At 37.7% G+C, this 57,671-nt stretch carries 63 protein-coding genes (1 of these 63 running past the window's edge); 61 read left to right on the top strand and 2 right to left on the bottom strand.

Annotated elements, in window-relative coordinates:
- The 37 genes from DXB83_RS13765 to DXB83_RS13595 form a co-directional block, all read left to right on the top strand.
- Nucleotides 1-875, top strand: the 3' portion of a protein-coding gene (locus DXB83_RS13765; protein WP_117688067.1) for a hypothetical protein. Its footprint begins 79 nt before the window's first position; 875 of the gene's 954 nt are visible here — the last part of the coding sequence; its start codon lies beyond the left edge, outside the window; it ends in the stop codon at nt 873-875.
- The gene (locus DXB83_RS13760; protein WP_117688068.1) at nt 876-1,295 is read left to right on the top strand and encodes a hypothetical protein; all 420 of its coding nucleotides are present in this window, start codon (nt 876-878) and stop codon (nt 1,293-1,295) included. It begins immediately after the preceding gene.
- 10 nt (nt 1,296-1,305) lie between these two features.
- Nucleotides 1,306-2,469, top strand: a complete 1,164-nt coding sequence (locus DXB83_RS13755) for a PcfB family protein (protein ID WP_117689844.1) — start codon at nt 1,306-1,308, stop codon at nt 2,467-2,469.
- Nucleotides 2,470-2,511: 42 nt separating this feature from the next.
- Nucleotides 2,512-4,593 carry a VirD4-like conjugal transfer protein, CD1115 family gene (locus DXB83_RS13750; protein WP_178105376.1) on the top strand — a complete coding sequence of 694 codons (2,082 nt, stop codon included), beginning with the start codon at nt 2,512-2,514 and terminating at the stop codon, nt 4,591-4,593.
- Nucleotides 4,594-4,704: 111 nt separating this feature from the next.
- Entirely contained in the window at nt 4,705-5,043 is a 339-nt protein-coding gene (locus tag DXB83_RS13745) for a hypothetical protein (protein WP_021651237.1), read from the top strand.
- 47 nt (nt 5,044-5,090) lie between these two features.
- Nucleotides 5,091-5,927: a hypothetical protein gene (locus DXB83_RS13740; RefSeq protein ID WP_025577460.1), complete on the top strand. Its 837-nt coding sequence runs from the start codon at nt 5,091-5,093 to the stop codon at nt 5,925-5,927.
- Between the two features lie 12 nt (nt 5,928-5,939).
- A complete protein-coding gene (locus tag DXB83_RS13735; RefSeq protein ID WP_233435077.1) occupies nt 5,940-6,884 on the top strand; it encodes a DNA-methyltransferase in 945 nt (314 codons plus the stop codon).
- Nucleotides 6,885-6,901: 17 nt separating this feature from the next.
- Nucleotides 6,902-7,714 carry a DUF4313 domain-containing protein gene (locus DXB83_RS13730; protein WP_117689846.1) on the top strand — a complete coding sequence of 271 codons (813 nt, stop codon included), beginning with the start codon at nt 6,902-6,904 and terminating at the stop codon, nt 7,712-7,714.
- A gap of 23 nt (nt 7,715-7,737) precedes the next feature.
- The gene (locus DXB83_RS13725; RefSeq protein WP_117689847.1) at nt 7,738-8,238 is read left to right on the top strand and encodes a PrgI family protein; all 501 of its coding nucleotides are present in this window, start codon (nt 7,738-7,740) and stop codon (nt 8,236-8,238) included.
- Nucleotides 8,239-8,368: 130 nt separating this feature from the next.
- Nucleotides 8,369-10,735, top strand: coding sequence for a VirB4-like conjugal transfer ATPase, CD1110 family (locus tag DXB83_RS13720; RefSeq protein WP_055173279.1), 2,367 nt, complete (start codon nt 8,369-8,371; stop codon nt 10,733-10,735).
- A 173-nt stretch (nt 10,736-10,908) separates the two neighbouring features.
- Entirely contained in the window at nt 10,909-11,031 is a 123-nt protein-coding gene (locus DXB83_RS17050; RefSeq protein ID WP_255610470.1) for a hypothetical protein, read from the top strand.
- Entirely contained in the window at nt 11,015-11,536 is a 522-nt protein-coding gene (locus DXB83_RS13715; protein ID WP_055173282.1) for a JAB domain-containing protein, read from the top strand. The genes DXB83_RS17050 and DXB83_RS13715 overlap by 17 nt, the downstream gene beginning before the upstream one ends.
- A gap of 168 nt (nt 11,537-11,704) precedes the next feature.
- A complete protein-coding gene (locus DXB83_RS13710) occupies nt 11,705-13,144 on the top strand; it encodes a ribonuclease H1 domain-containing protein (RefSeq protein WP_021650937.1) in 1,440 nt (479 codons plus the stop codon).
- A 25-nt stretch (nt 13,145-13,169) separates the two neighbouring features.
- A complete protein-coding gene (locus DXB83_RS13705) occupies nt 13,170-13,535 on the top strand; it encodes a type II toxin-antitoxin system RnlB family antitoxin (RefSeq protein WP_021650936.1) in 366 nt (121 codons plus the stop codon).
- Between the two features lie 83 nt (nt 13,536-13,618).
- Nucleotides 13,619-14,959 carry an LPD25 domain-containing protein gene (locus tag DXB83_RS13700; protein ID WP_117467690.1) on the top strand — a complete coding sequence of 447 codons (1,341 nt, stop codon included), beginning with the start codon at nt 13,619-13,621 and terminating at the stop codon, nt 14,957-14,959.
- A 107-nt stretch (nt 14,960-15,066) separates the two neighbouring features.
- Entirely contained in the window at nt 15,067-15,924 is an 858-nt protein-coding gene (locus DXB83_RS13695) for a phosphoadenosine phosphosulfate reductase family protein (protein WP_118697763.1), read from the top strand.
- A 63-nt stretch (nt 15,925-15,987) separates the two neighbouring features.
- Nucleotides 15,988-16,449, top strand: a complete 462-nt coding sequence (locus DXB83_RS13690; RefSeq protein ID WP_118697762.1) for a hypothetical protein — start codon at nt 15,988-15,990, stop codon at nt 16,447-16,449.
- Nucleotides 16,439-18,535 carry a C40 family peptidase gene (locus tag DXB83_RS13685; RefSeq protein WP_118697761.1) on the top strand — a complete coding sequence of 699 codons (2,097 nt, stop codon included), beginning with the start codon at nt 16,439-16,441 and terminating at the stop codon, nt 18,533-18,535. The genes DXB83_RS13690 and DXB83_RS13685 overlap by 11 nt, the downstream gene beginning before the upstream one ends.
- 12 nt (nt 18,536-18,547) lie before the next feature.
- The gene (locus tag DXB83_RS13680; protein ID WP_118697760.1) at nt 18,548-18,754 is read left to right on the top strand and encodes a DpnD/PcfM family protein; all 207 of its coding nucleotides are present in this window, start codon (nt 18,548-18,550) and stop codon (nt 18,752-18,754) included.
- Nucleotides 18,751-25,638 carry an N-6 DNA methylase gene (locus DXB83_RS13670; RefSeq protein WP_242999507.1) on the top strand — a complete coding sequence of 2,296 codons (6,888 nt, stop codon included), beginning with the start codon at nt 18,751-18,753 and terminating at the stop codon, nt 25,636-25,638. Before DXB83_RS13680 ends, DXB83_RS13670 begins: the two co-directional genes overlap by 4 nt.
- A 31-nt stretch (nt 25,639-25,669) precedes the next feature.
- Entirely contained in the window at nt 25,670-26,278 is a 609-nt protein-coding gene (locus tag DXB83_RS13665) for a septation protein SpoVG family protein (protein WP_055056105.1), read from the top strand.
- Between the two features lie 63 nt (nt 26,279-26,341).
- Entirely contained in the window at nt 26,342-26,596 is a 255-nt protein-coding gene (locus DXB83_RS13660) for a flagellar export protein FliJ (protein ID WP_227159868.1), read from the top strand.
- A 290-nt stretch (nt 26,597-26,886) separates the two neighbouring features.
- Nucleotides 26,887-27,036: a hypothetical protein gene (locus DXB83_RS16575; protein ID WP_155512671.1), complete on the top strand. Its 150-nt coding sequence runs from the start codon at nt 26,887-26,889 to the stop codon at nt 27,034-27,036.
- A 33-nt stretch (nt 27,037-27,069) separates the two neighbouring features.
- The gene (locus DXB83_RS16570; RefSeq protein ID WP_155512670.1) at nt 27,070-27,219 is read left to right on the top strand and encodes a hypothetical protein; all 150 of its coding nucleotides are present in this window, start codon (nt 27,070-27,072) and stop codon (nt 27,217-27,219) included.
- A gap of 106 nt (nt 27,220-27,325) precedes the next feature.
- A complete protein-coding gene (locus DXB83_RS13655; protein ID WP_055221587.1) occupies nt 27,326-27,955 on the top strand; it encodes an ATP-binding cassette domain-containing protein in 630 nt (209 codons plus the stop codon).
- A gap of 1 nt (nt 27,956) precedes the next feature.
- Nucleotides 27,957-28,664 (top strand): hypothetical protein, encoded by a 708-nt coding sequence (locus DXB83_RS13650; protein ID WP_116441989.1) that lies wholly within the window; start codon nt 27,957-27,959, stop codon nt 28,662-28,664.
- Nucleotides 28,654-29,586: a radical SAM protein gene (locus DXB83_RS13645; protein WP_055056102.1), complete on the top strand. Its 933-nt coding sequence runs from the start codon at nt 28,654-28,656 to the stop codon at nt 29,584-29,586. The genes DXB83_RS13650 and DXB83_RS13645 overlap by 11 nt, the downstream gene beginning before the upstream one ends.
- The gene (locus DXB83_RS13640) at nt 29,573-30,280 is read left to right on the top strand and encodes a metalloprotease family protein (RefSeq protein WP_055056101.1); all 708 of its coding nucleotides are present in this window, start codon (nt 29,573-29,575) and stop codon (nt 30,278-30,280) included. The genes DXB83_RS13645 and DXB83_RS13640 overlap by 14 nt, the downstream gene beginning before the upstream one ends.
- Before the next feature lie 13 nt (nt 30,281-30,293).
- The gene (gene metK / locus DXB83_RS13635; RefSeq protein ID WP_055056100.1) at nt 30,294-31,505 is read left to right on the top strand and encodes a methionine adenosyltransferase; all 1,212 of its coding nucleotides are present in this window, start codon (nt 30,294-30,296) and stop codon (nt 31,503-31,505) included.
- A gap of 125 nt (nt 31,506-31,630) precedes the next feature.
- Nucleotides 31,631-32,227, top strand: coding sequence for an accessory gene regulator ArgB-like protein (locus DXB83_RS13630; protein WP_055056099.1), 597 nt, complete (start codon nt 31,631-31,633; stop codon nt 32,225-32,227).
- A gap of 195 nt (nt 32,228-32,422) precedes the next feature.
- Nucleotides 32,423-32,959 (top strand): hypothetical protein, encoded by a 537-nt coding sequence (locus DXB83_RS13625; protein WP_117738829.1) that lies wholly within the window; start codon nt 32,423-32,425, stop codon nt 32,957-32,959.
- Between the two features lie 52 nt (nt 32,960-33,011).
- Nucleotides 33,012-33,731 (top strand): LytR/AlgR family response regulator transcription factor, encoded by a 720-nt coding sequence (locus DXB83_RS13620; protein WP_117738828.1) that lies wholly within the window; start codon nt 33,012-33,014, stop codon nt 33,729-33,731.
- A complete protein-coding gene (locus tag DXB83_RS13615) occupies nt 33,728-35,038 on the top strand; it encodes a sensor histidine kinase (protein WP_117738827.1) in 1,311 nt (436 codons plus the stop codon). Before DXB83_RS13620 ends, DXB83_RS13615 begins: the two co-directional genes overlap by 4 nt.
- A 246-nt stretch (nt 35,039-35,284) precedes the next feature.
- Complete coding sequence (locus DXB83_RS13610; RefSeq protein ID WP_116441993.1) at nt 35,285-35,845, top strand: RNA polymerase sigma factor; 561 nt, start codon at nt 35,285-35,287, stop codon at nt 35,843-35,845.
- Nucleotides 35,826-36,569 carry a hypothetical protein gene (locus tag DXB83_RS13605; RefSeq protein WP_147330229.1) on the top strand — a complete coding sequence of 248 codons (744 nt, stop codon included), beginning with the start codon at nt 35,826-35,828 and terminating at the stop codon, nt 36,567-36,569. Before DXB83_RS13610 ends, DXB83_RS13605 begins: the two co-directional genes overlap by 20 nt.
- A gap of 3 nt (nt 36,570-36,572) precedes the next feature.
- Nucleotides 36,573-37,016 (top strand): hypothetical protein, encoded by a 444-nt coding sequence (locus DXB83_RS13600; RefSeq protein ID WP_117738825.1) that lies wholly within the window; start codon nt 36,573-36,575, stop codon nt 37,014-37,016.
- Nucleotides 37,000-37,989, top strand: coding sequence for an alpha/beta hydrolase (locus tag DXB83_RS13595; RefSeq protein ID WP_243108934.1), 990 nt, complete (start codon nt 37,000-37,002; stop codon nt 37,987-37,989). The genes DXB83_RS13600 and DXB83_RS13595 overlap by 17 nt, the downstream gene beginning before the upstream one ends.
- A 50-nt stretch (nt 37,990-38,039) precedes the next feature.
- Here DXB83_RS13595 and DXB83_RS13590 read toward each other — a convergent pair whose 3' ends face one another.
- Both DXB83_RS13590 and DXB83_RS13585 read right to left on the bottom strand, forming a co-directional pair.
- Nucleotides 38,040-39,080, bottom strand: coding sequence for a sensor histidine kinase (locus tag DXB83_RS13590; RefSeq protein WP_117738824.1), 1,041 nt, complete (start codon nt 39,078-39,080; stop codon nt 38,040-38,042).
- A gap of 1 nt (nt 39,081) precedes the next feature.
- Entirely contained in the window at nt 39,082-39,756 is a 675-nt protein-coding gene (locus DXB83_RS13585) for a response regulator transcription factor (RefSeq protein ID WP_117738823.1), read from the bottom strand.
- A gap of 205 nt (nt 39,757-39,961) precedes the next feature.
- On the opposite strand from DXB83_RS13585, the gene DXB83_RS13580 reads away from it, so the two are divergent.
- The 24 genes from DXB83_RS13580 to DXB83_RS17295 all read left to right on the top strand — a co-directional run bounded on the left by DXB83_RS13580 (nt 39,962) and on the right by DXB83_RS17295 (nt 57,281).
- Complete coding sequence (locus tag DXB83_RS13580) at nt 39,962-40,804, top strand: zinc dependent phospholipase C family protein (protein WP_117738822.1); 843 nt, start codon at nt 39,962-39,964, stop codon at nt 40,802-40,804.
- Nucleotides 40,805-40,870: 66 nt separating this feature from the next.
- Nucleotides 40,871-41,005: a hypothetical protein gene (locus DXB83_RS17045; protein ID WP_264466054.1), complete on the top strand. Its 135-nt coding sequence runs from the start codon at nt 40,871-40,873 to the stop codon at nt 41,003-41,005.
- 311 nt (nt 41,006-41,316) lie between these two features.
- The gene (locus tag DXB83_RS13575) at nt 41,317-41,979 is read left to right on the top strand and encodes an ABC transporter ATP-binding protein (RefSeq protein WP_117982747.1); all 663 of its coding nucleotides are present in this window, start codon (nt 41,317-41,319) and stop codon (nt 41,977-41,979) included.
- Nucleotides 41,976-44,567 (top strand): ABC transporter permease, encoded by a 2,592-nt coding sequence (locus DXB83_RS13570; protein ID WP_118697759.1) that lies wholly within the window; start codon nt 41,976-41,978, stop codon nt 44,565-44,567. The genes DXB83_RS13575 and DXB83_RS13570 overlap by 4 nt, the downstream gene beginning before the upstream one ends.
- A gap of 64 nt (nt 44,568-44,631) precedes the next feature.
- Nucleotides 44,632-44,766 (top strand): hypothetical protein, encoded by a 135-nt coding sequence (locus tag DXB83_RS17040; protein ID WP_264466055.1) that lies wholly within the window; start codon nt 44,632-44,634, stop codon nt 44,764-44,766.
- Nucleotides 44,767-44,780: 14 nt separating this feature from the next.
- Entirely contained in the window at nt 44,781-44,918 is a 138-nt protein-coding gene (locus tag DXB83_RS16565) for a hypothetical protein (protein WP_158581118.1), read from the top strand.
- Between the two features lie 16 nt (nt 44,919-44,934).
- A complete protein-coding gene (locus DXB83_RS16560) occupies nt 44,935-45,072 on the top strand; it encodes a hypothetical protein (RefSeq protein ID WP_158581117.1) in 138 nt (45 codons plus the stop codon).
- 175 nt (nt 45,073-45,247) lie between these two features.
- A complete protein-coding gene (locus DXB83_RS13565) occupies nt 45,248-46,282 on the top strand; it encodes a radical SAM protein (protein WP_117738819.1) in 1,035 nt (344 codons plus the stop codon).
- Nucleotides 46,275-47,318 carry a S8 family serine peptidase gene (locus DXB83_RS13560; RefSeq protein WP_158581116.1) on the top strand — a complete coding sequence of 348 codons (1,044 nt, stop codon included), beginning with the start codon at nt 46,275-46,277 and terminating at the stop codon, nt 47,316-47,318. Before DXB83_RS13565 ends, DXB83_RS13560 begins: the two co-directional genes overlap by 8 nt.
- Nucleotides 47,275-48,216 carry an ABC transporter transmembrane domain-containing protein gene (locus DXB83_RS13555; protein ID WP_117738817.1) on the top strand — a complete coding sequence of 314 codons (942 nt, stop codon included), beginning with the start codon at nt 47,275-47,277 and terminating at the stop codon, nt 48,214-48,216. The genes DXB83_RS13560 and DXB83_RS13555 overlap by 44 nt, the downstream gene beginning before the upstream one ends.
- Before the next feature lie 5 nt (nt 48,217-48,221).
- Nucleotides 48,222-48,848, top strand: coding sequence for an ABC transporter ATP-binding protein (locus DXB83_RS13550; protein ID WP_147330228.1), 627 nt, complete (start codon nt 48,222-48,224; stop codon nt 48,846-48,848).
- A 15-nt stretch (nt 48,849-48,863) separates the two neighbouring features.
- A complete protein-coding gene (locus DXB83_RS13545; RefSeq protein ID WP_117689867.1) occupies nt 48,864-50,069 on the top strand; it encodes a radical SAM/SPASM domain-containing protein in 1,206 nt (401 codons plus the stop codon).
- 2 nt (nt 50,070-50,071) lie between these two features.
- Nucleotides 50,072-50,776, top strand: coding sequence for a hypothetical protein (locus tag DXB83_RS13540; protein ID WP_117738816.1), 705 nt, complete (start codon nt 50,072-50,074; stop codon nt 50,774-50,776).
- An 85-nt stretch (nt 50,777-50,861) separates the two neighbouring features.
- Nucleotides 50,862-51,530: an ABC transporter ATP-binding protein gene (locus DXB83_RS13535; RefSeq protein ID WP_117689869.1), complete on the top strand. Its 669-nt coding sequence runs from the start codon at nt 50,862-50,864 to the stop codon at nt 51,528-51,530.
- Nucleotides 51,531-51,544: 14 nt separating this feature from the next.
- Nucleotides 51,545-54,121: an ABC transporter permease gene (locus tag DXB83_RS13530; RefSeq protein ID WP_158581115.1), complete on the top strand. Its 2,577-nt coding sequence runs from the start codon at nt 51,545-51,547 to the stop codon at nt 54,119-54,121.
- A gap of 201 nt (nt 54,122-54,322) precedes the next feature.
- Entirely contained in the window at nt 54,323-54,460 is a 138-nt protein-coding gene (locus DXB83_RS16555) for a hypothetical protein (protein ID WP_158555576.1), read from the top strand.
- 12 nt (nt 54,461-54,472) lie between these two features.
- A complete protein-coding gene (locus DXB83_RS16550; RefSeq protein ID WP_158555575.1) occupies nt 54,473-54,610 on the top strand; it encodes a hypothetical protein in 138 nt (45 codons plus the stop codon).
- A 12-nt stretch (nt 54,611-54,622) separates the two neighbouring features.
- Nucleotides 54,623-54,760: a hypothetical protein gene (locus tag DXB83_RS16545; protein WP_158555574.1), complete on the top strand. Its 138-nt coding sequence runs from the start codon at nt 54,623-54,625 to the stop codon at nt 54,758-54,760.
- An 8-nt stretch (nt 54,761-54,768) separates the two neighbouring features.
- The gene (locus tag DXB83_RS16540; protein WP_158555573.1) at nt 54,769-54,906 is read left to right on the top strand and encodes a hypothetical protein; all 138 of its coding nucleotides are present in this window, start codon (nt 54,769-54,771) and stop codon (nt 54,904-54,906) included.
- Nucleotides 54,907-55,000: 94 nt separating this feature from the next.
- Entirely contained in the window at nt 55,001-55,657 is a 657-nt protein-coding gene (locus DXB83_RS13525) for a hypothetical protein (protein WP_117689874.1), read from the top strand.
- A gap of 14 nt (nt 55,658-55,671) precedes the next feature.
- Entirely contained in the window at nt 55,672-56,040 is a 369-nt protein-coding gene (locus tag DXB83_RS13520) for a hypothetical protein (RefSeq protein WP_147330971.1), read from the top strand.
- Nucleotides 56,041-56,136: 96 nt separating this feature from the next.
- Nucleotides 56,137-56,466 (top strand): winged helix-turn-helix domain-containing protein, encoded by a 330-nt coding sequence (locus DXB83_RS13515; protein WP_117689876.1) that lies wholly within the window; start codon nt 56,137-56,139, stop codon nt 56,464-56,466.
- 59 nt (nt 56,467-56,525) lie between these two features.
- The gene (locus DXB83_RS13510; RefSeq protein WP_117689877.1) at nt 56,526-57,023 is read left to right on the top strand and encodes a hypothetical protein; all 498 of its coding nucleotides are present in this window, start codon (nt 56,526-56,528) and stop codon (nt 57,021-57,023) included.
- A gap of 93 nt (nt 57,024-57,116) precedes the next feature.
- Nucleotides 57,117-57,281, top strand: coding sequence for a helix-turn-helix domain-containing protein (locus tag DXB83_RS17295; protein WP_117689878.1), 165 nt, complete (start codon nt 57,117-57,119; stop codon nt 57,279-57,281).
- Nucleotides 57,282-57,671: the final 390 nt, after the last annotated feature.

The following is a 57,671-nucleotide window of genomic DNA, read 5'->3' as shown; positions in this document are numbered from 1 at the left end:
GGCTGGATTTTGGTCTTCCTGTTTCGGATATCCAGAAGGTAGTTAAGAGCAACCAGGAAGCCCCGGTGATGAAAGCAATCATCATAGGGCTTATGGAAGGGATTGGGGAAATCGACTTTTTATGTGAAGGAAATTATAACCAGTTCCAGGTACGGGAAATCGTAGAGGGCTTAAAAAACGGGCTGGATCTGGAAGAGGTGAAAACCTATGCCGGAAATGAACTGCCGGCCAGTCGTATGCGGACTATGCGGATACAACTGGAAGAGTCAAAGGCAAAAAAAGAGGTTCCGAAAGATGAAGAAATGCGTTCTTATATGAAAAATCTTATGGGGATCATGGAACAATCCATTCAGCAGTTTCGGGAAAGCAATGACCGTTTTACAGCCTTGTCCTCTCTGGTAAAGGAGCATGTTGTTGAAGAGAAAAACCAGGAGATCAAAGACCTGTATGAGAACCTGCAATACAAAGATAAAAACATACAGGAATTAAAAGAAAAGCTGGCAAAGAAAGAGCAGGAAATTCAGGATCTGAAAAAAGAAGCAGAAAAACACAGGGAAAAGACAGAAGCTGCTTCCAGGGAAACAAAAGTGGTATTGGAAGAAAAAAGCATACAAACAGCAGAAGGGCTGCAAAAAAGTAAGCGCCGGATGCTTGGGATTGCCATGCTTGGGAAAAAAGTACCGAAAAGTGTTGTGGAGAAGATCCTGGAATATAACCTGTCCGCAGAGCAGTTGGAAGAAATCCGCCAGTGCGTAGAAAGCGGGCTGGCAGATGCAGAAATCCTGCAGGTGATGGAGAACAGCCCTTCACCGGAGAGAATGAAAAAAATGCGGGAAATTATCCTTTTGATGCGGAAACGGAAGGCGGGTGTGTAAATGGCAGAACTTGAACATGTGGTAAAAACATTTTCCCTTTTGGAAGCTGCCGAAAAGGAACAGCCCTTTCTTACCAGGGAGCAGAAACAGGATTTGTACCGTATTGCTTTTCATAAGGAGTCTATGGAAGAGGTAGAAAAAATTATTTTGCAGTTACAGGCGCCTCATGCAGGAAAGGAAGAAAAAGAGCGTATCCTTTCCCATTACCTTGAACCGTTTTTTCAGGTTCCGGAAAATATTTTGCAGATTGAGAATTATATTTTTCAGCTTCAATATATGACCTATGAAAAGGAAAAAGCAAACCACATGCTGGAGGCTCTCTTAAAACAGGAAAATATCCAGTATGACCTGGAAGCCATGCTTACAGAAGGAAAAATAAAGGCGGCTGTTCCAGTAAAAAAGGACAGGGCAATGGGATAGGAGGGAGAGCATGAGTGAAATACAAGATGCGGCGCAGATTATTAAAGTTTCCTTTGAAGGCGCAGAAATCATTCTGAAAATGGGAAATACAGGCTGGCAGTTTGTAAAAGATATTTGTGCGGTATTTAAAAAAGTTCTGGATCAGGAAAAACTGTCAGGGAAAACTTCTGTACAAAAGCTCCTGAAAATGGGAGGCGATTTACAGGTTTTCCGTTTTGAAACAAAAGACCTGGAGCGGGTAAAAGCCCTGGCAAATAAGTATGGGATTTTATATTCCATTTTGCCGGATTTAAATGAGAAGGACGGTATGAGTGAAATTTTGTTCCATTCCCAGGCAGCGCCCCGTATTCAGTCCATGATGGCAAAAATTGAACATTCCAATATTGGGACGTTAGATGAATACTATGAAAATGCAGAGCCGGATAAGGTAGAGCAGTTGGTAGAAGAAGTAAAAAAGCCTGCCCTGCCGGAGTCGAAGGAGTGTGAACTGGTTGCGCGGGAGCTGGCGAAAAACCAGGTGGAGAAGATCAGTGATGTCCGTTCCCGTCTGAATATGACCTGGCTTCAGATCTGGCCGATTATCTGCTACATGGAAGAACAGGGGATTTTGGAGAAAGGGAAGGAAGGTACGGTGACACTGACCAGGACACCGGAACAGGTTGAAGAATTGGTAGATTCCCAGCAGTGGAAACAGTTGTTTGGGGAAGAGGAAGCCAAAAGACGCAGCACTGGAAGCAGCCAGGAAACAGAAGAAAAGATGCAGGTCATTCGGCGTATCCAAAAGGAGAAACGGAACAATCCAGGTGTGAATGCCATTACCATAGACCAGAAGCTGGTATATGAAGAAACAGAGCATCATATCAAAACCAGGATTCCGTACCGTAAGAATGAATTTATCTGGCTGGATAAATCGGAAATTAGCTGGATTAATGACCATAAGACGATTTTTGCAGGATTGGAAAAGAAGAAGGAGTATGCAATTTTAGACCTGGAGGACCGTTTTCTTAGAAAAACTTCGGGGGAAGATTTATATAGGGAAAGCTATGACCCGGTACACAGGGAACGCGCCAGACAGGAGCAGGAAAAGATACGCAGAAGAAGGGAGCAGAATTACAGGAAGGCACAACAGAACCTGGAAGCAGGGAGAAGAACCATACAGGGGCAAAGGAGGTAGAGAACCGGAGCAATTCAGAAAAAGAAGAAACAGTCCTGGGGCATGTATCTTATTGGTGGCATAGCTTCCGGCTATGGAGGTTATCTCTTGAACGTGTGTTATCAGCCCGGAAAGGATATCAATTATTTTTTAAACCGTCTGGATCAGGTGATGGTAGCCCCGTTTGCCAATTATTGGAACGAAACTTCCTTAAAAGCAATCATTTTGGGGATTTTTGTATATGTGATTGGTATGGTCATGTATGTCACCAGCCGGAAAAACTATATGCCGGGACAGGAATTTGGTACCGCTGTTTTTGCAGATCCGAAAAAAGTGGCAAAGCAGTTTGCGGATAAAGATGAACACAATAACCTGATCTTATCCCAGAATGTCAGGCTGTCCATGAATACCAGAAAGACCAGGAGAAACCTAAATGTCCTGGTAATCGGAGGAAGCGGCGCTGGAAAAACCTTGTTCATGGTGAAACCCAATCTCCTTCAGTTAAGCAGGGCTTCCCAGATCATTACAGATCCCAAAGGGGAGATTTTAAGATGCTGCGGAGGTATGCTGAAAGCGCATGGATACCGGATACGGGTGCTGAACCTGGTGGAAATGGAGCAGTCTAACGGATATAATCCATTCCGCTATATCCGCTCTGAAACAGATATTGTAAAACTGGTTACCAACCTGATCAATAATACCACACCGAAAAACGCACAGCCCAGTGATCCATTCTGGGAGAAAGCCGAGTCTTTGTACTTGCAGGCCATTTTTCTTTATGTGTGGCAGGAGTGTGAAATGGAGAAAAGGAATTTCCGTATGGTTCTGCAGCTTTTGAATGAGGCGGAAGTCCATGCAGACGGTTCCCCTTCTGATTTAGACCGGCGTTTCCGCAGACTGGAGAGAAAAAAGGGAAGCAATCACCCTGCTTTAATCCAGTATAATAAAGTGGTCCGGGGTGCCGGAGATACGGTAAGGAGTATCATCATTTCCGCAAATGCAAGGCTGGGATTGTTACAGAACCCACAAATTTTGCGGATTCTGGATCATGATGAAATGGAGATTGAGGAGATTGGGCTTGGTGTTGACGGGGACAGAAACCGGAAGACTGCACTTTTTTGTGTAACGCCGGATTCGGATAAGAGTTATGCCTTTTTAATTGGTATGCTTTATTCCCAGATTTTCCAGGAATTGTATTACCAGGCAGACTTCCATTACAATGGAAAACTTCCCATTAACGTCAATTTTATGCTGGACGAATTTGCCAACGTGCCATTGCCAGATGACTACTGCAGCCTCCTTAGTACCATGCGTTCCAGGAATATTTCATGTACCATTTTTATCCAAAACCTTGCCCAGATCAAGGCTTTGTTTGAGAAAACCTGGGAAACCATACCGGGTAATTGTGATTCTCTGGTATATCTTGGTGGGAATGAACAGTCCACGCATAAGTATATCAGTGAGTCCCTGGGAAAAGGAACCATTGATAAAAAAAGCAGTGGGGAAACCAAAGGCCGGCAAGGGAGCAGTTCCCGGAATTATGATGTGCTGGGGCGTGAGCTTTTGACACCGGACGAAACCCGAAAGCTGGATAACTCAGAGTGTATTTTGTTAATCAGGGGTTGTGATCCTATTATTGATAAGAAATACAATACTTTTGCACACTCCAGATTTTCGGAAACAGAAGATGGCGGGGCTGCGCCTTATATCCATGACAGAATGGCTGCCCAAAAACAGGCGGTACAGATTTTAAGTGAAGAATCCCTGGATTATTATAAGAAGAAAAAGGAACAGGGAGAAGATGTTCAGATTGTGGAACTGTCTTTTGATGAAATTTTTTCTTATGAGCCTATTCCTAAGAAGATTTTTTCGGAGGAAGAGCTGAAAGAGAACCAGAAGAAGAGAACGGTAGAGGAGGTGAGGCCGCCGAAGAAAACGGAAAAACCGGTACAGACAGAGGAAGAAAAACTTTCTGAATTATTGGAAAGCCATGTTTATAATGAGGAACAGTTGGGAGAAATCATGCTTGCCATTGGTGCTGGAATTTCGTATGATAAAATCCTTCAAATGGCAGATACAAAAAACAGTGCTGAAAAGATGAAGGAAATCCGTAAAAAATTTACAAAAGAAACAGCCTCGGATTAAAGAAGGCAGATTTTTGGAAACCTGTAGTTTTTGCATTACGCAGGGCAGGTTTTCAAAAATCTGTCTTTTTGCGTAATGCGGTATTAATCACATGAAAAGGAGTAAAAAGATATGAAGATCAAAGAGGTTATCAGAAAGAAACAGAACCGCTTGAAAAAATCTCTACTGGGAGTCCTGGCAGTAAGCGCTGCCACTGTTTCCCTGTTCCCCCAGACTGTCATGGCTTCCGGGGTAAGTGACGTAACACAGCCGCTTATGAATTTAAAGACACTGGTGATCAGTATTATCGGTGCGGTGGGTGTGATTATCCTGGCAAAAAACGTGATGGAATTTGCACAGGCTTACCAACAGCAGGACAGTTCTTCTATGAACAGTGCCATTAAAGGAATTGTTGCAGGGCTTATTATGGCAGCCATTTCCTCCGTTCTTACTTTCCTGGGAATTAGCTAAAACCATTCTTCTTTTTGAGATAAGCAGATAAGAAGAGAGGTGAAGTGATGTTTAATTTAGGAGAGGCGATCCTTGCACTTTTGGAAATCGTGTTTGGATTTTGGAATAACCAGGTCAGCCTCGTATTTGAACTTTTAGGACAGTCCCCTACCGGGTTCAAAGGAGGCGGGCCCTGGGGGATCATTGAAGGGATTGAACCCCTTTTTGTTGGGATAGGCTCTGCCCTGGTAGTCCTTTTTTTCGTCATTGGGTTTTGTGCAGAGTCGGTAGATATCCGGGAAGAAATCCGGTTTGAAGCAATCCTCCGTATGTTTATCCGGGTTGCCATTGCACAGTGGCTGGTATCTTATAACATTACCATTATGAAAGCCCTGTTTACTTCCTGTGGAAACCTGGTGGGGCATTTGGGGCAAAACCAGAGTGTGGAGTTATCCATTGACCCGGCGCAGGCAGAAGTGATCAAAGATTTGGGATTTGGAACCAGTATCGTGTTCCTGATACTTGCTGTTTTCCTGTCTTTAATCGTTATTATCTGTGGTTTCTTCCTGCTGTACAATGTTTATTTCCGCTTTTTGAAAATTATGGTAATTGTACCTTTTGGGGCGATTGCCAGCAGTACCCTGGCTGGAAACCGGGGGCTTAGCAATACCTTTGTAGCCTATATGAAATATTTTATCAGTGTCGTTTTTGAGGCAGTCACAATGGCGCTGGCAATTCTTTTGTGTAACCAGTTTATTTCCTCCGGACTTCCGACCTTTACCGGAGATTATGAGGACTGGGCCAAAACCCTGATTTATTTGGGGGAAATGACCTTTACGGTTGCGCTGACGGTAGGCACTGTAAAAGGAGCGCAGAACCTGACTTCCAGGGCACTGGGATTGTAGGAGGAAAGGATTGTGCAGGAAAAAGGGATACAGATGACACTATTTGAATATTTTCAGGACGCAGAATGCTTCAGCCTTAAAGAAGCAGTGGCTTGTGTAGAACAGGTAAAAGAGGTAAAAGAACCCAGTATCCGGGCAAGAATTTATGAGGGAATAGAAAAGGGGCTTTTTTCCAGGATAGCCAAAGGAGTCTATACGGTTACCAAAGAACAGGACGGAGAAGAGGTAACTTGTATGCTGGTTCAGGGAAATGGCAGGGATTTGAGCTTTTTAAAAGATAACAGTATAGATGCCATTATTACAGACCATGCTTATGACCTGAAAAAAAGCCTGAAAGGGGGAAACCGGGATTTTGCCGCCTATGAATGTTTTCAATATACGCAGGAAGACTTTGATGAAAAATACCGGGTGTTGAAAAAAGGGTGTTTTCTGGTAGAGTTCATGCCGGAAGAAAATGGGGAAAATTATGAATACCTCTATCAGATGAAAAAAATGGCGAAAGAAGCAGGACTTGAATATTATGCAAAAGTCGCCTGGAAAAAAGGAAATTTCGTTGCCAATACGGGAAGAAAATCTAAAAATACGGAAGAGATTGCATTTTTTACGAAAGGAAAAGCCAGGAATTTACGCCCAGATGCGAAAAAGGATAAGGCGGAGCCAGGAATATCCCACTATATGTCAGGCGCCAGGGGAATGCTTCCAACGGTCTTTGACATTGAACCGCCAGGGAAAAACTCCCGTATTCATCAGGCAGAAAAACCAGTGCAACTTTTGCAGCAGATCCTTGGATTTGTAACAGAAGAAAAGGAGTGGGTACTGGATCAGTTTGCAGGTTCGTTTTCCCTGGGGGAAGCAGCACTTTTAAATGAACGGAATGCAATCTGCATTGAAATTAATGAAGAATATTTTGAAAAGGGAAAAGAAAGGCTTCTGTCTGCAAAGAGCAGGAGCCGGTAAGAAGGGAGGATATGTAAATGGAACAGGAAGAAAAACTCAGCCTGGATTTTGGCAATGGGGAGATCTATGAGGTCTGGCTGGAAGTTGCAACTTATCCGGCTGATAAAAACATCAAAGTTTGTGTGTTTACGGAAAAAGAGGAAGAGATATGGAAACTTTTTGAATTGACCACAGATATGGGAATTCCGCTGGAAAAGAACCAGACCTTTTTGCTCCCAGGCTATGATCTGGAGCAGATCGTAGAATTTATCAAAAAAAACGGGCTTGGACAGTTAAAAGAAGAAATTTGCTGTTCTGGTTGTATGGAATATCCACTGTTTGAATTTCAGGAAGAAACTTTAAAGAAATTGGACCCGGAGGGATATGCAGCCTATGAGCAGGCATACCAGGAACGGGGAGAAGTAAAAAATCCAGAATTTCAAAAGGAAATCAAAACAGCAGATTTTCAATGGGCGTATGAAACCGAAGAACTGGCATTGCGGGTAGATTATTACGCAATGAACCAGAACCTTTATGTGGAACTGTATAGTAAGGAAGATGGGGCGTGGGAACCGTTTTCAGATTTGACCGTAAACCTTCCCGGATATTGCCTGGAACCTGGAACTGCCTGTATCAGCGGTGATTTTAGTAAGGAAAATATCCAATTTATTCAGGAGCATGGACTGGGAACTTTGCTTCCCTGGAAGGCACAATCCGGTATGGGGCAGTACGCGGTGGTGAAATTTCATCTGGAGGAGCTGCGTAAGTTTGACCAGGCTGGGGTTGCCGCCTTTTGCAATCAACATGGATTACAGAAAACCATGCAGGAAGAGCGAAGACAGAGCAGATAAAAAACAGATACAGGAGGTTATGTATGGAGATTGAATTAAGTGAGGACCTACAGCATTATAAAGAATCCCTGGTTCTAGGACTTACAGCAAAACAGTTTTTGTTTTCGGCATTGGCATTGGGCGTAGGAACTGGGATTGTCCTGCTTTTGTATGAAAAAATCGGGATTACTTTGAGCTGTTATGTGGCAACCCCTTTTGTTGTACCTCTGGCACTGACTGGGTTTTATAACTATCATGGGCTGACATTCTGGCAGTTTGCAGGGAAGATGATTTATTTTTCCTTTTTTAACCGCCCTTTGGTGTATGGCTCTACGGAATCGGTGCAGGAACTGAAACAGATTTATATGGAAACCCGTCAGGAAGAAGAACGGGAAGTACAGCAAAGGAAAAAGGAACATAAAAAAGAGAAGAAAGGTGGTGATGTCAACGTGGTGAAAAAGAAGGCAATCCGTATGGGAATTGTAACGGTAGTGATGATTGTACTTGGTGCGGCAGCAGCGGTGTGGTATAAGATGTACCGTTGACCAGAATATTCAATCAAGGCGTGAAATAGCGCCTGCTCTCCATTTCAGGAGAGGGATACACAGACATGTAGCGGCAGATGGAAGCTGCTGTGTTTGTGGTCCCATCTGCCTGAAAGGAGGAAATTAGAGATTGTCAATTTTTTCAGATAAGTTTGACCAGTTAAAAAAAGCAGATAAAGCAGTAAAATCCCCGAAATATCTTCAGGAAGTCATGGGGATTGGGAGAATTGCAGAAAATGGCATTTTTGAAGTAGGGAAGGGGATATATTCCAGGACATACCGTTTTTTGGATATTAACTATGTAACCGCAGGTGCAGAAGAACAGATGCGGATTTTAAAGCAGTATTGTAAGACGGTAAATGCCATTGATATATATTTTCTTATTACCATTTTTAATCGGAATAAAAATATGCAGGATTTCCGGGAGCATGTACTTTTCCAGGAAAAAGGAGATGGTTTTAACTGGCTGCGTGGAAGTTATAATCAGATTATTGAAAAGCGCATTGTAGATGGAAGGCAGGGGATTGAGCAGGAAAAACTGCTGACTGTATGTGTAGAACGGAAATCCTACGAACAGGCAAAAGCATTTTTTGCCACTTTTGAAGCTACCTTAAAACAGAACTTTGGAGAACTTGGTTCCTGCATTGAAGAATTAAATGCAGAAGAGCGGCTGCGGGTACTTTTCAATTTTTACCGTATAGGGGAAGAAGAACAATTCTCCTTTGATTTCAGACAGGCGTTAAAAAAGGGCGGTGATCCTAAAAATGATATTTCACCAGGGTATATGCAGTTTTACCCAGGTTATTTTGAAACGGAACGGAAAAAATGCAGGGCATTATTCATTAAAAAATATCCGTCTTCTTTATCGGATACCTTTTTAAATGAGATTACCAGTCTTCCGGTTCATAGCATCACTACAATCTGCATTGTACCAGTACCAAAAGAACTGGCAAATAAGGTTCTTCAGAAGAAATATCTGGGCATTGAAAATGATATTTTAAAGCAGCAGAGAGTCCGTAATAAAAATAACGACTTTTCCAGTGACATTTCTCATATCAAGAAAGTCCAGAAGGAGAAGATTGTAAATCTTATGGACGACGTGCGGGAAAATGACCAGAACCTGTTTTATACAGGGGTTAATTTCTTGATCATGGCAGAGGACAAGAAGGAGTTAGACAGTGTAACCGAAACCATTAAAAATATCGGCAATGGACGCATGTGCCAGATTGAAACCCACTATTATCAGCAGAGGGAAGCTATGAATACCATACTTCCAGTGGGAAACCGGCAGATCAGCACAATGCGGACCATGCTCACCAGGGATATTGCAGCCCTTCTTCCCTTTAATGTACAGGAATTAAACGAAAAGTCCGGCGTCTGCTATGGCATTAACCAGGTTTCTCATAACCTTTGCATTGGAAACCGGAAAAAACTGGCAAATGGAAATGGAATGGTATTCGGTGTCCCCGGCTCCGGAAAATCCTATTTCAGTAAGTCGGAAATGCTGCAGGTGTTCTTAGGAACAGATGATGATATTATCTGTATCGATCCGACACTGGAATATTTTGATATTGCAGAAGCCCTGGGAAACCAGGCGGCAATCATTAACCTGTCTACCTATACAAAGAATTACATCAATCCTTTGGAGATGGATGTCTGGGCGCTGGATTTAAACGATTCCCAGGGATATATCCGAGATAAAGGGGAATTTATGCTGGGGCTGTGTGAACAATGTTACGGGGATAATCTAAACAGCCGCCATAAATCCATTATAGACCGTTGTGTACGAAAGCTGTATATCGACATTGCAAAGGCAAGGGAAAAGCATATCCCTACCATGTCAGAATTTTATGAGTTATTGTTGGAGCAGCCAGAAGAAGAGGCAAAGGACATTGCTTTATCGTTGGAGCTGTTTGTAAATGGCTCTTTAAATATTTTCAATAACCATACCAATGTGAATGTACAGGCAAGGTTCATTGTCTATGGTACCAGGGACCTGGGGAAAGAGCTGGGAGCCATTTCCACTCTGGTCATGCTGGAAAATATCAGTGCCAGGATTGCAGAAAACGCAAAGAAAGGAAGGGCAACCTGGCTTTATATAGATGAGTTCCATACGGTTCTTGACCGGGAGTATAGTGCGAAATTTTTGTTCAGCCTCTGGAAAAAAGTGAGGAAGCAAGGGGGACTATGCACAGGAATCACCCAAAATTTGGTTGATATGCTGCAGAACTATACAGCCATGACCATGCTGGGGAACAGTGAGTTTATTGCCCTGTTAAAGCAGTCCAATGTAGACAGTCAGGAATTATCCACTGCAGCAGGAATTCCAGAAGCACAATTAAAATATGTAGATAATTCTCCTTCCGGTACGGGGATCATTAAGTATGGAAATACCTGTATTCCATTTGATAACCGTATGGAAAAAGAAGCCAATCCGCTGTATGCGCTTTTCAATACCAACCTTCACGAAAAGGCGTTGCAGACAAAGCAGGAGTAATGTAATCTGAAAGGAACTTTTTCTTTTATCTGTAAAGGAAAAGGTATGACAGACGAGAAAAAATTAGGCAACAGCAAAAATTATAAGTCGGTAAAGTAGAAAAAGGATAGGACAAAAAGAGTGCAGTTCTTTTATCAGGCACTCTTTTTGTATATCATGGGAAAGGTGGCAGAATGGCTGAAACATATCAAATAGAAATGAATTTAGAACAGTTGGAAAGACTTTTAAAAAATCTGCCGGAGGGAATTATGCTGGAGATTTGTTTTGGAAAGGAAGAACATGGAGAAGACACATAAAATAGATGTGGTAAGTATACGCCTGGTGGAAGAACCTCCTCTATACAGTAGTAAAGAATTAAAAAATCCCTGTGATGTGGCAGAACTCTTTCAGGATTTTTTAAAAGATTGTGACCGGGAAATGTTCTGTATTTTAAACCTTCGGACAAAAAACCAGGTTATTAATGTCAACGTAGTAGGTATGGGAACGTTAAATAGTGTACTGGTTCACCCAAGAGAAGTATTCAAATCTGCGATTTTATCCAATGCCAGCAGTATCATTTTGGCACATAACCACCCTTCCGGTGATCCAGAACCAAGCAGGCATGATATAGAAGTGACAAAGCGATTGGCAGAAGCCGGCAATCTTATGGGGATTGAGGTGTTGGATCATATCGTGGTGGCTGAGAACCGGTATTTTAGTTTCAGGGAAGAAAACATACTGCCAGAATACTTTCAAATGGAAGAAGTAGCAGCAGAGCAATCTCTTCCTTATGTAAAGAGTGAGAAAGAGAAGGTACATTAATTATTGCAACAGTGAAATACATTGACTGGTTTTGACAGAACATGTATAATAAAATAAGAAACAGAAAATAAAAGTAGCTAAATAGACAAATATCGTCAAAGTGTAAACATAAAATTCTTGACGAACAGGTTGTATTATGCTATAATCCCAAATCTTGAAGGAGTATACATGGCAAAGAAAAAAGTTTATGCTGTAAAAAAGGGTAAGCAAACCGGTTTGTTTTATTCATGGAATGAGTGTAAAGAGTCGGTAAGTGGATATCCGGGAGCAGAGTATAAAGGTTTTGAAACAGAAGAGGAAGCGAAAAACTATTTAGAGAATAGGATACAAGAAATTAAAAAAGTAGATATAGAAGAGAACACAACAAACCAGTTAGTTGTATATGTAGATGGTAGTTTTGATGAGAAAATAGGAAAATATGCTTTTGGGTGTATTATTCTTACACCAAGAGGAGAAACTATTAGAGAATCAGGAAATGGAAATGAACCGGACTCTTTAGCAATTAGAAATGTTGCTGGTGAAATGCTTGGTGCTATGTATGCAGTACAATGGGCAATTAAGAATGGTTATCATAACTTAGAACTTCGTTATGATTATGAAGGAATTGAAAAGTGGGCTCAAGGAGAATGGAAGGCAAAGAATACACTTACTCAGAAATATGCAAATTTTATGAAGAGTAAATCAGATATTCTAAAAATTTCTTATCAAAAGGTAAAAGCTCATTCTGGAGATCATTATAATGAAGAAGCAGATAAATTAGCCAAAGCTGCTTTAACAGAAGGTAATGGGATTCCTAAAGTTAAAAGAGGCGATTTTTGGTTTACAGTTGAGGGAATTTCAGATGAAGATTTGTCAACAGTTATAGCACTTGCTGTTGATGAAATTGGAAAAGACAATCTAATTATAGATGAAAAAAAGATTGCTCATGGAAAAGCAGTTTCTTTAAAATGTAACAAAAGTAAAGATAGAGTAGTTGTGACACATTATCAAAAGCATAATAAAGTAGTAATGCAAGGAAGACCAGAAGTGTTATTTTCTACTATTATTGGATATATTACTGAATTAATAGAAGTAGAAGAAATTCCTAAAATTTTTAATGACACATATAATCTTAACATAGATAAAGACGAGGTTCGCTCTGAATTTCAGTTTTATATGCCAAATGCTTATGATAAGCTACCGTCTAAGAAAATGGAAAGATCTCTTCATCAGGCTGTGTATAATTTAAAGGTCACAGATGATATGTTTGATGGAACATATTTGGCTCAGCCGGCAATTCGTGTTGTAGAAGCACAATTAAAAATAGCATTAATAGAATGTGGTATTATACCAAATGCGCAGTACATCAAAGAAAATCATTTTGATATGTTTGATAAAATAGGTGTAAAATATAAGCTGAAACCAGAGAGATATGGAAATGCAAAGCCTGAGCAGGTAAAGTATATTGGAAATATTTATACGTTTTATAACAGCAATCGCCATCCAATAGAACATTGGGATGACCCTACAGCACCAATTGATACTACAAAGATGCTGGATATAAAAGGTGCTCATGATTTGATTAAAAGAGCATTGGCGATTATTGATGAATATTATGAAGTGATTTAGAAATTAGGAGAAAGGAGTAAGTTAGATGAATAACTTTGATATGATTGTGATAAGTGAAGAAAAAGAAAATATTCTTGTGGTTATGAAGACTAGCGAGCCTCCTTTTGATTACCTTGCAGAGATTGAGGCTTCGCTAAGGGAAAAACACTATATCGGTGTAGTAATGATTGATGAATTGCTACATAGTGGGAATACGGAAGAACGGTTTATTCAGGGATACTTTGATGGTGCCCGGTTTGACAGTGGGCAATTTGCCTTTGAGCTTGTTCCGAAAAAGAGCAAATTAAGGGAACCTGTTTGTTTTTACTTGCATCAAGACAGGGAAAGCCTTGAATATTCTATTTTAACGACCAGACAGCAGAAGCTGATTGAGCATGGCTGTATCATTTAAAAAGAAAATAAGAAGTAACACAAAGAGCATTATCGCTAAAAACGGTAGTGCTTTTTTTGTGCATAAAAAGGAGGTATTGCTACGTGGAAAAAGGTGAGATGGGCGAGAATGCCACCGGACGTTTGACAACGTATTATGTGGCAGAATGTATGGAATTTAACCGCTATGGAGAATACAGGGAGGATATCCACAGTGCAGAAGAGGCAGTAAAGATCTATCAGAGTATTCCTTCTGAAAGGTTGAATGCAGGAAAAGGAATTGGGCTTCATGTGGAGGAAGAAGATGGTATTCCATTGGAATTTTCCCTGGTTTATAACGGGGAGTTGGATGTGGATCTTTTGAGAGATATCTATGATCAAAACCAATACCCAGAGGTTTTTATAGCTGCCAGGGAACTGAGTGCTTATCTTCCGGAAACAAAAGTCATTGATACCAAAGGGCTTTTAACAGAGAAAACCTTGGAGGCTACTGTTTTTGCAGATGAAATGATTAAACTGGAAAAAAATCTTGACCCTGATTTTTACCATACCTTTTATCCGAAAGAAGCAGAACATAAGGAAGCTATTATATGGAAAGCCTTATGTCAAGACGGAAAAGAGGAATACAGCAGGTGGCTGGGAAGCAAGATATTTGAGCAGAAATCAGAGTTGAAAGAACAGGCAGACAAGCTAAAGACAACACTGGAACAGGTAAAACTTATTCCGCCGGTGGACTTGAAACCCTTTGTGTATGTGCGGATCAGTGAACACCCGGACATTCCATTGGAAGAAGCCATGCCATTAAATCAAGCGGTAGAATTGTTCGGAAAGCTGGATCGGCAGGCAGTGGAAGAGAAAGATATGGCAGGTTATTACAAAACACATTTTGAAATCTGTTTTCTCTCAGAGGGGGAAGTCATGTCTTATACCGGGCGCCAGGATTTTGGTGACGGGGAAGGAAATCTGCTGGATCATGTAAAAGCATTTGCAGATTATTATCTCCATACAGAAGAAGGGCAGCAGCTTATGAAACAGACCGCCAGGACAACAGAAGAATGGGAACATGAACAACAGCAAATGAGATGGGTACTGGAGGAGATGCTTCCTACCCTTCAGTATTTCTGCAACCTGGAAAAACTGGAAACAGCGGTTCTGGAAGAACAGGAAATAGAAAAGAAAGTCCCTTTACTGACGCAGGGGGACGCATCACGAAAAGCATATCAGGAAGCCATGCTTGCCTATATCCGGGAAAGCAGGATTGCATTAAATACAGGGAAGGAGCTGCCTTGTATGCCGGATATCCGGGATTTTGCAACTGCCTGTCCGGATAAATCATACAAAGAACAGGTTATGGAAGAGATACGACAGGAAGCAGAGTCATACGGTATGACCGTAGAAGCGTATGCAGCAAATGGATATGAGCCGCCAAAAAGGGGCGGCAGATAAAATTAGGAAAGGAGGCGGAGTTTTGGCCATGTAAAAGATATCTTCCCTCCTGAAAAAAATTGGATTTAGAAAAAACAGCAATAGAACGTATCCGCACTGCCAGCCAGATGTCCCTGCAACATTATGGGCTTTCTTTGGTAGTGACGGACAGTGGAGGAAAAGACAGCGCCGTATGCAGGGAACTGGTACGGCGTTCCGGCGTGCCATTTGAACTGATGCACAACCTGACTACTGCAGATGCCCCACAGACTATTTATTATGTGAGGGAACAGTTTCAGAAGGCAGAACAGGCCGGTATAACTTGTAGTATCAATAAACCTTACTATAAAGGGCAGCGGATAACTATGTGGAGCCTGATCCCCATGAAAATGATCCCTCCTACCAGGACTATCCGGTATTGTTGTGAGGTTCTAAAAGAAAATGGTGGGGCTGGGCGTTTTATCACCACAGGTGTCCGGTGGGCAGAAAGCCGAAAGCGGAGGAAAAACAGGGGGATTTATGAAAACTTTGTCCCAAATGGAAAAAAACGTGCCATTATTTTAAATAATGATAATGATGATACCAGGCGACTCTTTGAATCATGCCTGTCAAGGGGCAAACACGTATGCAATCCCATTGTTGACTGGAGTGACCAGCAGGTCTGGGAGTATATCCAGGCAGAGAAAATACCCATGAACCCTCTTTACGAAATGGGATTTCACTGGGTTGGCTGTGTAGGCTGTCCTATGGCAGGAAAACAAAGATACCGGGAGTTCCGCATCTTCCCGACCTATGAGAGGGCTTACCGGCGGGCTTTTGCTAAAATGCTGGAGTTAAGGAAAGCTGCAGGAAGGCAGTGCAATTCCCGCTTATGGTCAGATGTAGATGCTTTTTTCCGTTGGTGGATGGAGGATCCTGGTATCCCCGGACAGTATGAATTGTCCTTTCATGAAGATACCAATGAGATTTATTATGACTATTTGTAGTGGAAGGGAGGAGGAATTATCGCAAAATATCAATTATCTTTTGGACTGCAGTATGAAGCCTGGATGCTGGAAATCCGTATTCCGGACTGGCTGGAGTTTCCTTCTAAGGAGCAGGCACTAAAATATGGTGAGCAAGCTGAGGTTTCCGTTTTCTTAAAAGCGGAAGCTATTTTTTTGCTCTTTGATGGCAGTAAGGAGAAGGTTTTACCGCAGCAGACGGAACTTTATCAGTTTTCCTACCTGAAAGAAAAGACTTATGACAGACTGGGACCGCCACTTTCCCCGGAAGACATAGACCATTTGGTAGAAGTGGGGGAATTGGAGCAGGTACTGTTCAGTGAAAAATATATCCTGACAGAAGATGATTACCAGGAATTTTCCGGAAACCTTATGGAAGCCTTTCAGGAATTGGAAAAGGAGTACGGTCCACCACCCAGAGAAAAGGAACAGGGGTATCTGTTTCAGGCGCTCTGGTATCAGGCAGAAGAATTAAACCCCGGAGAGGGGGACTGCTTTGGAGATTAAGGAAAAAAAAGAAAAAGAGCCGGAGCTGAAATTAAAAAAAGAAGCCCAGGTGACGGTGCATAAGAAAAATCCTATTTTATCTGCAAAGGAAAAGAAAGCTGCTTTTACCTCTAAGCCGGTGGCCGATCTTTTAGGGCAGAGAAAGAAAAAAGAAGGGGCAGAAAAAGGGAAACAGCCGAAGCAGGGCAGAGAAGCGCTGTTTGAAAAACAAAAGGAAAAGAAAAAGCAAGCCGGGAAAGAGGCAGCAATCCGGGGAGCAGCAGAAGATAGAAAACAAAATGGAAAGGCCAAAAGCACCGTATCTGTACCGGGAACCTTACAGCCGGATCAGATGAAACAGGGGGTAGCACCAAACAGTCAGCCCTCTGCTGGTTTCCAGGCGAAGGAACAGTATCGGAGGGAACAGGCTGCAAAGCTGGCGGAAACAAAAAAATCTTCCCTGGCGAAGCAGACTGCCATAAAAGGGGTACGCCGGGGAGAGGCTGCTATATTGACCCAGTTAGAGGGCGGGGAGGAAGTCAATGATTCCCTTTATGTCATGGGGACAGCAACAAAACCGGCAGAAAAGCTGTGGAAGGATCGGAATTATAGAAAGGCAGAGCAGGAATTAAAGGTAAAACAGGCAGATGGGAAGATCACCAATAAGCAGTTTTACAGACAAACAAGAACAGTGAAAAAGAAACAGATGGAGAAACAGAAAAAACAGGCAGTCCGGCAGAGAAAAATCCAGTATATGATCAATAAGCTCACCGGAAATGGGCAGCAGGACAGTTTGGCACAGGTGGCAAAAGATATTGTAAAGATGAAAGCCTCTGTGTTTATGCTGAAGGTGGTCCAGTTTGCCGGGGCGCTTTTGGCTCCGCTGTTCAGTATTCTTCTTGTGGTGGCAATCCCTGTAGTGATTATCTTTTTCCTCTTATACTGTTCGCCACTTGGTGCGTTCATGCCAAATCCGTCTGAGGAGAACCCTACCGTCCGAGAAGTTTTAAGCGGTTACTACATGGACTTTAATACAAAACTTGGACAAAATGGGGAAGATGGGGCAGTTACCTATCTCCATGAGAAAAACGGGAATTATGTGAGTAATTACTATGATACTTTAATGGTTTATATGGTGAAGTATGGAACCGGGGATATAGGTGTGGATATGGATCAGCGGCATAAGGACAAGCTGAAGGAAATCTTTGATGAAATGAACAGTTTTGAAAACACGACCATAACCACCACCATAAAGGCAGGGGAAAGCCTGGGAAATGTTGTCACCAGCGGTTATTGCCAGTGCAGTATCTGTTGTGGACAGTGGGCAGGAGGACCTACAGCCTCCGGTGTCATGCCAAAACCGGACCATACCATTGCAGTAGATGCACAAAACCCCTTTGTCCCTATGGGAACCAGGATCATTATGAACGGGATTGAATATACCGTAGAAGATACCGGAGCATTTGACCGGTATGGGGTACAATTTGATGTTTTCTGTGCAGATCATGCAACTGCGTCTGCCTGGGGACATCAGACTTTTGAAGCGTTTCTGGCAGATGGGGACGAAAATGAGATTACGGTAACAAAGAAGGGCTGCTACGTCAAGAACCTGAATTATGAGGACTATATTGCACTTGGAAAGCTGACCGAAAAAGAAGAAGAACTTTTAAGGGAAGTCATGAGTGAGGAATTCCGAAATGAGATCCCTTCCTTTGGCGTAGGAAGTGACGTTGCAAATCTGGCACTGACGAAGGTAGGCTGCAAATACAGTCAGGAACACCGGTATGAGGAAGGATATTATGATTGCAGTTCCCTGGTACAGCGGTTGTATCAGGAGGTAGGCATTTCCCTTCCGGCGATTGCCTCTACCCAGGGAGAATTTATGGTAACACATGGGTTGGAAGTTACAGAAGGCGAACTGGAGCCGGGAGATCTGATTTTTTATTCTTATGAGCAGAATGGGCAGTTCCGCAATATTTCCCATGTGGCAATTTATGTTGGTAATGGCAGAATGGTACATGCAGCCAACAGCAGACGTGGAGTAGTGAATGACCCGTTCAATCCGTCGAACATTGGGCTGTATGGAAGACCCAGCCGCTTGCAGTAAGAAAGGAGAAGCATGGACGAAAAAGAATATGAAGTGACCATAACAGAAGTCCTGGAGAAAAAAGTAAGATACCGGGGCAGGAATGAACTGGAGGCAACTGCAAAAGCAGAAGCAGATTCTTATGCAGAAAAAATCGTGCTGGGGGCAGATGATTTTTCCTATCGTGATATTTCTGCAAAAGAACTGGTACCTGTAAAAGAAAGAAGGAACAGCAGATGAAGCATATCACAAAAGTACGGGAACTGTATGAGGAAACCATACACTGGATTTCAGAGTCGGAGGATTCCTGGAAAAATTTTCTTTCCTGCATGGGGCGCTTGTATCAGTTGGACTTCTTAAATACCTGTATGGTATATGCCCAGCGCCCAGATGCGTCCGTTCTTGCAGGATATGATGCCTGGCTGGAAATGGATTTGCCGGTTGCCAGAGGAAGTAAAGGAATTGCAGTATTTCCTTCCAAAATTTTCGGGGAAGGAGTTACCCATGTTTATGATATTCAAGATGTAAAGGGACAGGGAATCCGGCCCTGGAACTGGCAGGTGAATGGGACAAACCGCAGACTGCTGGCAAGGGAGCTGTTCCCGGAAATCTACGAACAGGAAAAAAAGTTTAAAAATTCTTTAGACGCCTTTACAAGAACAATTGTTTGGTTTATGATAGAAGAGGAATATGAAATTTTAAAATCCTTGCAGAAGCTGGCTGTCCTTACCGGAGAGGGACAGGAGGTAAAAGAAAACCAGATTACAGAGTTTCTTGTAAACAGTGTCTGTTATGCGGTGGAAAGCCGCTGCGGTATCCGAGATGACACCCTGGATTTTTCTTTTATCTGCGGTTTTTCAGAGAATGAGGAGGTTCTGTACCGGACAGGACGGTTAGTATCCCATTTATCTGGGCGGATTGTGTTACAGATTGCAAGGACCATGAAGAACATAGACCTTGAAAGGAGGCAGTATTATGGAAGGGATCGCAGGAATCCAGTACAGGGAAATGAATGGCGTACAGATACCAGTCTTAGAGGGCGTGATGAGCGAGGAGAAGATACTGGCGTCCCTGAACCGTTACGGCAGGATCGCAGCACAGGAAATGAAGAGAACGGACCAGGCACAATACGAAATGATGCTCCTGTCCGGGAAACTGATGGAGCGGCTTATGAAAATCCAGACAGAAGCGGAGGAATACCACGAGAAACTGGCAGAAAGTCTTCTGAAGACCTGGACCAGAGAGGACAGGACCGACCCTTACAATACGTTGGAAATGACCAACCTTCGGATACAGGCGGACATGGAAGCGCAGAAACAGGTTATGGAGGAGATCATTCACCCCAGGATCGGATAAAACAGGAAAAAACAGAAGAGGATACAGAGAAAGGAACTGCTTCGGCGGTTCCTTTTCTGTCTGGGGAGATAGAACCTGCACAGCCGGAAAACTGGCAGAAAGAGAAAATCCTTCTGGAAATGACAGGGCAGGAGATACCATATAAAATTTATGAGTTTTACCGGAACAATCCAGAGGAAACAGACCGGGAAGCCTATCTTTATGAATTGTATGGAGATGTAAAAAGAGAAGCCCATACAAAAGACGGTATCCTGACCGCAGAAAGCGGTTCCAGTGGTTTTTATATTCTTTGGAGTGAGGGAACTTCCATGAAGGAGGCGTTCTGGTACTGGGACGAAGTTTCTTTGGAAATTGGGAAACGGATTGAAAAAGGGACCTATCTTCCTTTGTTATCTGTATCGGAGGAAGCCTTAGAAAATGGGGAAGAAACAGAGGAAGAAACCTTACAGCCAGAGAAAGTGCAGGAAGTGATTGAGGAAAAGGAACCAATCCCATTAGAAGAGATTGGCATAGCCTTTTATAAACAGAATATCCAGGCGGATATTTTAAAGAAAATGCTCTGTCTGGTCTATACGACTAATCAGCTACCGGAAGAAAAAGACCATTTTTTGAAGATGCTTTTGCTTCGGGAAGTACCGGAAGGCCAGCCTTATTATCTGGTGCGGACAGAACATGGAAGCTATGAGCTTTGTATTCAGGAAAATGGGATTAAGATCACCCTGCCGGAAAGCCAAGATTTTCTGCAGGAACTTTCCTGGGATCAGTTTGGCGGGCTTACTGCACATCTGGCAGAGGAGGACCAGATTGCCTATACCGAAGATTCAGAAACCTTAGAGCAGCAGAAGAATATGTACCGTCTGCTTCCCTGGTTTCCTGCATTATGGGAAGAATATAGCGAAATTCTTAAAAAAGAAGAGCTTTGGCAGGAAGGAAGAACCTCTGTCCAGACAGAAGGTAAGGTAGAAGCCGGAGATTATTATTACCCAGAAGGGTGGCTTCAGTTTACCGGTGGGGATAAAAGCCGGTATCAGAAAAATATCCGGGCGATCCGTATCTTAAAAACACTGGAGCAGGAAGAGAGAAATGCCACAAAAGAAGAACAGGAAATTCTTGCGGGGTATGTAGGGTGGGGCGGGTTGCCAAATGCTTTTAACAGTAAACGCCCGGAGTGGAAAAAAGAATATCAGGAATTGAAGGAACTGTTGACCGCAGAAGAATACGCCCAGGCAAGGGCCAGTGTCAACAGTTCTTTTTATACGCCGCCGGAAGTCGTGCGGGGTGTTTATAAAGCCCTGGAGCAGTTTGGATTCCAGAAGGGAAAAATTCTGGAACCGGCTATGGGGATTGGAAACTTTTTTCATGGTCTTCCGGAAAATATGCAAAAATCCCAGCTTTATGGTGTGGAGATTGATGCCATAAGCGGAAGGATTGCACAAAAGCTCCACCCTTCAGCCAGTATCCAGATCAAAGGATTTGAAAAAACGGAATTTGAGGATAACAGCTTTGATGTGATTGTGGGAAACGTGCCTTTTGGGGACTTCCGCTTGTATGATCCCCGATATAAAAAGATGAAGCTGAAAGTCCATGATTATTTTATCCGGAAAAGCCTGGACCTCCTTCGGCCAGGAGGCATTTTGGCAGTGGTAACTTCAAAAGGAACGTTGGATAAAAATGACAGCACTGTGAGAAAAAATCTGGCAGAACAGGCAGACCTTTTAGGGGCAGTCCGGCTTCCGGCAGATTCTTTTGGAAAGAGCGCCAATACCGCAGTTACCAGTGACCTTTTGTTTTTTCAGAAAAAAGCAGAGCCTTCGATTGGGGAGCCGATCTGGACTTATACAGGGCTTACAGAAGACATGGTGCCGGTGAATGAGTATTATCTGGAACACCCGGAAATGATGCTTGGGAAAATGGTCTGGTTTGAACAGTTTTTCGGGAAAGATTCCAAATATACAGCCCTGGTCAATGAAGCGGAAGACTTTGACCTGGAAAAAGGAATTTTGGACGCAGTTGGAGAGCTTCCTAAAAACTGTTATGAAGAAAGCATAGCAGAAAAAAAGAAGGAAGAGCAGGACGTCTTAGTTGCTTCTCCAGAGATACCTAATTATACGTTTACGGTGATACAGGACGAAGTATATTACCGGGAAGGGGAGTCTTTATACCGGAGCCAGGTAAAGGAAAGTGTGAAGCGTCGGATACGTGCCATGCATAAGATCCGCCTTCTGGTGCGTGAAATTTTACAGATACAGCAGGAAAATTGTTCTGACCAGGAACTGAAAAAGGCACAGGAACAGTTAAACCGTTTGTATGATGCCTTTGTGAAAACGCATGGATATTTCTGTGACCGGACAAATAAAATGGCGTTCCGGCAGGACAATGATTATCCCCTGCTTTCTTCCCTGGAAGTGGTTGACGAGGACAAAAATGTAACCAAAGCTGATATTTTTTACAAAAGGACCATACGCCCCAGAGATGTGATAGACAAAGTGGAAAATGCCCAGGAAGCATTGCATATCAGTCTGTCAGAATATAACCGGGTGGATATTCCCTATATGCTCTCTCTTTATCCGGGAAACAGGAAAGAAATGCTCCAGGAATTAAAAGGGTTAATCTACCAGAACCCGGTACTGGCAAAAGAAGAAGATCCCAATGCAGGGTGGGAAACCGCAGATGAGTATTTAAGCGGCAATGTGCGGCAGAAGCTCCGTACTGCTAGGATTTATGCGCAGAATAATCCCTTGTTTGTAGACAACGTGGAAGCACTGGAAAAGGTACAGCCAAAAGAACTGACAGCGCCTGAGATCAGTGTAAAACTGGGAACAACCTGGATTGAAAATGAGGATTACGAACAGTTTATCTATGAGCTTTTGGAAATCCCGGAGAGCAACCAGAGAAACTATTGCGCTCATAGTGGCCATGCCCTCAAGATTGAGCGCTTAGATGCAGATATGTCTTACCATATTGACAGGGGAAATTTTTTTGGAGGAACCATTCGTACCAGGGAAACCTATGGCACAAGATTTATGGATGCGATCAGCATTATAGAGGAACTGTTAAACAGCCGGATTGTGACCATAAGGGACCGGGTGCAGGAAGGGGAAAAGGTGCGTTATGTGATTAATCGGAAGGAAACCATGCTTGCCAGGGATAAGGCGGAGCAGATAAAAGAAGCCTTCCGGGACTGGATTTTTAAGGAGCCGGAGCGCAGAAAAAAATATGTGGATTTTTACAATGAAACCTTTAACTGCGACAGACAACGAAGCTATGATGGCTCTTATTTAAAACTGCCGGGACTGAACCCTCTGCTAAAGCTGCGTCCTTATCAGAAAAATGCTGTGGCAAGGGCATTGCTGTGTGGAGGAAATACCTTGCTTGCCCATACGGTAGGCGCTGGTAAATCTCTGGAAATGATCTGCATCTGTATGGAGATGAGGAGGCTGGGGCTGGCAACGAAACCCCTTCTTACCGTTCCGAACCACCTGACCTTCCAGATGGGAGCAGAATTTTTGCGCGCCTACCCAGATGCGAAGATCCTGATTACCAGAAAAGAAGATTTTCAGAAGGAAAACCGCAGGCGTATGATTGCCAGAATGGCAACAGGGGATTATGACTGTATTATTATTGGCCATACTCAGTTCCAACGAATTGCCATTTCCCCTGACCGGCAAAGAGCCATGATGGAAGAGCAGGCAGAGCAACTGGTAGAAGCCATTAACCGGGCAAGGGAAGAAGAGGGAAAGAACTGGTCCATAAAGCAGATGGAAAGCAGAAAGAAAAAACTGTTGCAGAAAATCGAAGAACTGAACAATGAAGAAATCAAAGATGATGTGATGTACTTTGAAGAAACAGGCGTAGATGCCTTATTTGTAGATGAAGCGCACCTGTTCAAGAACTTGGAAATTTTTACGAAAATGAACAATGTTGCGGGTCTGGGTTCCAGCGGTTCCCAGAGGGCTATGGATATGCGTATGAAAATCCAGTATATCAACGAAAAAAATCAGGGAAGGGGCGTCATTATGGCAACGGGAACCCCTCTGTCAAACTCAATGGTGGAACTTTATGTGATGCAGTTATATCTGCAGGAAAGGCGGCTTCACGAAAAGGGGATTTACCATTTTGATGCATGGGCTTCTGTGTTTGGGGAAGTTACCAGCTCTTTGGAACTGGCACCGGAAGGTACTGGTTACCGGATGCGGACCAGGTTTAATAAGTTTATCAATCTGCCGGAACTGATACACCTGTTTAAAGAAGTAGCAGACATTATTCTGCCTGATATGCTAGATATTAAGCGGCCAGAATTAAAGGACGGAAAATATAAGGTTGTAGTATCGGAAGCCTCTGATTATGTCAAAGAACGTATGCAGGAAATGGTGGAAAGGGCAGAAGCAATCCATAGAGGTGTGGTAGATCCAAAGGACGACAATATGCTCCGGATTACCGGGGAAGCAAGGCTTTTGGGTACAGATCCCCGGCTTTTGGACAGTTATGCTCCGGTAGATTCGGATTCCAAACTGAATAAAGCAGTAGAAAACATTTACCAGGAATATGTACAGTCCCAGGAACAGAAAGGAACCCAGATTGTTTTTTCGGATATTGGGACACCCGGACCTGGGAAAGCGTTTACCGTCTATGATTATTTAAAACAGGAACTGATTACCAGAGGTGTTCCAGAGGAAGAAATCTGTTTTATCCATGATGCAAAAACAGATGAACAGAGGGACCGTATGTTTTCCGATGTCAGAGCCGGAAGGAAACGGATTATTATAGGAAGTACCGAAAAACTGGGGGTAGGAACCAATATCCAGACCAGAATGGTGGCGGCTCATCATATCGACTGCCCCTGGAAACCTTCTGATATTGAACAGCGGGAAGGGCGCATTATCCGCCAGGGGAATGAAAATGAGGAAGTCAATATTTACCGCTATGTAACAAAGGGTTCTTTTGATGCTTATTTATGGGGCATTGTAGAAACAAAACAGCGGTTTATCAGCCAGGTATTTACCAGCCGGGAACTGGCAAGGATCTGTGAGGATATAGATGAAACCGTATTAAATTTTGCAGAGATTAAAGCGGTAGCTTCTGAAAATCCCCTGATTATGGAAAAAATACAAGTAGATAATGAAGTGGCACGTCTGAGAATTCTAAAAGCTGCACATGAAGGGAAACGGTTTACCCTGCAAGATGCGGTCACTTTCCAGTATCCGAAAAGGATACAAAGCCTGAAGGGAGAACTGCAATTACTTCAAAAGGATTTGGAGCGCAGGAACCAGGCTATGGAAGTACAGCCGGGGTTTGCAATCACGCTGCAGGGAAAAGTTTATGAAAAACACAAAGAAGCAGGTGAAGTTCTGCGTGGGATTATAGAAGGGGTAACAGCTTTTACCAGGCACGAAGTCGGTATATATAAGGGGTTTCAGGTATCTGTCCAAAATGATATGCTGGGACCGATCTTGTTCCTTCAGGGAGAGAAGGAGTATAGTGTGGAGTTAAAAAGCAGTGACTCCGGTAACATGGTCCGTATAGAAAACCGCTTGAATGCCCTTGATAAAGCAGTGGAGGACGTTCAAAAAGAAATTAAGACCTGCGAAAATGAGATAAAAAATGCAAAGCAGGAATATGAAAAGCCCTTCCCGTATGAGGAGCTTTTAAAAGAGAATATTACCCGGCAGATGGAGATTGATGCAGAACTGGAAATCAAGGACCAGGAGGAGTGTGTGGAAGTGCAGGAGGAAACTAAAAATCTTCCATGCCAGACAGCAGTTCGGTAACGAAAAATAGAGTAGAAAAGGAGATCACAATATGGAATATAATATCAGAGTATATAAACCGGAATTGAAACAGGAAGAAGGAAAAATCAATAACCTGAAAGGATTTGCTACCATTACCTTTGATGAGGCCTTCTGTGTGAAAAGCCTTGCAATTAAAGAGTCCTCGAAGGGAAATCTGTATCTCGATATGCCCCGTTACAGAGATTATGAAACAGGGGAGTATGTTCCTTTTTTCCGGTTTACGGATAAGGAATTTCAAAAGGAAGTGTTGGATACCGTAAGGGAAGCCTATGAGAATATGACAGAAACGAAAACAGACTGTAAGGGCTGTTGGGGAGAGGAAGAGCTGTATTACAATCTGAGTGTAAATCCGGTACAGGGAAGCGATACATTTAAGGCAGATGTAGCCATTCGTCTGCAGGACGTATTGGCAATCCAGCAGCTTCATGTGATCCAGGCATGGAACGGAAAAACTTTTGTAGGTATGCCTCAGAAAAATTCTGCAAAAGGAGAGAGGGAGGATATTGCCCATGCAGTCAATGCAGAATTTAAGGCAGATCTGGAAAGTGCAATCATGGACGAATACAATAAAAAGATGGAATATGCCAAAAGCCAGAAACAGCAGCGAAGAGGGAGATAGGAGCGATTCATAAAAAGACTGGTATTTTTGGAACAATAATGGTAGAATGAAGGAGATATCAGCATGGGAGGAAACAGTATGCCAAGACGTAAAAAAGTAGAGAATCTTTCTCTTGAAGAAATGCTTATGAAGACAGAGCAGGAGATTAAAACAACAGAGGCAGAATTAAAAGAACTGCGTTTGAAAGCAAAAGAACTTAGGAAGAAGATTGAAGATAAACAGAAAGATGAAATCTTTAGCGCCTTACTTGCTTCCGGAAAAACAGTGGAAGAGGTCATGACATATTTAAAATCCGGTAATGAAGAAAAAGCGGAATAAAATAAAGGAAAATGCCGTTACGGGTGATAAACCTGTAGCGGCATTTTTTGTGGTCATAAAAATAATATTTGGTGGACAAAAATAACTATTATTTGTATTGAGTGCTATACTACAAAACATCTAATACATATGGATTAGGAATAAACACAGGGAGGTAAGAAATACATCAATGGTTTCAGAGAAAACAAGAAGTCCCACAAAAATATATTAAGCAAAAGGGAATAGAAATTTTGAAAACACTGTAAAGTGTAAAAAATAGTTAGTGAAAAGAAGAAAGGTTGGGTATAAAAATGAAAATTAACGATTTTAAAGAAAACAATGAAAATAAAAAGGAAGTTATGGAGAAAAAGATGGAAGCCTTAAAGCTGGAAAATATCAATAGTATGTGGTATTTCATTGTTGCAACTCTTAAGGCAGTTGTTGGTAGTAAGGGACACTAATAAAAAAATTGATTTAAAATGGAGGAATTAGAGATGAAAATTAATGAATTTAAAGAAAATAACGAAACAAAAAAAGAGGTTATGGATCAGAAAATGGAGGCCTTAAAACTGGAAAATATTAACAGCATGTGGTACTTCATTGTCGCTACCCTTAAAGCTGTCGTTGGTAGTAAAGGACACTAAATATAAAAAGACGAGAGATTTGTAGACTTATCATATTTTATGAGAAATAGGTGTTTATAGAATGCTTCATATATTTTATAAACACCTATTTGGAAAGGATACTGCAATGAAACTGATTAATTATAGTTTGAAAGTAGGGAAAAAAAAGCTACTTGAAAATGTAAACATTTCATTTGATAAGAAATATATAAACCATATTTTAGGAAGCAATGGCGCTGGAAAATCAAGTTTTGCTAAAACATGTGTAGGAATGTTAGAATTTGAGGGAAAAATTGAAGAAAATCAGGAGGCAATTCTTATTGGAAGCAGTAGTAATATTCCGGCAGAGTTTACTCTTGATGATGTGATAAAATTATTAAAAAAGAAATTTGAAGCACAGAAAATTATGGGTTTATATGACCTGTTAAAATTAAATAAAGTATCTAAAAACTTGCAAATCAAGAAGATGAGTGATGGTCAGAAGCAAAAAATAAAATTATTGGCGTTTTTATCAGCAGACCCTAAAGTGATTATATTAGATGAATTTACAAATGCTTTGGATAAAAATAGTTCTATAGATTTGTATGAATTCCTTATGGAATATAAGAAAACTCATGAAGCGGTTATTATCAATATTACACATAATTTATCTGATTTAGAATATATGGAAGGGAAATACTATTATATTAACAATCTGGAAATTACAGAAATTGCTTCTAAAGACGAGATTGTAGCTATGTATATAAGGGGGGAATAATATGGAAATAAGAAAAAATATAAAAAATCACTTTTTTTTATTTTATTTACTTACTGTAGCAATCTGTTTTGTTCTAGGATATGTACTACTTGTAAGTCTGGATAAGATTTCCAATCCGACAATTAGTGAGCTATACGTTAGCATTTATACGGTAATCACACAGTTTGGAATGCTTATTTTTCCAGTATTGATTATTCAGTCTTTTGTATCAGATTACAAAAATAAAAATATCCTATTTTATAAACTTATGGGATACAATTGGCTTCGCTATTTTTTGACAAAAATTGCGGTGATATTAGCTTGGATGAGTATTATTGTTTTTGGTGGAGTTATAGGTATAAGTATTGTGTATCAGGATTTCTCTTATACTTTGGCAACTTTGTTCTACTTCGAAAGTGCAATTATTTATGAAATATTATTGGCAAGTATGTGGGGATTTTTGTTTAAAAGTGTTATTGGAGCCTATGTAGTAAATTTTGCTTTTTGGTTATTTTCAATGGTGGCTTCGATTGCTAACCCCAAATTGAGCTTTTTGGTTAGGTATGACGCTTCAAATCCTGTTTTCATAAAGTTTAACCAGTACTTTAATACACGAAATAGCGATTATTTGATGATTCAAGAAAATATTTTATATTCAATAGCATTATTTGCTACTGTATTATGTATAATTTTTATTTTTAGAAGGAGATGGGAAAAAAATGGAATTTAAAGGATGTGGAATTTTATTAACTGAAAATTGTAATGCAAGATGTAAAATGTGTTGTGACTCAAGAGGGCTTGTAAGAGGTAAAACTCTTACAATAGAGGAATTAGATTTGATTCTAAAAAATATTAAGGAATGTCCGTCTATAGATCTCATTGGTGTGACTGGCGGTGAACCTATGCTATATCCTGATTTGGTAGAGCATATAATTAATTTTGATTATGGTAGAAAAGTTGGAATTACAATTAAAACTAATGGATTCTGGGGAAAGGACATCAATAAGGCAAGAAATTTTATTGAAAGAAATAAATCTAAGATAAAAATGATTTCCTTTAGTTATGATCAATTTCATAAGGAATTTATTGATTTGCAGAATATCTTAAATATTGTAGATATTGCAAATGATTTAGAGGTAAGTACGGAAATTGTTGGTTGCTTCTTAAAAGATGGTATTCAGCCAGGTGATATTATCAATGAGATGGGGGAACATGCCTTTAAGACAAATTATGCATATCAACCAGTTATTAATACCGGATCAGCAGAGATATTTTCTGATTCCCAGTTTATAAAAGTTATTGATTTGAAGAAACATGAAGCGCGCTGTATTGGACTTTTAGATCGAACATTATTGATTAATGCAAAGTTAGAAGTATATCCATGTTGCTCACAAGTCGTAGAAAATACGCTTTTATTAATGGGAAATTTACATGAAGAGAGCTTGAGTGCAATCATTCAGTCTATAGATTATAATAAGGTTTTACATAAAATCTATACAGAAGGTTTTACACCATTTTTGGAATTATTAAAGAAAAAGAATATAGAATATCCGCAGAGTTTGACTTCTCCGTGTGAGTTATGTGGATTTTTATTTAAAGATGATTGGTTTTTAAGATTGCTGAAGGAAGAAGGATATTTTGAAAATATTTAAATATGAAGAATATACCATAGCTCAGGACAGTAAAAGAGATTTTACGATTGTAGAAAAAAATAATAATTTCTTTAAATTGGATAATGCAACATTTGATTCACTGTTCGGAAAGGAAAAACTGGAGTTCGTAAAAAATGATAAAGATAATATACTATATATGATGGGAATGATTTTCATGATTCTTCTGACATTATATTTATATTTTAGAACTACAACGTATTCTATTATAGATGTAAATTTTCTTCCAGCAACTTTAGTTTTAATAATAAATATATTTATTCATGAACTTGGACATGTATTATTTTTGAAAAAATTTTATCCTAAAAGTCGAGTCAAAATAGGGTTTAAATTTATGTTTATTTGGCCTGCATTTTATGTAGATACTTCATATAGCTATATGGTTTCTAAATACAAAAGGATTGCAATTTATCTGGCTGGAAATTTTATGAATTGTATTTATGTATTGCTTGTACTATTATTTTTTCCAAAACAGCTACCGTATTGTTATTTGGTGATTTCTAATGTGCTGGTGAATTTCATTCCAATAGTAAAAAGTGATGGATATTATGCAGTTGTTACATTATTCAATAAAACAAATATAAAAAAAGACAAAGTAGCTACCACATTAGAAGATGCTATTAGAGGTATAATTATGTTTGGCGTTTTAGGGATTTTTTCATGGTTATCACAATAGGGAGGAGAAAAATATGGAAAAGATATTATTTACATCAGAATCAGTTACCGAGGGACATCCAGATAAAATTTGTGATGCAATTTCCGATGCGATATTAGATGCACTGATTGAAAAAGATCCAATGAGTCGTGTTGCCTGCGAAACCAGTATAACTACAGGATTAGTATTAGTTATGGGGGAGATAACAACGCAAGCATATATTGATATTCCTCAGATTGTTAGAGAAACCCTTCGTAACATTGGATACACAAGGGGAAAATATGGATTTGATGCTGATACCTGTGGAGTTATTACATGTATTGATGAGCAGTCTAAGGATATTGCACAGGGGGTAAATGAAGCATTAGAAGTAAAAGAGCAGAATGAGTGCGAAAATGCAAAAAGTATGTTAGGTGCCGGTGATCAGGGGATGATGTTCGGTTATGCAACGAATGAAACAGATGAATTTATGCCGTATGCTATTTCGTTGGCTCATAAATTAGCTAGACAGCTTGCGAAAGTCCGCAAAAATGGAACTCTTGCTTATCTTAGACCAGATGGGAAAACGCAGGTTACAGTAGAGTATAATGAGCAAGGGAAACCTGTACGATTAGAAGCGGTGGTTTTGTCTACACAGCACGATCCTGAAATATCTCAGGAACAGATACAAAAAGACATTAAACATTATGTCTTCGATTGTGTTTTACCTCAGAGAATGGTAGATTCTGAAACCAAATTTTACGTAAATCCTACGGGACGTTTTGTAATTGGTGGACCGCATGGTGATAGTGGTTTAACAGGGCGGAAAATTATTGTGGACACATATGGAGGATATGCTCATCATGGCGGAGGAGCTTTTTCTGGAAAGGATTGTACAAAAGTAGATAGGTCAGCAGCATATGCAGCTCGTTATATTGCTAAAAATATTGTAGCGGCAGATTTGGCACATAAATGTGAAATTCAACTTTCATATGCGATTGGTGTAGCAAAGCCAATCTCAATAGGAATTAATACATTTGGAACAGGTGAATTGCCAGAGGATATGTTAATTCATATTATAAGAGATAATTTTGACTTGAGTCCTACTGGTATTATAAAAATGCTTGATTTAAGACAGCCTATATATAAGCAGGTGTCAGCATATGGACATTTTGGAAGATTAGATTTAGATTTACCATGGGAAAGATTAGATAAGGTAGAGGATTTAAAAAAATATAAGAATGATACAGAAAAAGGCACTGATTAGTGCCTTTTGTTATGCGCTGGAGAAGACGAAAAAGAATTCGTGGACAAAAATCCCTGAATTTATGGACATAATAAGAAAAAAGCAAAAGGTTTTGCTATAATTCATGACATAGGGAGGGATTAAAAGTGTTAAATAAAGTGTCCAGTAAACTTGCAAAAAGAATAGCAGATGGCTCGGAAAGGAGAAAAGAAGCTGTTTATACTTATGGCATAGAAATTATTTTGTCAACAATGATTGGAATAAGTTCAATATTGATTGTGTCAGGTTTATTACACGAATTTAAATTAGGTGTAATATTCCTATTGGTGTTTGCACCATTGAGAGTATTTACGGGTGGATATCATGCAGTTACATATTTTAGATGCTTTTTGATTAGTAACATTTCGTATTTATTTTTATTACTTTTTAACAATATAATTTATACAAAGCTTCCATTAGAAATATGGTTGATTTTGCTAGTATTAAGTAGTTACTATATTGCTATCCATGCACCGGTGGTTAATGAAAATCAGCCTATTGGTGAAAATAAAAAAAGTCGGTGTAAGATTATGGCTAGGAATATTTTGAACATAAATGTCTTTGCTGCATTATTTTTATCAGTAGTAGATAAAGAGATCATGGGTATGATGGTATTAAGTATTTGTTTGGTAGCAGTATTTATGCTGATTACTGATAAACCTAAATTTTTATTGTATACAAAGAAAGGAGTTATAGGACTATGAAATTTCTTGCTATGTGTATAGAAGCTTGTGCAATATGGGGAGCAAATTGTGCATCTGTTTGTCTTTCATATCAGCCTAAATTACCGGAATGTCTGAAATAAGGTAAAGTTAATACATGTATATAAATAAAAGATGCCAGAGTGTTGATATTCCGGCATCTTTTATGCTAAATGAAGTATATAGGGAGGAATAGAAATGCAGATAAGAGAGAATGGAGTATATATTGAAGCAATTAAATTAGCAGCAGGAAGTGTACAATATAAAGATATGTCCGTAAAAGATACATTTATTGATGCTGTTTTTCAGTTGTATCAATACTATCAAAACACAGAAAATATTAAGTATTTAGAAACTTCAATTTTGCATATACAGGCTTATTTAGAAATGGGATTTCCGTATGAAGAAGGGAAAGATGTTTTTGACCTTGTTTTAAAAGAGTTAGGAACTACAAGAGAGTTAAAATTCCCCCAAAAATTTTACTTTGCAAAAAAGGTAAAATTGAATAAAACTCAGGTACGATCTATGATAAAAAAGTGGCCAGCATCTCCGCATCAAGAAATGAAAATAGATGAGGTAGTAGCAGATATTATAACAAAAGTAAAGCAACATGAAACAGGGATTTATTATTATAAATGCGCAGTAACAAAAGACATGTATGAATTGGTAATAAATGAAAAAGAAATGTTTTTCCATGATTTAAGGAGAGGAATTTTTTATACATTTATGATTTAACAAATCACTAGAATCTGCTATAATAAAGTGATTGCTCATAAGGAGGCGTATCATGATTTACATTGCTATATGTGATGATAACGAAAAAACAGTAGAAATATTAAAGAAAAAAGTAATGGAATTTTTAAAAAAGAGTAACGAATTTGCAGACATAACGGTTTATACTCAGAGTGAGAATTTACAATATGATATTCAGGAAGGGAAATATTATGATCTAATCCTTAGTGACATTGAAATGCCTAATATAGACGGTATAAATTTAGCTGCATATGTTAAAAGGTATTTACCGGAAGTGCTAATCATATTTATTACATCACATTTAAAATATGCCGTAGATGCATTTGAATTGTCAATCTTTAGATATATACCCAAAAACTCAATAGGCTCTAGGTTACCACAGGCGTTGAAGGATGCTATCAATATGATAAAGATACAGACAGATGAATTTTATGCAATAAAAACACCAACTAGAGTAGAAAAAATACCTTATCATAAGATTTTGTATATTCAAAGAGAAGGAAAAAATTCTGTAATAACATTATTAGATAATTCAGTGACCAAGGTAAGAAAGAGTCTTACACAGGTGTTTAAAGAATTTCGATCTGATGATTTTGTATATGTTGATCGTGGGGATATTGTTAATCTAGCCCATATTATGGGAATAAAAGATGGAATTGTAGAACTGAAGAATGGAATTCGTTTGCCAGCAAGCCAGGCAAAACTGGAACAAATAAAAACGAAGTTAAGTGACTTCTGGAGTGAACAGATATGAATATTGTATATAATGGAATTGAAATTTTAGCAAGTTCTGTTGAAGTATTTGTATTATATAAAATATATAGTATTTTGTTATATAAGCAACGAGGAAAGCAAAACTTTATATTAGATAGAGAATTAGCAATAATAGGAACTGTATTAATACAAATTTGCAATCATGTATCAATATTTTCTTATTTTACGATTATATTATTTGTATTATATATGAGTATTACCGCTAAAATTATCTACAGGAGAAAGTATATAGAACTATTTTCAATCGCAAGTTTTTATGTATTATGTTTAAGCTGTTTCGACTTTTTGATTTTTACTCTTGTATCGAATTTTCATGGTGGCTATGATACATTTACCGCGCTAGTTTCTACAAGAGGAATTTTACGTGTAGTAATGATTTGTGTTATAAAGTTTTTATGGATACTGCTGTATTTTATGATAAAGAAATATTTATATTCTTTTTCATTGAAGAAGAACTATGTATATACAATTTTAATTATATCCTGTGCGGGATTTTTGGGATTTGTATACTTAGTTAATCAAACACTTAAGGCATTTAATTATACAATGGCAGGTGTGTGGTTTGTATTTATAGCTCTTTGGTCATTACTTTTTTTTACAGTTTATTTTGTAATAGAAAGCAAAGAAGAAAAAATGAAATTAGATTTTGCAGAAATGCGAAATGAACTGCTCGAAGAAAATTATAAAACTATTAATGAAATTTATACAGGTAATGCAAAGCTATACCATGATTTAAATAACCATTTGAATGTATTATATCAGCTTTTAGATGAAGAAAAAACGTTGGAGGCAAAGAATTATATTACAGAAATAAGTCGCCCAATAATGCAATTATCGAAAACTACTTGGACAGGAATAGACGTTGTTGACGTAGTGATTAATAGTAAATTGGGAAAAATGAAGGAAAAAGGAATTACCTGTAATGTGAATGTGGAATTCCCGCAGAATACCAATATTAAACCACATGATATGTGCACAATATTGGCAAACTTATTGGATAATGCGATTGAAGCTTCTGAAAAATTGAAAATACCTGGAAATATTTCGTTGACTATACGCCGGATTAATCACTTTTTACTTATAAAGGTTTCTAATGCGTGTGAAGAAAATAAAGAGTCATTTGCACATTTTCCTTCAACAACAAAGAAAAATAGAGAATTTCATGGTTGGGGACTTCCGAGTGTAAAAGATGCAGTTGAAAAATATAATGGTACACTAAAGTGCATAAATGAGGAAAAACAATTCATAGTAAAAATTATGTTGTTTTTTGAAAAAAATACAAATTAAAGTAGCCAAAGTGGGAAATTACAATCTTATTTTTATGTTTTGATGGAAAAACGTAGTAAATGAAATTAAAGACATTTAATTATATTATAAAAGAATAGTAGGACACTTATAATCGGTGATATAGAGAATAAAAAAAGAATGTTGCAAAAGCGATATTCTTTTTTTTATTCAATATTTTGAAATAGAACGAAACCAAACTCCAATCCTTTCCGTATTGATAAAAAACAGACAGATGGGATTTGGACAATGGATGAAATTATTTTAATGAGAAAACTGAAGAGGAAAGATGAATGGGCATTGGGAAAAATCATTGATTTATATAGTTCCTATATCACATGTATCGTCTGGGAATTACTGCATAAAAAAGGTACCAAGGAAGATATAGAGGAGGTGGTTGCAGATACTTTTATTTCCCTATGGCTGACAGCAGAAAGGATTAATTATAAAAAGTACAGCAGTGTCAAATCGTATCTGGGAATGATTGCAAGAAATAAAGCGAAAGATTGGTTAAGAGCTTATCGTGGAGAAATTCTGGAACTTAATGATGATATTCTTTTGATTGATGGTGATGTAGAGCACTTGATTTTACAGAAAGAGCAACAGTTGATCATTGGAAGAACATTGGAGAAATTAAGAGAGACGGATAGAAAAATTTTTATTATGTATTATTATCGGTATAAAAAAATAGAAGAGATTGCAGAAACATTAAAAATGAATCCTCAAACAGTAAAGACCCGTCTGCGGAGAGGAAGAGAAACTCTGAAAAGGATTCTTCTGGAGGAGGGATATGATGCCAGTGAAGTTTAAAATAAGTGAAATGTTTGATAATTCCTGTGAGCTATTTGAAAATGAAATGCAACATAAAAATATTGAAAGTGAGAAGCGAATAAAAGAAATTGTTTTTCTTGAGATAGGTCACACCAAAGCCAAAAGAAATCGCAGGAGATATATAGCTGTTTTGGCAGCGGCAATGGGAATTGGAGGAATCACTGTTGGGGCACATGAAGTTTTAAAATCTGCAGGTGAAATCAAAAATAATGAGGAAGTGGTTTTAGAAAATCAGAACGGACTTGCTTTATATGAAAAGGAAAACAGCGGAGCTATACAAATGGAAGTGGAAACGGACATCATTTTACCAGAAAATTTATATAAAGATGGAATTCCTATTGCAAAATATATTATGGAATTAAAAACAGAGCGTAACGGATCAGTGCCAGAGTGTTATTTGGATAACGGAACCATGATTGTCCTTACAGATTTTGATGGAGATACTTGGGATATGAAAACAGGGGATGTTTTTATATTAGATTTCATACAGTCTGATAGTGATGAGAGAGGTGAAGCAAGAACATTAGAGATTGGATATATTTTTAATGGAGAGGTGATAGATGAGAAGGTTATATCAGAAACAGAAAATAAGATAATCCTGGATATTCCTAAATCAGGACAATATGGTGTATATTTAAAAAATGTATCTAGTGACAGAGTAACGATTTCGCAAGGAATATTGACTGTAGAAAGGGGAAAGTGAAAGATGAAAAAAACAAGAATATTTTTGGGAATATTAGGGCTTATTTGCCTGGTTGCTATGCCAGTTTCAGCAGCCGATAATGTAAGAAATATAACAACTTATAGTATTTGTAGAGAAGATTTATATAAAGATCAGATAGAGGATAGAATGGGACTACAGCAAATTAGTATTGAAAGTGGGAAAACGGTATCTTTTTATGACTCCAATGGTTCTATGTTTTATGTGAGTGGAGGTACTACTGTTACTTTTCGGGTAAACTTGAATGTATCTTCCTCTGTAAAGATGGGGTATATCAATCAGAATGGAAGTAGAACCCAAAAGTATAGCGGTTCAGGAACTTCCCATAAAACATCATTTACAATACTGTCTAGTGGATACTATAGATTCTATGTAACTAATAGTGGATCTAAAACAGTGAAAGTAACGGGAGGTGAAATTTGTTTCTAAAATTATGAGAAGGAAAATATTTAAAATAATAAAGTGGTTGGCTATTGTAATTCTGATTCTATGCTGCATGGGGAGCACATGGAATTATTTTTGTAAAAAGAGAGAAATACCAAAGGTACAAGCAGCTTATGGCAATGCAGTTAAAGTCAATGGGAAAAAGATGACTGTGGAAATTGCTGGTTTGCAAGCAGAAGAATCCCCCGTTATTGTGTTACTCCCAGGACTGGGATCTCCTTCTCCGGTATTAGAGTTTAGACCTTTAGCTGAGGAATTAGGAAAGACATATAAAGTGATTACAGTGGAGCCTTTTGGCTATGGACTGTCTGATCCCGCAGATACAGAGAGAAGCATAGAGAATATCGTAGAGGAATTACATGCCTGTTTAGAGGAGATTGGAGTTCACCGATATTATCTGATGGCTCATTCTATTAGCGGATTGTATTCTCTGTATTATGCTAATACTTATCCAGAGGAAGTTCGTGGTTTTATAGGGATAGATTCTTCTGTACCAAAGCAAAATGAGAATGAACCCTTTGATACAACAAAATTAAATCTTCTGATGGCCTATTTAAGTAAAACAAAAAATGTGTTGGGAATTAGCCGGATATTTTCAATTGGAAATCCGGAAAAGGCTATCTATGCAGACCAGAATTATTCTTATTCACAGGAAGACTTAGAAGTTTTTCGGATACTTTCCCTTGATACTTCTTATAACAAGACTGTAATGAATGAATTAAAACAGGTAGAAAATAATCTGAAGATAGTGCGGAACATGAAATTTCCGAAAGAAGTGCCAGTGCTAAACTTTGTTTCAAAAGACAATTGTGAAATTTTTCCAGGATGGGAGAAGTTGCATAGAAGTGTGTTAGGTGATAATCAGGAAAACAGATTGGTAATGTTAAAAGGGGGACATTATCTGCATTTTGAGCAGAAGGAAAGAATAAATTATTATGTTGCTAAATTTATAAATTAGACAGAAAAATACCGTTACGGGTGATACTAAACCTGTAGCGGCATTTTTCTTTATTTAGGAGAGTCTGAGTTGATAAGCCAAACTTCAAAGGTACTGCCTACATGAAGAGTAGAAAGCACATGGATAAAACCATATTGTCGGCTGATAATGTCTTGTGCCAGATGCAGCCCAACACCAACTCCCGGAAAGTTTTTGACAGAAGGAGAACGGTAGAAGCGTTGGAAAAGTTTTGGGATTTCCGATTCTTTGATGCCGATACCGGAATCAGTGATTGCTATTTTGGTATAGTTTTCCAGGGTAAAAAGTTCTATGGAAATATGTCCGTTTTCATTCGTGTATTTTACAGCATTATCCAGGATATTATACAGCGCTTCGGAAGTCCATTTGGGATCATGATACGCCTTAAAGTCTTCTGAATAATTAAAAGTTATTTGAATGTTCTTCTGATCAGCCGCTAAGACGATATTTTCCAGAGCCATGAGAATGGTGTCACCAATCGTTTGATAACTTGGGGATAGTTTTATCACACCTGTTTCCAAACGGGATATTTTTACAAGGGAAGAGATTAAAAATTCCAGCTTGTTCAAATGTGCGGTATTTGTGTGAAATAAAGTCTTTAGTTCCTGCGGTTTTGTAATGGCTTTTTCCATAGCGGACTCTGTCAGGCACAGCGTAGTCATGGGGGTTTTTAACTGATGAGAAATATCAGAAATTAGCTGCTGGAGCTGTACCTTTTCGGCATTTACAGAGTTTTTTGTGTTTTCCAATATACTGTACAATCTTCCTAAATGATGATTGATCTGTGATAGTAAAGTTTCGTCATACTTTTCATCAGGGGAAAAATAGGTTCCTTCAATCATACTGTCCAATGTTTTATGAAGTTCACGAGTAAACAAGGTGAGCTTGTGGAAAATCGTACAAAAGAGAATAAATACACAGATAAGCAGAAGGAAAGTGAAAACGGTAAAAAGTAAAAATACTTTAGGATCTGATGTAAGTGTACGCAATATGATACAGGTTCCTGAAAATATCAATAGAAATAGCAGGGAAACTATAATATATATTTTTTTTAAAGAAAATGTTTTTTTCATATCAGTCACCTATCCACATATATCCAGTTCCATAGATTGTTTTTATATAACGATGCCCGCTGGCTTCGATTTTCTTTCGGAGTCTGCTAATAGCAGTATTTAGGGAAGTATCACCTACAAAGTTTTCGGAGAAATCCCAGAGATGCTCAAGAAGCTGATCCCGCTTTAAAATATGCTTTTTATTCACAATAAAATATTGCAGAATACGGTACTCCAAAGGGGATAATTCCAGGGGAACTTTGTCCAGTGTCGCAGTCATTTGCGAGAAATTGATGCAGAGATTACCGTCTTCATATATGGTTTCCTTTTGTTTTTCTGTGATATATTTTGTTAAAACAGCTATTTTCTTTTGTAAGACGACAGGTGAAAAAGGCTTTGTAATATAGTCATCAGCACCCAGGTCAAATCCTTTCACTATGTCATTTTCTAAATCATTTGCGGTTAAAAAGATAATACTGGCATTTGATTTTTCTTTCAACTCTGAATATAATTCAAATCCATTTCCGTCAGGAAGGTTAATATCCAAAATCAGAAGAATGTAATGATACTGTTTTAAATATTTAAAGGCTTCTTTTGCATTATATGCAGAGTCAACAGTATAGCCCGCTGTCCGCAAGTTATAAGCCAGGGTATTATTTAAGGAGAAATCATCTTCAATAATTAAGATACGGTGCATAGTTTCCCACTCCTTCTGTTCTAAATTTCTAAGTTTTTCTATACCATAAAGAGCGTTTACGGTTTTCAAGATGTATTATAATTGTAAAAAATGCAAAAGTAAATAATGATTTTTTCAGATAAAATATTTTTTTAAATGCACTAATTGTAATAATTTGGTAAGAATCTACGGATATACTGATAAGAAAAAATGGGAGGTACTAGATATGAAATGTAAAAAACTAGGGGTACTTTTGGCAATGGTTTTGGTAGGTGTTTCTGTATCGCCATCATGGACGGTATCGGCAGCGGAATCCCAGGATTTACCGCAACAGGTTCTTGATATTTCGAATGGTTCAGATGAAATTTACGGACCAGGCGCACCCATTGAGCATGTAGAAAATCCGGATGAGCGCTTTAGCAGCGGCGGGGTAGATCATACACACCAGTATATCGTATCGAATGCCTTGAAGATTTTAAATAACGATAAAGGTGCCAGTATATTAAACACAAAGGCTGCTGTGATATGCGAATATACAGATTGGCCGGACGTATTAGGAAATGAAACAGATTATGGCACGTTTGCAGGACATTTCTATGATCCAGATACCGGAAAAAACTGGATGGGACAGAAAAATCCTACAGCACGAACCAGAGCAGAAACCTATTATCAAAGTGCAGTTGCAGCATATAAAGATGGATATACAGATAAGGCTATGGAATACTTAGGAAAGGGAACACATTATGTATCAGATTTGAATGAGCCACATCATGCTTCCAATCTGACAGCAGTAAATAGTAATCACTCAGATTTTGAAAAGTATGTGGACAAACACCGTACAGAATATACCATAGCAGGGAATAGTTTTGGCACAAATGTTTATAGTAGTGCTGAGAATACAGCAGTAGGAGATATGCTTTATAGTGCTGCAAAAGATGCTAAAGCATTGGCTGGACTGGCACAGAATAAAGATACCTATAGCTCAGCCGGAAATCAGTCCGTTCAAAATGCAATAAAGACAGTAAGCAAGTATATTTACAAATTTGGTAAGGAAGTAGGTATTTACTAAATAAGATGATTTGTGGTGACGTCACACTTTAAAATCATAAAATATCAAGGAAAGGAGGACGGGACAATGAAAGAACTGGAAAAGAAAATGCAGAACGAAAACTTTGATGTAGAAGTACAGTATTGTGATCCAGATGATTGCTGGCATGATTGCCAAACAGCACCAAATTATTGCAATGCGCATATTATGGAGATCTGGTAGGACGGAGGAATGTTATATGGAAAAAATGGAGAAAAGAATTCAGGAAGAATTCAGGAAGAATTGTTTGATGTAGAAGTACAGTATTGTAATCCAGATGATTGCTATCTTGATTGCCAAGATGCAGCAAATCACTGCAATTATCATTTTACAACCATGTTTTAATTAACAGGAATTTAATTAGTGAATTATATAGAAGGAAACTTTTTACTAAGGTAGGGAGTCTCCTTCTTTTCTTTGAAAATTTTTTGCAATGTAATAATTGGGTAAGAACTAGATATTATGATGAAATAAAACAAGGAGAGGTGAGAAACATGGAATTGGTGAAAACATCAGATTTAAAAAAGTATTACCGTAATGGAGAGATTTGTGTAAAGGCATTAGATCATGTCAATCTTTCTGTTGAAGAAGGCGAGTTCATAGCTGTTGTTGGACCGTCAGGCTGCGGCAAGACAACATTATTAAATATGCTGGGCGGATTGGATAATCCGACAGAGGGAAGCGTTCTGATACATGGAAAAGATATAACAAAAATGAAATCGGAAGAACTGACGGTGTATCGAAGAAAGCATATCGGATTTGTATTTCAGAATTATAACCTGCTTCAAACACTTAATGTAAAAAGTAATATATTGTTACCGCTTTATCTGGGAAACAGTAAAATTGATGAAGTATATTTTGAAGAAATTGTAGAAATCCTGGGTATTAAAAATAAGCTGAAAAATTTACCAAACACCTTATCAGGTGGACAGCAGCAGAGGGTTGCCATTGCCAGGGCAATGATCACGAAGCCGGATATTGTCTTAGCAGACGAGCCGACAGGAAACCTGGATAGTGAATCAAGCGAAGAGGTTCTTAGGCTGCTTAGGGAGTCAGGGGAGCGTTACAATCAGACGATTATCATGATAACCCATAGTAAAGAAATTGCAGAAACGGCATCAAGGATTATAAGAATGAGAGATGGTAAAATCGTATGAGTAATGAAAAGAAAATAATCAAAGAAATGGTTCAGGGAAATTTGAAAGTACATAGGAAGAGAAATCTTCTTCTTGTATTGGCGATTACGTTAACTACCATTTTATTTACATCCGTATTGGAAATTGGATTTGGCGGTATGCAATCCATCCAGGAAACACAGTTAAGACTTTCAGGATTAAAAGCAGATGCAGAGCTTCGATATTTAAATAAAGAACAGTTTCAGAAAGTTCAAGACGCAGATTTATTTGAAAGTGTCGGAGGAAGGATTCCGATTGCATTTCTGGAAGGAGAAACAAAGAGGCCTATTGAAATAGACTATCTGGATAAAACAGGTATGGAAGCGTATTACCTTTCATTGGAAGAGGGGAAGATGCCGGAAGATGAGAAAGAAGTGCTATTATCGGAGCAAGCATTGGAAGAACTGGGGATAGAAAAAGAAATAGGAAGTCATGTTCCGGTATCTTTTACACTGAGAAATCAGGAATATAAGTTTGATATGCGATTGGCAGGTTGGTATACGGGTAATTCTAAGGTCGATTTTTTAATTGTATCAGAAGCATTTTTAGAACATAATCCTGAAGTGACAGAGAATACTTATGATGATGATAAAGAAGTATCAGGAACGTATTATGCAAGCGTTTGCATGAAGAACACAAAGGATATTGAGCAGAACCTTAAAGCGTATGTGAAAAGCCTTGGAGGACAAACAGAGGATTCTAATGGAAGAGAATATATTCACATAGCAGTGAACTATGTATTATATTCAGAAGATGGAAATACGGGAACTATTCTTTCACTATTCTTTTTCGCAGCTTTATTTGTTTTATGTGGATATTTGCTGATTTATAATATTTTTGATATAGGTGTTATGCAGGATATCCAGCAATTTGGAATAATGAAAACGATTGGAATGACAGGTAAACAGATTAAGCAATTAATGAGAAGACAGATGTTTCTTTTATCTCTTATAGGTATTCCAGTTGGTTTGCTTCTGGGATATGGACTAGGTGTACTTTTGTTACCAGTTATTCTGAAAAATTGGGAATATAGTGAGGAAGAAATTACCATTGTACAATCAGTGCATCCAGCTATTTTTATTTTAACAATTATCTTTGTATTGATTACAGTATTTTTAAGCATGAGAAGACCTTCCAAAAAAGCGGCAAAGTATTCTGCAATTGAAACAGCAAAATATACAGAGATAAAGAAAAAAACTGCAGAAAAGGATATTCGATCCATTAAGAACATAGCAAAGAGTAATTTGCAAAGAAACAAAAAGAGAACGATTTTAGTGTTTACTTCTCTTATATTAAGTATTATATTTGTCAACTCTTTGTGGATTATCTCTAATAGTTTTGATGAAGAAAAATATATTAATGCACAAATGCGGAGGGATTATTTAATTGCATCTAAAGATACTTTAAATCCGAGTGTTGGATATGTTAGATCTTCGGCAGCATTGAATGAAGAAGCTATAGAGCAAGTAGAGAAAAATTCTATAGTCCGAAATGCTACTAGACTATATAAAAATACAGTAGATAATTCTGACATAAGTTTTGAATGGGGCAGTGAAGGCGTTGAAATAAAAGAATATATGCCCAATGTAGAAGTTGATGGAGTAATTACGAATGAAGCAATAACAAACTATGGACAGGTAACATTATCAAAAGACGAAAAAGCATTATGTAATGTGTGCGGTGTTTCTGAAAATTTTGTTGATAAAATGGAGATTTTAGATGGGGAAAAAAATATTGTTACCATTAAAGAAAAATTAAAAAGTGGAGATTATATTTTAGTTGCCGTTTTCAAAACTACAAAAGGTACTTATAGCAGTGATAATTTAGAAAATTCACCGGATATTGGGGAAACAGTAACGATTTATAAGAACGGAAAACCATTAAAAAAAGTAGAAGTAATATCTCAAATTTTGGTAATAGATTCAGAGCAAATATCAGGTAGTAGTGTAACTGGTGATGATACTATTTTAGGTCCTTGGCTTTATTTAGGAGAAGGTTTATTTAAAGAATTGTATGGAAAAGGTAATTTAGTGAATTATTCTTTTGATGCAGATGAGAAAGATGCTCCTGCTGTGCGAAGAATGTTGAATCAGATTTCACAAGAATTTGCTGATGTAGGATTTGAAACTACAGAGCAAAGGCACTCCGAAATCGAAAACTACAAAACACTGATTAGAATTTTATGTGTCTTAATCGGAGGAATTTTAGGTGTAATTGGAATTGTAAATCTTGTGAATATTATTTTTACAAACCTAATTGTGCGAAACCGAGAATTAGCAACATTTAGAAGTATAGGTGCAACAAAGAAACAGTTGCGTGAACTGATTATAAGGGAGAGTGTAGGATATGTTTTTTATGCTGCAATTGGTGGATTTATACTTGCAACACTAATCGGTATGACAGCAGTCATGGGTATTTGTTCTTCTATTTGGCTTTTTACTTTCCAATTTACATTACTTCCGGCAGCCATCGTCATAGTGTTGTATTTAATAATAGCTGTTATTGCTTCTGAGGCAGGGATTTATTTTTGGGAAAAAGGAAGTATTACAGAACGCCTCAGAAATCTGTAGATAAGATGATTTACAGCATAAAAGTGCTGATAAACCAAAATATAAGCGAAAGGAGGCGGATAATATGTTAGAACTTGAAATGAGAATGCAGGAAGAACCTTTTGATGTAGAGGTTCAGTATTGCGATCCAGATGATTGTGCCCATGATTGTTTGACAGCACCTGGACATTGTAACACACATTTCACTTCAGTATTGTAAGGAGGTACGTAACCATGAAAGATTTAGAAAAGAGAGTTCAGGAAGTTGTATTTGATGTCGAAGTGCAGTATTGTGACCCAAGTGATTGTTATCACGATTGTTACGGTGAAGGCGTTAACAATTGCGATGCCTATATGACAACAATCTGGTAAGACGGAGGAATGCTATATGGAAAAAATGGAGAAAAAAATCCAGGAAGTTGTATTTGATGTTGAAGTGCAGTATTGTGATCCAAGTGATTGTTATCACGATTGCAAACATGAAGGTGTCAATAACTGTGATGCCTATATGACAACAATCTGGTAAAGAACGAAAAATTACAGAAAAAGATTCTTGTTTTAAAGGCAAGGATCTTTTTCTGGTTTAGGAGCAGATTTATTTTCCTACAGGGACACTTTTGTATTTATACATATTTTTCTAGCGTAATAATTTGGTAAGATTTTGTAAGTATACTAATTCTATAAGAAAGGGGGAAAGCCAAATGAATATTACATTTTGGGTAACTGAAAGATGCAATTTAGCTTGTAAATACTGCTATGTACATAAGCAGCCAAAAACAATGACATTGGAAACAGCAGAACAGACAATTAAATATTTTACTGATAAATTTGATGCAACTGTTGCTGCAGGAAAACGGATTAATGTGGCTTTACATGGTGGTGAGCCATTACTGAATTTTGACGTTATTCGGTATATTATAAAAACCTTAAAAGAACGGTATGATGGTCATATTATTTTTACAATGACAACAAATGGAACAGTGTTTGAGAAGGATATTTATGATTTTATAAAGGGTAAGGTACAGATTTCTGTAAGCATTGATGGAAATAGGAAAACAAATGATACAAACCGTATTTATCCAAATGGTGAGTCTTCCTTTGATAAAGTAGTGGAAACCTTAAAGTTTTTAAAAGAGCAAGGTGAATACATCCGGGTCAGAATGACTGTCAATAAGGAAACCCTTCCGGCTATGGCTGAAAATTATATTTATCTGGATCAGATGGATATGGGAGTAGTAACTTTTGCATTAGATGCCGGGGCTGCATGGAACCAGCAAGATATGCAGATATATTATGAAAACTACGAAAAAATCATGGAATACATGATAGAAAAAGATAAAAAAGCAGCACAGTATTTATTATTCAATATTAAAGAGGCAACCTTCAGAAGACGTACTGGCTGTGACGGTGGAACAAATACATTCCATATATCTGCGGATGGTGGAATTTACCCATGTGCATTAGCTGCGGATAAAGTGGATTATTGGCTGGGAGATGTTTGGAAAGGATTACAACCGGAAAAACTGGAGGCTCTCCATAAGATTAACGAAATTCCGGTGACAGGGTGTGGAGATTGTACATTTAAACAGAATTGCTCCAGCCAGGTATGTAAACTGATTAATAAAGCATATACCGGAGATTACTACACTGTTTCTGCTTTCCAGTGCAATGAAAGAGATATTGTTTATCGGATTTATAAAAAGTATAAATATATATTGGAGGGATTCCATGTATAGTCCTAAAGTGGCAGTTGTAGACTCCGGTGTAGATACACAAAATCAGGAAATTATGCAGCATGTAATTCAGGGATTCTCTTTTCAAAAAAGTGCAGAAGATAATGGAATTGTTGAAGAGGGAAATTTTGATGATGTTTTTGGTCATGGAACCAACTGCATTGATTGTATCTTACAATTTGCAGAGCAGACACAATTTTATCCTATAAAAATTGTAAATGAATTAGGAAAAACGACCAGTTCTTTACTGCTTGCCGCATTAAAAAAGTGCAGGGAACTACAGGTGGATCTCATCTGTTTGAGCCTTTCCGTAACACAAATTCTTGATCCTGCTATGGAAAAGGAATTGAGGGACATTTGTAATGACTTGGAAAAACAGGGAAAGATTATCTGTACTTCGGAATGTAATAATGCAAAGAATACCATACCGGCAATTTATAAAAGTGTGATTGGTGTGGGGAAATTATTACCAGATGCAAAGAAAAAAATTCTTGTAGACAGGGCGGCAAACGTTCAGGTTCTGGCGGATATTTCACCGATATTTGTTGCAGGAAAATCCGGACGATATAATTTTTTTAAGGGAACTTCAAAGGGAAATGCTTATGTGGCAGGTATTCTGGCCAGAGCTATGCAAACAGCACCGAATATAAAAAGCGTACAGGAGGCATTAAACATACTGGAAAAGACAGATGATCCTTTAGAAGAAATTGATTTAGAGTGTGTAGGAAAGCTCCAGACTGATGAAGTGGGACAGATGATTTTGGAAAAAATACACAGGAGATTGTTAGAGTTTGGCTGCACATCTTCCCTTGGCGAAATCAGCAGGTATCCATTTCTTTCCCAAATTACAGGAGTGAATTTCTTTAATTTTTATGATTTTATCAGCGGGATATATGGGGAATTGAAAATTACGAAACCGGATTATCATGCCATAAAAGTAGGTGATGCTTGTACCCTGTATAATCTGGTTGAACATTTAAGAAGGAATATGTGTTATGAAGAAAAAGAATGTTGTTTTGGAGCAGATACGAAAGTATAAATGGGGTTATCTGTTTGGAATTATATTGGTAGCTATGGACGCCATAGTGACTTATATTTATCCTCAGTTAATTACCAATATTCTGGATAAGGCAGTTCCGGCAAAAGATCCAGGAGCGGTTATTACCAATGTTGCATATATGGCTATATGCCAGCTTGTATCTATTACAGTAGCATTGGCATTGAGTTATCTGTTTTGCAAAATGTCAAATGGTTTTATTGTTAAAATCAAGTTATTGTTGATACAAGCAATGTTTCAGGTTGATGGGAAGGAAATAGAGAAGAAATCAAATCTGTTTATGACCAGCATGAATGCAGATGTTAATAATATAGAGATGCTCTCTTCCCGTATGCTTTCTGATTTGCTGATACAAATTGTGACTGTGATTATTACAGCGGTAATCCTGATACAGATTAATCCGGTTATCTTTTGGTTTATGCTTTTGATTTATCCGATTCTTATTGCTATTCAGATTTTCTTCAACAAAAAAATCATGAGCCAGTCCAGAAAAGTAATGGGAAAAATGGATGTTGGAAATGGTCTGATTAAGGAGTTTGTAAGCAACCTTTATGAGTATCTGGCGTTAAATGGAAGAAATTACTATATAGACAAATTTTGCAGGAACGAAACTTCTTTGCGAAATGAAATCCTAAAGCAAAATATGTTAATGGCCTATAACCGTTCAGTACCGCAGCTCATTAGTACCACTACTTTTTTGATTGTACTGGCAATCAGTGGTGTTATGGTGATTAAGGGACAGGTACAGTTTGGAGAGCTGACAGTGATTATTATGTACACACAAAGAATGTTTAATCCGCTGTCCTCAATCATGCTTGTAATTGGACAGTTCCAAAAGGCAAAAGTATCAATGGACCGAATTAATGAGATTGTGGGGTGAAGCAAATGGATATATCAAAAATTGAAATAAAAGATGTAAATTTCAGTTATAAAGATGTAAAAGTATATAGAAAAAATTTGAATATGTATCTTGAGAAGGGCTCTATTTATCTGATTAAAGGGAAAAATGGTTCAGGAAAAAGTACACTGGCTGGTATCTTGTTAAAAATCTGGAATGACTTTTCAGGAACTATATTGTTAGATGGGAAAAGCATTACTAATCTTTCCAGGGAAATACTTACAGAAACAATAGGAATTTGTTTTCAAAAGCCGCCGATTTTTCGTGACACTATAAGAAATAATATTGCTCTTAATGATTCTATTCCGGTAGAAAAATATATTTCTTTATTATCATTTTATAAAGATTTGGAAGAAATGGGGCGTACATTAGAGTCGGAGCTTATTGATACTGGAAGCGTTTCAGGTGGGCAGGCACAGAAAATTGGTATTATCCGGACAGTATGTAGAGAACGTTCTGTATATATTTTTGATGAACCTACATCAAACCTGGATAGTGTTTCTAAAAAAGAATTTTATGATATTATAGAACACTTGAAACAGAATAGCATTGTTATTTTATTTTCGCATGAAGCGGATGCAGAAAAAAATGCAGACTTTATCATTGAGTTGTAAAGGAGGGAACCAGATATGTATATGAGAAGTCCAAATGCAAAAGTTTTAGTACGTGAAGAAAGAGTTGTTTTGTGTAACACCAGAAACGGAGGATTTGTAAAAACCTCAGAGGCTTATTTTCAGTATCTTGAAAAATATCTGGAAGAGAACAATGGGGATTTTACCATTGAGGAAGAAGATACTGTGGTAAAGAAAAATGCCTATAAGTTATTTCAGAAACTGTGCCGGATTCATTTTTATATTTCGCAAGAACAGATGAAAAATGAGATAACCTATCCGTATCAGATCGTATATCTTTCTTTGACCAATAGGTGTAATCTAAGATGTAAACATTGTGTGGCGTCTGCTTGTATAGAAGAAGTAGATCACATGAATACGGAAGACTGGAAAAAGGTGATTGTTCAGGTGTTGGTTTTAAATCCAGAACAGATTAACCTGACAGGTGGGGAACCGTTAATCCGTCCTGATTTCTGCGAGATACTGGAATATTTAAGGGCAAATTATAAAGGTGCAATTACCTTGTCTACAAATGCGTTACTGCTGAATGACCGGCTTATGGAAATCATTAAAAAGAATGTTGATGGTGTTTCCGTCAGTCTTGATGGTTTTGATTCCTATAGCTGCACAAAAGTGCGAGGAGAAGGGATTTATGACCGGGTGATTGCTGGGATCAAAAAATTAAAAGAAGCTGGAATGGAAAAAGTATCTGTTTCCATGCTGGAAACAAAATATACCTATGGACATGATCAGGATTTTTATAAATTATGTGAAGAGTTAGATGTAAAACCATTGATCCGAAGATTTGCTCCTTCAGGAAGAGGAGAAGAGAACCAAAGAGAATTGCTTCCACCAATGGAATACATAGAAAAATTGGAAAAGCAGCATTTAAGATGTGCATTATGTCAGCCTGGTAAAAAGGAGTTAAATATCAGTGAAAACGGAGATGTATATCCTTGTGCTCCACTTAGCAATTTGGAAAATCTTTTTATGGGAAATCTGCTGGAAACACCAATTACAGAAATTATTGAGAACCCGGCATGGAAAGAGGAATTGGAAAAGTTAAGACCTTGGAGAATGGAAAAATGTAAGGATTGTGATGTGAATCTGTTCTGTCATTCTTGTATCAATTTTACTCTGGGAATGCAGAGCGACGAGGAAATCTTCCAGAAGTTTTGTGAAAAACAAAAAGGACATTTAGAAAAATTATTATGGGGGAATTAGTTATGAAGAATAGAAAAAGACTTTTAAAAACAGTAGGTTTATTAACAGCGGCTACAGTGATGACAGTATCTTTAAATGCAGAGAGTGTTCTTGCTTATTCAACAGGGGAAGAGGCTGCTATTGTGGCTTCTGAGGAAGATCCATACGAAAATGTTACGAAAATCAATTTGAAGGATATGTTTAATCAGAACCAGGAGGATTACTACGTTTATTTTTATATGGTTCAGTGCCCGTTTTGCAATCAGGTAAAAGATAAAATGCTGAATTTTGCGGCAGAAAATGATAATGTATATTTTGTAGATTATGCTTTAAGAGAAAATCGTCCTTTACAAAAATATAACTGGACAGCAACACGCTCCAAATATAACAAAAAGATAGGATATGTGGACAGTGATGGAAACAAGGTATTTTTACCGGGCGAATCGGAAGAAAAATACCAAAATATGAAGAATGATTACGGAAAGCGAATGCGTTTTAATTTTGTGACCATTACCCCAGACGATATTCCTGCTTTTCCTGGGTCACAGGTAGGAGATATTTATACAGATATTCAGACACCGGAAATTGACTATGCTTCTATTACAAATTATGAAGATATGCTGATTGCAGGTGTTCCAGCATTATATCGAATTACGAATGGAAAAATTACAGAATTTTATTTTGACTCTGTAGAAATAGAGGAGTTTTTCAATAGCATAGGAAGGTGAGATTATGGATATAAAGGAAATCTTAAACCCTATATGGTTATGGATTTATAAAAACTAAAAATTCTAGGATGGAGGAAGTAATAGCATGACTATACTTGAAACAAAGGAATTGAAAAAATATTATGATTCCGGTGAATATATTACAAAAGCTTTAGATGGGGTTTCTTTAGAGATAGAAGAAGGTGAATTTGTTGCTATTGTTGGCGCTTCAGGGAGTGGAAAATCTACATTATTAAATATGATTGGTGGATTAGACATACCAACTTCTGGGAGTGTTTTAGTAAAAGGCAAAAAAATAGGACAATTAAATGAAGAAGAACTAACGGTTTTTCGCAGAAGGAACATTGGCTTTGTTTTTCAAAATTATAATTTAATTCCAACATTAAATGTTTATGAAAATATTGTCTTTCCAGTGGAATTAGACGGAAATGATATAGATAAAGATTTTTTGAACAAAATTGTTACAATTTTGGGCATTGATAAAAAATTGGAGAATCTTCCTGGAAATCTATCAGGTGGGCAACAACAGAGGGTTGCAATTGCCAGAGCTTTGATTACAAAACCGGCTATCATCTTGGCTGACGAACCGACAGGAAATCTTGACACACAATCAAGTCTTGAAGTAATGGGCTTATTGAAACAAACAAGTCAGCGATTTTGTCAGACTATTGTTATGATTACGCATAATATGAATTTGGCTCAAATGGCGGATAGAATTATTAGAATTCAGGACGGGAAAATTATAGACGCATAATGGGAGGGAATGCGGTGTATTTGACTAGAAATAAAAAGTGTATCTTTAATCTTGCAAAAAAGAATTTTGGAAAAAGTAAAACACGAAATATAATTACTATTTTGGCAATTATACTAACCACTATGCTATTTACTTCTATGTTAACAATCTGTACGGGAACATATCAATCAATACAGACTACTATGCAGATGCAAAAGGGAAGTAAAGCAGACGGAGATATAAGATATTTAACAAAAAATGAGTTTGAGCAGTTGCAGGAAAATAGCAACATAAAAGTTAGTGGTTGTCGAAGACCGATAGGATTTGCAAGTAATACAAAGAATCATAATGTTGAAATTGATTATATGGATCAAATAGAGCAAGAATTAACTTTTAATAGGCCAACGCATGGGAAAGCACCGAAAAAGGCTAATGAAATTGCTACTACAGATAAAGCATTAGAAAGTTTAGGAGTAACACCCAAAGTAGGAGAAAAGGTCAGGATAGAATTTGATTTAAGAGAAGAGCATTATGTTTATGAAATGACAGTTTCCGGATGGTGGGAAGCTAGAAATTCACAAGTTAGTGTATTGCTAGTGTCAGAGGAGTTTATGAATAAAAATGAATCTTTGTTTCCCTATACATACGATGAGGACATGGAATATGCTGGAACGTATTTCTCAGAGGTGATTTTTGAATCTAAAAAGAACGTGGAGCAACAAATAAATAAGATCATTGAAGGTTTTAACGAGCAAAAAGGAAAAGATGTTGTATCTGGTGCAGTGAATTCAATTACAAATCCACAATTGGATTTTTCTGTGATTGGCGCAGTGATTATCTTTATAGTTTTATTTATTTTGGCAGGCTACTTGCTTATTAATAATATTTATTCTATTTCAGCTATGCAGGATATAAAAAATTATGGACTACTTAAAACTATTGGTACGACACAATCTCAGATTGCATTACTTGTTAAAATCCAGACATTGTGGTTACTTGTGCTAGGAATACCAGTTGGTTTAGTTACAGGGTATTTTATCGGTAAATCTATTTTACCGTTTACAGTGAATACTATTGCAAGTGAATATTTAAAAACAGAAATAGTAATAGCACCAAATCCGTTGATTTTTGTTGTGGCAACGATATTTACGATTGCAACGGTTAAAATAAGTATTGGTAAACCATTACGTACTATATCTAAAATTTCCCCATTGGTAGCTATAAAGGAAACGGGAATAAGAAAAAATAAGAAAAAGAAAAAAACGCATAAATTTAGCATAATTAAAATGGCAAATGATAATTTTAGAAGAAACAAAAAAAGAAGTATTTTTATTGTTATATCTATTGCATTATGTTGTGTGTTTTTTAATTCAGTTTTTATTCTGGCAAATAGTATTAGTATAGAAAAAGGGGTTGGATTACAAAGTGCTGCGGATATTGAAATCGGAAGTGGTAATCTATTTAATAATTTAAAAGGTTATACACGACATAGTGATGGTTTAGAACCCCAAGTAATAGATAGCATTAAGGCAAACTTTAAAATTAATGCGGAAGGGATTATATATAAAAATACATTAGATGATTTAAACGTTACATTTGATTATAATGCACCAATACAAGATGAAATTATATCTGAAAATGGAGTGAAGATGGTAGCTACAGAAAATGGGCGTGTAATACTGGGAAATAATAATTTTCCAATTTGTAATGTCTATGGAATAGATGAAAATGTTTACCAGAGAATGAATTTAGTAGACTCTATTGCAGGTATAGAGCAGAATAGTATTTTTCATAAAATGGAGCAAGAGAATTTCTTGATAGAAGCATTGCCAGTTTCACGTACTTCAAAAGATACGAGAGAATTTCAATGCAATTTAGGTGATAAAATAAAGGCTTTTGTTGATGGTGAGGAAAAACTTTATACGGTTATTGCACATGCGTATGTTAGCCCGACAGAATATGAGGCTCCTAATATGACGACAGGTATAAATATTGTTGGAGGAGATGCACCGATGTTCTACCTTTCCTCAAAATCATTTGTAGATTTATATCAAAATCCAACAATCATGAATTATACATTCAATGTCGATGAAAAAAATATGAAACAAATTTCATCGGAGATTGAAGTATTCGTTGAAAATTTTGAAGGAAAAGTTGGATTTAATTCTGCTGAGTTGATAAAACAGGATATGGAAAGTATGAAAAATACAATTTATGCAGTGGGAATTGTTGTTAGTTGTATTATTGGAATTTCAGGTCTTATCAATTTTTTGAATTTAACAATTGCAAATATTTTGAGTCGGAGAAGAGAATTTGCCATAATGGAAAGTGTGGGAATGAGCAAAAAACAGATTAAAGTTTTGATAACAGGAGAAAGTCTGCTATATTCTGTTTATGCAGCTCTTTTAGGCTTAGTGTGTTCGTTAGTATCGGGATTTTTATTGATTGGTCCGATTTGTAAAGATACATGGTTTATGCATTTTGATATGGTAATATGGCCAGCTATTCTTATAGGTGGAAATATTGTTATACTAACAATATTTTTACCTAAATTATTATATAAGGTATTTAGCAAAGGCAGTATTGTAGAAAAACTTAGAATTGAGGGATAGGATATTTAAGTTTATTAAATATAAAATTACTTGGAAAGGAGGCGAAAGAGTATGAGGATTTTAGAGCAAGTAATACAGGAAGAAACATTCGACATCGAAGTGCAGTATTGCGATCCAGACGAGTGCCTACATGATTGTATACACTCAGGAACTAATAACTGCGATGCAATTATTACCGGTTGGAGGTAGAAGGAGGCCATTATGAAGGAAATGGAAAAAGTAGTACAGGAAGAAACATTTGAAATCGAAGTACAGTATTGTGATCCTGATGATTGTCTGCACGATTGTATACACTCAGGAACTAATAACTGTGATGCAATTATTACCGGTTGGAGGTAGAAGGAGGCCATTATGAAGGAAATGGAAAAAGTAGTACAGGAAGAAACATTTGAAATCGAAGTACAGTATTGTGATCCTAATGATTGTCTGCATGATTGCATACACTCAGGGGTCAATAACTGTGATGCAATTATTACCGGTTGGAGATAAAGGAGAGTCATTATGAAGGAATTAGAAAAAATGGTACAGGAAGAAACATTTGAAATTGAAGTACAGTATTGTGATCCTGATGATTGTCTGCATGATTGCATACACTCAGGGGTCAATAACTGTGATGCGATTATTACCGGTTGGAGATAGGAGTTATTATGGAGAAATTAAAAAGAACAGTACAGGAAGAAATATTTGAAATTGAAGTACAGTACTGTGATCCTGATGACTGTTTACACGATTGTATGGAGAGTGGATACAATAACTGTACAGCAGTAGTAACTAGCTGGTGGTAAAACTTGCAAATACAGACAAAGGCAGTTTAGAAAAAGGCACTAGGTAAGAATTTTCTGTTATCTAGTGCCTTTTTAATACAAAGGGAGAGAAACTATGTATCCATTTCTAGTTGAAAATATGGCAGATGAGGAAGCCCATATACAAAATTTAAACATTGAGGTAAATTCCAAAGAAGTTTGCTATTTTATGTGTGGGGAAAATTTTGGACGGATACTTTTTGAAATCTTTTGCGGATATAAAAAACCAAAAACAGGAGAGATATTTGTATGTAATAAAGACTGGCTTGATTTGGACGAAAATAGTCGTTCTCTTTTAAACAGGCGCTTGTTTGGAATAGCGGCAGAAGAGTTTCCGCTGATTGAATTTATGACGGTTGAAGAAAACATTTCTATGCCAAGTCTGTTAGATGGAGATAAATCCAATATAGAGGAATTGGTTAAGGCTTTTGACATAGGCCACTTATTACAAAAATATCCTTCGGATCTTAATCATAGAGAAAAAATGAGATGTATCTGTGCGCGTGCCTTTTCTGGAGGCAGAAAGGTTGTTGTGATATTCGATTTATTCAAAAGAATGCAAGAGCAGAGTAAGGCAGATCTTGCAATACTTACTTATCATGCAGCAAAAAGTTTGGGGATAGCTGCTCTTTACATAAGTGAAGATTTAGACGAAAATTATGGCGCCTATGATCTTATATACAAATACCGACCTGAGAAAAAGGAATTTTCTATTATTGATTATCGCGCATGAATGGAACTGTAGAAATGGAATGTGATAGAGAATGTAGACTGCTGTTAAATGATTTGAATGGTATTCTTTCTGAACAATGTTTGGAACAAAGAGTTAGGTGCAGGTATTTGAATAATCCGGTGCAGGAGTTGGCAGAGTGTATCAATCAACTACTGGATATTTGTGAGAGGGCAGTAACAAGGACACTGGATATAGAAAATGATTATCGTACTATGCGGGCGGAACTGCAGAGCAATATCCGAAATCCGCTAAGCTGCATAAAAACAAGTTGTTTTCTGATCAATTCACTTGCAGAAAAGGAAAATATCCAGTCTGAAAAGCTCCGAGAGTATCTTCAAATTATGGAAAAGGCAGCGGAGGATATAGAGAGTGCATTAAAATAACTGATAATTGAAGAAGTGCTGGGCGGGGAGTTTTCGTCCAGTATTTCTTTCTGGAATGAGAAAAGTTGAATTTACAAATCAAGAGGAGGCATACACATGAAGTATGTTTTTCCAGAATATAAAGAGAATGTAGTGTTGGGCAACGGGAAATTACAGTTAAATCCAATGTCCTATCAGGTTATCTACGAAGGAAAGGAGATAGACCTGACACCCAGGGAATTTGAAGTTTTATATCTACTGGCTTTAAAGCCAAACTGGGTAATGCCAAAGACAAATATTTATCATTCTGTATGGGGTATTCATTATCATGATGATCAGATACCATACAGAACAGTAGAATATGTGATATGGAAGATAAGAAAAAAGATGGGACATGATATTATCGAAACGTTGGTCAATGTGGGGTATCGGTTGAAAAAGTTATAGTTTTTGGGAGATATAATTGAGATGAAATAGTATGTTATTATTAATGGAGGATTTATTACATGAACAGAAATAAGAAAAGTGCAAAACAGTATCACCAATCTGTAATTACTGCTTTAGAGAAAAAAGTAAATGACATGAAAGATTCCGCTTATTCAGGATTGTATAGTGAAATAGCATTTATCATTGGAATAGCAGTTATCATGATAGATACCTTTTTTCCACCAGAGGAAACGAAAGTTAATTGTGTATGGAAAATAATACTGATAGCTGTATCTATAGTCTGTATGCTTTATTTCGCCAAAAAAGTGAAAACAGTGAATGAAGTGGAAGAAGAGAAAAAGTTTTGGCCGAACTTTTTTATTCAATGGGCAACAAGTTTAGGATATATAAACATGCCTGTAGCTGTGATAGCTATTTTGGTAACCTTTGATAAGGGCAAAGCATGGACATTATTTATGATGGGGGTTGCTGTAATTCTGACAGGTTTAACTTTAATAGAAGCACTTGTAAAAACTTCTAAAATTTTAAAAAAAGAAAATGTTGGTAAGCGGAAATAAGATTGATTAAAAAAATTGAGGTAAAAGGTAGACGGTGTATTTGATATTATTTACATCTTTTTGTTGAAATTTGATAATCATTTTTGGTGATGAATATTACATCATTATTATTCCAATCTGCTGGAAAATACAGATAAAAGGATTATGGATATTTATCTTGAATTCGGATTTGAAAGCCAATGGACGTTTAACCAGGCGTTTCAGCAGAAGTATGGGAGGACACCTAGCAAATATCGAAAAATATGGTGGGATAATTGAATATTATGAGAGTTGCAGAGAATATATAGGGAAATATTATTTGCGGTTTGAAAGAATTTGGAGCGGATATGCGATTTAGCGCATATCCGCTTTTGACATTGTAGAAAAGATTTTTGTTTTGAACGGTTACGTTGGTAGACAGTAATATTTTTATATGGAAGATGTGAAAAAACAAAACTATTAATATTCTAACAAAAATTACATAGACAGTCGATTTTATTACATGAATAAAATTTCAAGAAATAAAAGGTGTATTATCTAAAATGTAAGGAACAGAAGAAAATAATTCAACCATTTCAATTTAGAATTAGTATCTGTACTGTACAAAATTGATTTATGAAAGACTAACTATTAAAAGTCAAGCCTTAAAATGATATTTTTTGAATAAAG

This window comes from Blautia sp. OM06-15AC, assembly GCF_003481425.1.
Taxonomy (GTDB): Bacteria; Bacillota; Clostridia; order Lachnospirales; family Lachnospiraceae; genus Fusicatenibacter; species Fusicatenibacter saccharivorans.
Note: the sequence above shows the minus strand (reverse complement) of the source record. Positions and strands in the feature narration are given on the sequence as shown.

Excerpts from the sequence above, each read along its gene's own strand:
- DXB83_RS13760 (WP_117688068.1), top strand. The coding sequence starts at position 876 with ATGGCAGAACTTGAACATGTGGTAAAAACATTTTCCCTTTTGGAAGCT.
- DXB83_RS13755 (WP_117689844.1), top strand. The coding sequence starts at position 1,306 with ATGAGTGAAATACAAGATGCGGCGCAGATTATTAAAGTTTCCTTTGAA.
- DXB83_RS13750 (WP_178105376.1), top strand. The coding sequence starts at position 2,512 with ATGTATCTTATTGGTGGCATAGCTTCCGGCTATGGAGGTTATCTCTTG.
- DXB83_RS13745 (WP_021651237.1), top strand. The coding sequence starts at position 4,705 with ATGAAGATCAAAGAGGTTATCAGAAAGAAACAGAACCGCTTGAAAAAA.
- DXB83_RS13740 (WP_025577460.1), top strand. The coding sequence starts at position 5,091 with ATGTTTAATTTAGGAGAGGCGATCCTTGCACTTTTGGAAATCGTGTTT.
- DXB83_RS13730 (WP_117689846.1), top strand. The coding sequence starts at position 6,902 with ATGGAACAGGAAGAAAAACTCAGCCTGGATTTTGGCAATGGGGAGATC.
- DXB83_RS13725 (WP_117689847.1), top strand. The coding sequence starts at position 7,738 with ATGGAGATTGAATTAAGTGAGGACCTACAGCATTATAAAGAATCCCTG.
- DXB83_RS17050 (WP_255610470.1), top strand. The coding sequence starts at position 10,909 with ATGGCTGAAACATATCAAATAGAAATGAATTTAGAACAGTTGGAAAGA.
- DXB83_RS13715 (WP_055173282.1), top strand. The coding sequence starts at position 11,015 with ATGGAGAAGACACATAAAATAGATGTGGTAAGTATACGCCTGGTGGAA.
- DXB83_RS13710 (WP_021650937.1), top strand. The coding sequence starts at position 11,705 with ATGGCAAAGAAAAAAGTTTATGCTGTAAAAAAGGGTAAGCAAACCGGT.
- DXB83_RS13705 (WP_021650936.1), top strand. The coding sequence starts at position 13,170 with ATGAATAACTTTGATATGATTGTGATAAGTGAAGAAAAAGAAAATATT.
- DXB83_RS13695 (WP_118697763.1), top strand. The coding sequence starts at position 15,067 with ATGTCCCTGCAACATTATGGGCTTTCTTTGGTAGTGACGGACAGTGGA.
- DXB83_RS13690 (WP_118697762.1), top strand. The coding sequence starts at position 15,988 with ATGCTGGAAATCCGTATTCCGGACTGGCTGGAGTTTCCTTCTAAGGAG.
- DXB83_RS13680 (WP_118697760.1), top strand. The coding sequence starts at position 18,548 with ATGGACGAAAAAGAATATGAAGTGACCATAACAGAAGTCCTGGAGAAA.
- DXB83_RS13670 (WP_242999507.1), top strand. The coding sequence starts at position 18,751 with ATGAAGCATATCACAAAAGTACGGGAACTGTATGAGGAAACCATACAC.
- DXB83_RS13665 (WP_055056105.1), top strand. The coding sequence starts at position 25,670 with ATGGAATATAATATCAGAGTATATAAACCGGAATTGAAACAGGAAGAA.
- DXB83_RS13660 (WP_227159868.1), top strand. The coding sequence starts at position 26,342 with ATGGGAGGAAACAGTATGCCAAGACGTAAAAAAGTAGAGAATCTTTCT.
- DXB83_RS16575 (WP_155512671.1), top strand. The coding sequence starts at position 26,887 with ATGAAAATTAACGATTTTAAAGAAAACAATGAAAATAAAAAGGAAGTT.
- DXB83_RS16570 (WP_155512670.1), top strand. The coding sequence starts at position 27,070 with ATGAAAATTAATGAATTTAAAGAAAATAACGAAACAAAAAAAGAGGTT.
- DXB83_RS13655 (WP_055221587.1), top strand. The coding sequence starts at position 27,326 with ATGAAACTGATTAATTATAGTTTGAAAGTAGGGAAAAAAAAGCTACTT.
- DXB83_RS13650 (WP_116441989.1), top strand. The coding sequence starts at position 27,957 with ATGGAAATAAGAAAAAATATAAAAAATCACTTTTTTTTATTTTATTTA.
- DXB83_RS13645 (WP_055056102.1), top strand. The coding sequence starts at position 28,654 with ATGGAATTTAAAGGATGTGGAATTTTATTAACTGAAAATTGTAATGCA.
- metK (WP_055056100.1), top strand. The coding sequence starts at position 30,294 with ATGGAAAAGATATTATTTACATCAGAATCAGTTACCGAGGGACATCCA.
- DXB83_RS13625 (WP_117738829.1), top strand. The coding sequence starts at position 32,423 with ATGCAGATAAGAGAGAATGGAGTATATATTGAAGCAATTAAATTAGCA.
- DXB83_RS13620 (WP_117738828.1), top strand. The coding sequence starts at position 33,012 with ATGATTTACATTGCTATATGTGATGATAACGAAAAAACAGTAGAAATA.
- DXB83_RS13615 (WP_117738827.1), top strand. The coding sequence starts at position 33,728 with ATGAATATTGTATATAATGGAATTGAAATTTTAGCAAGTTCTGTTGAA.
- DXB83_RS13610 (WP_116441993.1), top strand. The coding sequence starts at position 35,285 with ATGGATGAAATTATTTTAATGAGAAAACTGAAGAGGAAAGATGAATGG.
- DXB83_RS13605 (WP_147330229.1), top strand. The coding sequence starts at position 35,826 with ATGATGCCAGTGAAGTTTAAAATAAGTGAAATGTTTGATAATTCCTGT.
- DXB83_RS13600 (WP_117738825.1), top strand. The coding sequence starts at position 36,573 with ATGAAAAAAACAAGAATATTTTTGGGAATATTAGGGCTTATTTGCCTG.
- DXB83_RS13590 (WP_117738824.1), bottom strand. The coding sequence starts at position 39,080 with ATGAAAAAAACATTTTCTTTAAAAAAAATATATATTATAGTTTCCCTG.
- DXB83_RS13585 (WP_117738823.1), bottom strand. The coding sequence starts at position 39,756 with ATGCACCGTATCTTAATTATTGAAGATGATTTCTCCTTAAATAATACC.
- DXB83_RS13580 (WP_117738822.1), top strand. The coding sequence starts at position 39,962 with ATGAAATGTAAAAAACTAGGGGTACTTTTGGCAATGGTTTTGGTAGGT.
- DXB83_RS17045 (WP_264466054.1), top strand. The coding sequence starts at position 40,871 with ATGAAAGAACTGGAAAAGAAAATGCAGAACGAAAACTTTGATGTAGAA.
- DXB83_RS13575 (WP_117982747.1), top strand. The coding sequence starts at position 41,317 with ATGGAATTGGTGAAAACATCAGATTTAAAAAAGTATTACCGTAATGGA.
- DXB83_RS13570 (WP_118697759.1), top strand. The coding sequence starts at position 41,976 with ATGAGTAATGAAAAGAAAATAATCAAAGAAATGGTTCAGGGAAATTTG.
- DXB83_RS17040 (WP_264466055.1), top strand. The coding sequence starts at position 44,632 with ATGTTAGAACTTGAAATGAGAATGCAGGAAGAACCTTTTGATGTAGAG.
- DXB83_RS16565 (WP_158581118.1), top strand. The coding sequence starts at position 44,781 with ATGAAAGATTTAGAAAAGAGAGTTCAGGAAGTTGTATTTGATGTCGAA.
- DXB83_RS16560 (WP_158581117.1), top strand. The coding sequence starts at position 44,935 with ATGGAAAAAATGGAGAAAAAAATCCAGGAAGTTGTATTTGATGTTGAA.
- DXB83_RS13565 (WP_117738819.1), top strand. The coding sequence starts at position 45,248 with ATGAATATTACATTTTGGGTAACTGAAAGATGCAATTTAGCTTGTAAA.
- DXB83_RS13560 (WP_158581116.1), top strand. The coding sequence starts at position 46,275 with ATGTATAGTCCTAAAGTGGCAGTTGTAGACTCCGGTGTAGATACACAA.
- DXB83_RS13555 (WP_117738817.1), top strand. The coding sequence starts at position 47,275 with ATGAAGAAAAAGAATGTTGTTTTGGAGCAGATACGAAAGTATAAATGG.
- DXB83_RS13550 (WP_147330228.1), top strand. The coding sequence starts at position 48,222 with ATGGATATATCAAAAATTGAAATAAAAGATGTAAATTTCAGTTATAAA.
- DXB83_RS13545 (WP_117689867.1), top strand. The coding sequence starts at position 48,864 with ATGTATATGAGAAGTCCAAATGCAAAAGTTTTAGTACGTGAAGAAAGA.
- DXB83_RS13540 (WP_117738816.1), top strand. The coding sequence starts at position 50,072 with ATGAAGAATAGAAAAAGACTTTTAAAAACAGTAGGTTTATTAACAGCG.
- DXB83_RS13535 (WP_117689869.1), top strand. The coding sequence starts at position 50,862 with ATGACTATACTTGAAACAAAGGAATTGAAAAAATATTATGATTCCGGT.
- DXB83_RS16555 (WP_158555576.1), top strand. The coding sequence starts at position 54,323 with ATGAAGGAAATGGAAAAAGTAGTACAGGAAGAAACATTTGAAATCGAA.
- DXB83_RS16550 (WP_158555575.1), top strand. The coding sequence starts at position 54,473 with ATGAAGGAAATGGAAAAAGTAGTACAGGAAGAAACATTTGAAATCGAA.
- DXB83_RS16545 (WP_158555574.1), top strand. The coding sequence starts at position 54,623 with ATGAAGGAATTAGAAAAAATGGTACAGGAAGAAACATTTGAAATTGAA.
- DXB83_RS16540 (WP_158555573.1), top strand. The coding sequence starts at position 54,769 with ATGGAGAAATTAAAAAGAACAGTACAGGAAGAAATATTTGAAATTGAA.
- DXB83_RS13525 (WP_117689874.1), top strand. The coding sequence starts at position 55,001 with ATGTATCCATTTCTAGTTGAAAATATGGCAGATGAGGAAGCCCATATA.
- DXB83_RS13520 (WP_147330971.1), top strand. The coding sequence starts at position 55,672 with ATGGAATGTGATAGAGAATGTAGACTGCTGTTAAATGATTTGAATGGT.
- DXB83_RS13515 (WP_117689876.1), top strand. The coding sequence starts at position 56,137 with ATGAAGTATGTTTTTCCAGAATATAAAGAGAATGTAGTGTTGGGCAAC.
- DXB83_RS13510 (WP_117689877.1), top strand. The coding sequence starts at position 56,526 with ATGAACAGAAATAAGAAAAGTGCAAAACAGTATCACCAATCTGTAATT.